Raw genomic sequence first — 54,371 nt, forward strand, 5'->3', positions numbered from 1 at the left:
CCACCCCGAAAGGCTTCATCGTTCGACTTGCATGTGTTAAGCACGCCGCCAGCGTTCGTCCTGAGCCAGGATCAAACTCTCCGTGAATGTTTACCGGCTATCCGGTGACACTCGCGTTGAGCGGCACAACCAGACGGAATAAGTCCGGTCGTGCACAGCGTCCTCGCTGTGTTGTTGCCTGACAGACCCCGAAGGGACCGGCAGGACTTTTCAAAGGAACCGCGTCCCGATCCTCACGGACCGGAGACGGGGTATTTTATAGTCTGGCGTTGACTTTTGGCACGCTGTTGAGTTCTCAAGGAACGGACGCTTCCTTTGTACTCACCCTCTCGGGCTTTCCTCCGGGCGCTTCCCTTCGGTATTTCGTGTTCCGACTCTATCAGATCCTTTTCCGTGCCGTTCCCGGCTCGAATTCGTTTCCGATCCCCGTCGAAAGGGGGTTTGTTTCGCGCCTTTCGGCGTGAGCACTACGTTAGCGGATTTCCCTGGTGGCTCCTAATCGAGCCGATCGCAATCCTGTTTCGGCACAGCCGAAACAGGACCCCGATCCGGGGTGTGTCCTTGTAGTAGTGGTTGTGCCACCCAGCGGTCCACGCACACGGCGCTGCCCGTCTCAAGCGGCTCGGGCCACGTTAGGCGCTTCGCGCTCCAGAGTCAAGCACCCTCCACGCTACTCCTTCTTGCCCCGGTGACGCGGCACATGGGCCCGGTAGGGACTGACGGTCGGGTCCCCGTCGGTCCAGAAGCGCCAGGGGTGCGTCGCGCCCTCGCCGCCGACGCCCGTGCGGGGGCCGCTGCGGACATGGGCGGCGGGCACAGGGGTGCCGGTGAGGACGGAGAGCGGGGCCTTCGGGCCGGCGCAGATGTCGATGCCGTTCAGGGTGCGGTCGATGTCGAGGGCGGTGGCGAGCCGGGCCGGGCCCTGGGCCAGCTCGCGGTCCTTGCGTGCCTTGGGGCGGCGCGCGCGGGCGAGGTCGGCGCCCTTCGTCACCTCTCCCCCGCGCAGGAGCACACCGCTCGCGGTGCCTTCCGGGCCGCAGACCAGGTTGAGGCTGAACCACATGCCGTAGATGAAGTAGACGTAGGCGTGCCCGGGTGGTCCGAACATGGAGGAGTTCCGCTCGGTGCGGCCCCGGTAGGCGTGGGAGCCGGGGTCCGCCTCGCCCGCGTAGGCCTCGACCTCCGTCAGACGGACCTCGATCGGCCCGTCGGGGGTCATACGCACGAGGGTCCGGCCCAGGAGGTCCGGTGCGACCTCCAGGACGGGACGGTCGAAGAACTTCCGGTCGAGTGGCATACGGTCAGGCGCGGCGATCATGCCAATCGAGCGTAACGGAAGGGTCCGGGAAACGGGCCCGGGGAGGAAGAGCATGGGTTTCAAGAAGCTGCTGGCGAGCCTGGGGGCCGGAGGCGCTTCCGTCGAGACGGTGTTGTTCGAGGAGAACGTCGTCCCTGGTGGGGTCGTCCAGGGTGAAGTGCGGATCCAGGGCGGCTCGGTCGCGCAGCGGATCGAAGGACTGACCGTGGGCCTCCAGGCGCGGGTCGAGGTGGAGGGCGGCGACGGCGAGTACAAGCAGGACGTTCAGTTCACCCGGCTCCAGCTGGGTGGTGCCTTCGAGGTGCAGGCCGGGGCCGTGCACTCGGTGCCGTTCGCGCTGGAGGTCCCGTGGGAGACGCCGATCACCACGTTCATGGGCCGGCATCTGACCGGGATGGACGTGGGCGTGACGACGGAGCTGGCGATCGCCCGTGCGGTGGACTCCGGTGACCTCGATCCGGTGAACGTCCACCCGATGCCGGCCCAGCAGGCCATCCTCGACGCGTTCGGGCAACTGGGCTTCGCGTTCAAGAGCGCCGACCTCGAGCGGGGCCACATCCGGGGGACGCGGCAGCAGCTGCCCTTCTACCAGGAGATCGAGTTCTTCGCCCCGTCGCAGTACCGGGGTCTGAACGAGGTCGAGCTGTCGTTCGTCGCGGACGACCGCGAGATGGACGTCGTGCTGGAGATGGACAAGAAGCCGGGGCTCTTCACGGAGGGCAGCGACTCGTACCGCTCGTTCACCGTCGATCTGCGGTCGTTCGCGCAGACCGACTGGGCGGCCTATCTCAATCAGTGGCTCGCGGAGGTCGGCGGCCAGCGCAACTGGCTGTGACCGGCGCAGGGGCGCGCGTGCGGCGCGCCCCTCTACCGGTGATGCCCGCACCGGTGATGCCCGCACCGGTGATGCCCGCCGGCAGGCGTCGTCAGGCGAGCAGCACCGTCAGCGGGAACTCGCTGTCGGCCCAGTGCTCGACGGTCTCGGCGAAGATGGCCTGGGCGGTGCGGGCGTCCTCGGGGGCCGCGCCGCGGAACGTGGCCCAGTCCACCGCGATCAGCAGACAGCCGCGGACCTTGCCCGCCTCGCGCCACCAGGAGAGGTCCATGAGGCAGTCGGCGAGGGCGTCCCAGTTGTGGCCGAACCAGTCGGGGAAGTCGAGATCGGCCGCGCAGCGGTCGAGGAAGGCCGCCTTGTCGGTCACGCCGGACAGGCGCAGGGGCGCGGCCCGCCAGTCGGCGTCGGCGGCGAGCGCCAGGGCGCGGGCGGGGGTGTCGGCGGGCGGCAGGTCGTAGACGCCCGGCGGGGTGGAGCCGTTGAGGAGCGCGGAGAGCCCGGGTGCGGGCAGCGGGCCGGTCATGGTTGTACCACCGCTTCGAAGGTCTGGTAGTGGTCGCCGGTGTAATAGCGCTCGGCGTGGTCACCGGTGATGATGCGGCGGGCGCCGCGGGTGCGGGCGCCCGGGGTGGGGACGGTGTACTCGTGGTAGTACCCGCGGGCCTGCTTGGGCAGCCGGTTCTCGTAGTTGCCGAAGACGGTGCCGTCCTTGTCGTACGGGAAGGGGCCGCCCCTGTCGATGAGTTCGAGGGTACGGCGGGCTTCGGCCGGAAGCCTGTCCCGGGTGACGGTCTTCATGCCCTTCGCCCAGGCGGGGGCGGCGGTGGACGCGGGCGGGGTCTTGTCGGCCTTGGAGGCACCGGAGGTGCATGCCGGGAGCAGGAGCAGGGGGAGCGAGGCGAGCAGCACGGTCAGGGTGCGCAGGGGCCTGCCCGCCGGCCGTCCGTGTCGTCGTCCGTTTTGTCGAAGCACACTCCGTATGGTCGCAGCCGGTGCCGGTCACGGCCTCGTTAGGCTGGGCACTTTCACTGATCCGCGCGTACAGGAGGTGTTGAGGTGTCCGAGCAGAAGAGGCGGCCGCTCCCCCACGAGTTCCACCCGCCGGTGCCCTCGTTCACGGTGGTGAGCGAGGACGTGGTGCAGGGCGGGAAGTTGGGTGACGCCCAGGTGCAGAGCGGGGGCAACACCTCGCCGCAGTTGCGCTGGGAGGGCTTCCCCGAGGGTACGAAGAGCTTCGCCGTGACGTGCTTCGACCCGGACGCGCCGACCGGCAGCGGGTTCTGGCACTGGTCGCTGTTCGACATCCCGGTGTCGGTGACGGAACTGCCGGCCGGTGCGGGGAGTGCCGGGTTCAAGGGCCTGCCCGAGGGTGCGGTGCACGTGCGCAACGACTACGGGACGCGGGACTTCGGCGGGGCGGCGCCGCCGCCCGGGGACGGGCCGCACCGTTATGTCTTCACGGTGTACGCGGTGGACCGGGAGAAGCTGGGCCCGGACGAGGATGCCACCCCTGCCGTGGTGGGCTTCCACTTGCGGTTCCACGCGCTGGCGCGGGCCGAGCTGATCGGCGAGTACGAGATTCCCGCCCGGGCCTGAGTCCGGTGCCCTCCGGGCGTTTCCCGTGGGCGGCGTCCGGAAATTCCGTTGCGCCCCGCCGTCGCGGACCCGCACAGTGGTGCATGGCTGACGGCGCTCTTCCGGCCGTCGGGCAGCGGATACCGCAGTGGCGGGGGCGGCGGGGCGCGTGAGAGCGTCCGTGGTCTGCCGGAACCCGGCCTGGGCCGGGTGCCCGCGTCCGCTGCCGTGCGCTCCGGGCCCGTGTTCGTACGGGGGAAGGGCCCGGAGCGTTTCCCCCTTCCCGCTTTTCGCGATGTTTCCCCAACTTCCTTTCGCGCTGCGGAAATTGCGTTGTTCCCGGCCGTCCTCCCCGGCACAGTTGAGCCATCTTTGCCGCTGGGGCGGGGACGGTCCGGGAGGTGGACGCAATGCGGGAGACGTTGGTTCTCAATGCGAGCTTCGAGCCGCTGGCGACGGTGTCGTCGCGCCGGGCGGTGGTGCTCGTGATGCAGGACAAGGCCGTCGTGGAGCAGGCTCATCCCGCGTTGCGGATCCGCGCGTCGGCCGTCGAAGTGCCGGTGCCCCGGGTGATCAGGCTTTCCCGGTACGTACGGGTGCCGTTTCGAAGACAGGCGCCGTGGACGCGGCGGGGTGTGCTGGTGCGTGACCGGCACCGGTGCGCGTACTGCGGTCGGCGGGCGACGACGGTCGATCACGTGGTGCCGCGTTCGCGCGGGGGTGCGGACAGCTGGCTGAACACGGTCGCCGCGTGCGCGGAGGACAACCACCGCAAGGCGGACCGTACGCCCGAGCAGGCGGGGATGCGGTTGCTGAGCCGGCCCTTCGAACCGACGCCGTCCCAGTCGCTGTTGTTCGCGCTGGGGGCGGACGGCCGGGCCGGCCTTCCCTCGTGGCTGGCCGCGTCGGCGTAGCGGCTCACCCGCTGCTTCGTCCGCGACCGCCGGAGGGGCCGGTCTCGGCCCGTCCGGCGGTCGCGCCCGCGACGGTGCGGGCCGGGTGTCACGCCAGCAGCAGTTGGGCGATCGCGACGATGCCGACGACGACGATGACCGCGCGCAGGGCGGTCGGGGGGAGACGGCGGCCGACCTTCGCACCGATCTGGCCGCCGATGGCGGACCCCACCGCGATGAGTACGACCGCGGTCCAGTCGAAGTCGGCGACGAACAGGAAGAAGAGGGCGGCGACGCCGTTGACGACGACGGCGAGGATGTTCTTCAGGCCGTTGATGCGCTGGAGGTCGTCGCGCAGGAGCAGCCCCATGAGGGAGAGGTACAGGACCCCTTGGGCCGCGCCGAAGTAGCCGCCGTACATGCTGGACAGCAGCAGGCCGACGATCAGGGCGACGCCGCCGTCGCCGCTTCCTTCGGTGCCGTTGCGTTCGCGGCGGCGGGCGAGGGCCCTGGCGAGCCGGGGCTGGAGGACGACGAGCACCAGGGCGATGGCGATGAGGGCGGGCACGATCGCGTCGAAGGCCTTCGACGGGAGTGCGAGCAGCAGGATCGCTCCGACGAGGCCGCCGATCAGGGCGGTGACGCCGAAGCGGAGGACGCGGCGGCGCTGGCCGCGCAGTTCACGGCGGTAGCCCAGGGCGCCGCTGATGTTGCCGGTGACGAGGCCGAGCGTGTTGGAGACGTTGGCGGTGATGGGGGGCAGTCCGGTGGCGAGGAGCACCGGAAAGGTGAACAGGGTGCCGGAGCCGACGATGGTGTTGATGGTGCCGGCGCCGATGCCGGCCGCGAAGACCGCGAGTGCTTCCCAGATGGACAATGCCATCTCCTTTGGTCAGTGTGTCGCCTCCCCGCCGGTTAAGGGGTCGAGGGGCCACACTGATCATGCACCAGGACTGATCTTCGTCAACAGTGGACGGGCTTCAGTCGATCGTCGGCTGCTCGCGGCGCGGGGGCTCCTTGGTCTCCTTCGAACCCCGGCTCATGGGGCCGAAGTTGCCGACGGCGCCGCTGAGGCCCTTGAGGGCGTCGCCGATTTCGCTGGGCACGATCCAGAGCTTGTTGGCGTCGCCTTCGGCGATCTTCGGGAGCATCTGGAGGTACTGGTAGGACAGCAGCTTCTCGTCGGCGTCGCCCGCGTGGATGGACTCGAAGACCGTGCGGATGGCCTGGGCCTCGCCCTCGGCGCGCAGCGCGGCGGCCTTGGCCTCGCCCTCGGCACGCAGGATGGCGGACTGCTTCTCGCCCTCGGCGGTCAGGATCTGCGACTGGCGGATGCCTTCGGCGGTGAGGATCGCGGCGCGCTTGTCACGGTCGGCGCGCATCTGCTTCTCCATCGAGTCCTGGATGGAGGTCGGCGGCTCGATGGCCTTGAGCTCGACGCGGTTGACGCGGATGCCCCATTTCCCGGTGGCCTCGTCGAGGACGCCGCGCAGGGCGGCGTTGATCTCCTCGCGGGAGGTGAGGGTCCGCTCCAGGTCCATGCCGCCGATGATGTTGCGCAGGGTGGTGACGGTGAGCTGCTCGATGGCCTGGATGAAGCTGGAGACCTCGTAGGTGGCGGCCCGGGCGTCGGTCACCTGGTAGTAGATGACGGTGTCGATGTTGACGACCAGGTTGTCCTGGGTGATCACCGGCTGCGGCGGGAACGGCACGACCTGCTCGCGGAGGTCGATGCGGTTGCGGATGGAGTCGATGAACGGGACGACGATGTTCAGGCCCGCGTTGAGGGTGCGGGTGTAGCGGCCGAAGCGCTCGACGATGGCGGCGCTGGCCTGTGGGATCACCTGCACCGTCTTCATGAGGGCGATGAAGACGAGCACCACCAGGATGATCAGGACGATGATGATCGGTTCCATCGTGGCTCCCCGTGCCTTGGTCGTGATGTCGGGTCCGGTCGATCGGACCGCCGGTCGGGGCAGTCGTTGATCGATTCCCTGAAGTCTTTCAGAACCCTCCGCCGCCGTGCAGGCGTTGGGCCCACATCGCGTGGATCGCTCACATCACGACGGCCGTCGCGCCGTCGATCTCGATGACGTCCACCTGCTGCCCCGCCTCGAAGATCCGCTCGGTGTCGTACGAGCGGGCCGACCAGATCTCCCCGGCGAGCTTGATGCGGCCACCGCCGGCGTCGACCCGCTCGACCACGACGGCCTGACGGCCCTTGAGGGCGTCGACTCCCGACATCAGCTCGGGGCGCTGCGCCCTGTGCCGGGCGGCGATGGGGCGCACCACGGCGATGAGGGCGACGGAGACGGCGGCGAAGATCACGAACTGTGCCACGGTGCCGCCGCCGAGGGCGGAGGTGACGGCGGCGGCGACGGCTCCGACCGCGAACATGCCGAACTCGGGCATCGCGGTGACGACCAGCGGAATACCCAGCCCGACGGCGGCGACGAGCCACCACACCCATGCGTCCACCCGTTCATGGTAGGCGCGGGGGCGTCGGCGGGACAGGGCGCCGGGGAATGCTTCGGGGCGCCTCCCCCGGTCCTCGGGCGCGGGCCGGGGGGTGAGCGCCCGTGGGCGCGGCGTCGTTACGAGAGCGGCAGGCCCTGGGCGGTCCAGCGGTCTCCGTGGCGCTCGACGATCAGGGGGAGGCCGAAGCAGTGGGAGAGGTTGCGGGAGGTGAGCTCCAGCTCGACGGGGCCGGCGGCGAGCACCTTGCCCTGTCGGATCATCAGGACGTGGGTGAAGCCGGGCGGGATTTCCTCGACGTGGTGGGTGACCATGACCATCGAGGGGGCGAGCGGGTCCTTGGCGAGCCGGCCGAGACGGCGGACGAGGTCCTCGCGACCGCCGAGGTCGAGGCCCGCGGCGGGCTCGTCGAGCAGCAGCAGCTCGGGGTCGGTCATCATCGCGCGGGCGATGAGGGTGCGCTTGCGCTCGCCCTCGGAGAGGGTGCCGAACTTCCGGTCCAGGAAGTCCGTCATGCCGAGCACGTCGAGGAAGGCGCGGGCGCGCCGCTCGTCGACGTCCTCGTAGTCCTCCTGCCAGGTGGCCGTCATGCCGTAGGCGGCGGTCAGTACCGTCTCCAGGACGGTCTGGGTGCGCGGCAGCTTGTCGGCGAGGGCGATGCCCGCCATGCCGATGCGGGGGCGCAGCTCGAAGACGTCCACCTTGCCGAGCTTCTCGCCGAGGACCGTGGCCGTGCCCTTGGTCGGGAAGAGGTAGCTGGAGGCGACATTGAGGAGAGTGGTCTTGCCGGCGCCGTTCGGGCCGAGGATGACCCAGCGCTCGCCCTCCTTGACCGACCAGGAGACCTGGTCCACCAGAGCCCGGCCCTCGCGGACCACGGATACGTCCACCAGTTCCAGCACATCGCTCATGAGCGCGTTGTCTCCCATTGCAGTCTCGTCGTCGCTTCGCCTGTCGGCGCAGCCCCCGGGGAAAACCTACGCCACCGGCTGTCGGTGCCAGTCCTTAGGCTGGTGACCATGCTCGATGAACATCGCTCAGGACGGCTCACAGCGTGGGGAAATGCCCTGATTGCCGGATTTGCCGCGCCCGATGACGCCGCACACCACATCACCGGGGACGACGTTGTGCATCGCGTCACCGGTCTGCCCGGGGAATCGGGGCCGGTCGGACTGACCCTCGCGCTGGGCAGGCTGCGCGCGCTCGGGGCGAGGGGGCTGCGGCTCGCGCTTCCCGCGCCGGGCCATCCGCTGGGGCTGAGCGGCCCGCCGGAGTTCAACGCCCGCGCGCTGGAGGCCGAGGAGGCGGTCGTCGCCACGGGGGTGGCGCTCGGGCTCGTTCCGGAGGTGTACGAGGCGGGACCCGAGGGCGATGTGCACGTGGAGGTGCTGTGGCACTGCCTGCCCGTGCGGGACACCCCGCCCGCGGACGTCCCCTCGCTCGGGGAGGCCGAGCGGGAGCTGGCCGAGGCCCTGCGTGATGCGACGGAGGTGCTCTCCCGGCTGGACGTGGCGGGTTCGGGCCCGGTGGCCCAGGCCGCCCTGGACGCCTACCGGGCGCGGGCCGAGCGGGGGCGCGAGGTGCTCGCGCCCGGATACCCGCCGCGCGCGGTGCGGGTCCTGGAGCTGGCGCAGCGGGTGGGCGCGCTGATCGCGATCGCCTGCGAGCCGGGCGACCGCGAGGGCCGTGAGCACGGTGGGGCGGTGAGCGCGTCGGAGATCGCCGCGCGGGCCGAGGCGCTGCGGCCGGTGGAGCGGACGGCCCGCCGGGCCCAGGTGGCGGCGTACAACGCCATGGTGGAAGAACGGGAGCGGCGCTGACCTCATGCGGACGTGCGAGAAGGCCCTGCGGACCGACCGGTCCACGGGGCCTTCTCCGACGCTCGGGGCGAGACGGTTGTGTCAGGCGTTGACGCAGGTGTTGCCGAACGTGGGGTTGAGGATGCCGAGGAGGATGTCGACGGTGTTGCCGCAGATGTTCAGCGGCACGTCGATGGGCACCTGGATGACGTTGCCCGAGACGATGCCCGGCGAGCCCTTGGTCACGCCGTGGGCGCCGGCGCCATGACGGCCGTCGCGCCCGTTGTGATCCTCGTTCGCGGACGCGGCGCCGGCGGTGGTCCCGACGACGACGCCTGCCGCGGCCAGAACGAGGACGGCCTTTTTGGCACTGTTCATGAGGTGTCTTCCTTTTGCTGATGTCCCAGTACGCGACCCCAGCCGCGGGGTCGCGTACTGATGAACGCCAGCGAACCGCCGATGGCACGGCCAGCGGCGGTGTTGCCCTCATTCGGACGATCGCTCGTCGCCGGAGCCCGGCCCCGTCGGAACGGGGCCGGGCGGGCGGAACGGGTCCGCGTTACTTGTTGACGCAGGCGTTCCCGGCGGCGGGGTTGAACAGGCCGACCACGCTGACGGTGTTGCCGCAGAGGTTCACCGGGATCTCGACGGGCACCTGAACGATGTTGCCGGAGACGATGCCGGGGGAGTTCTTCGCCTCGGCGTGGGCGCCGTGCGCGGAGGCCGTGCCCGCCCCGGCGAGGGCGAGACCGCCGACGGCGATGGTGACGGCTGCGGCCTTCTTCATGTTCTTCACTTCTTTGATGCCTTCCTGAAACGTTGCCACGGCCAGCCGCCGCGGTACGCATGGAGAACGGGTCACCGCCGGTCTGGATGCGGGGCCGGGCCTACGACCACACGACCGTATGAATCTCTGATCAGAAGACGACGTTCCGTTAAGCCGGGCTCAGTCCCCGATCCCGTGGCGTACCGCCCACAGCGCCGCCTGGGTCCGGTCGGCGAGGTCGAGTTTCATCAGGATGTTCGACACGTGGGTCTTGACAGTCTTCTCGGACAGCACGAGGGCACGGGCGATCTCCCGGTTGGACCGGCCGTCCGCGATCAGCGCGAGCACCTCCCGCTCCCGTTCGGTCAGCCCGTTGCCCCGCCCGTGGCCGCCACCGGTCTCCTCCTGGGCCAGCAGGGCCCCGGCGACCTCGGGCTGCAACAGCACATGCCCGGCGTGCACGGACCGGATCGCGCCGGCCAGGGCGTCGGGGTCCACGTCCTTGTAGACGTAGCCGGCCGCCCCGGCCCGGAGCGCCGGGACGACCGTGCGCTGCTCGGTGAAGCTGGTGACGATCAGCACCCGGGCGGGGTTGGCCAGCTCGCGCAGCTTGCGCAGCGCCTCGATGCCGTCGGTGCCGGGCATCTTCACGTCCATCAGGACGACGTCGGGCCGCAGCTCCTCGGCGCGGGCGACGCCTTCGGCGCCGTCCGCCGCCTCACCCACCACCTCGATGTCGTCCTGGACCTCCAGGAACGTCCGCAGCCCCCGGCGCACCACCTGGTGGTCGTCGACCAGCAGGACCCGGATCGCCCTTCCGCCGGGGCGCTCCGCGCCGCCCTCGTGTGCCTCAGACACCCGGCACCTCCATCTCGATCGTGGTGCCCTTGCCGGGCTCCGATGTCACGGTCAGCCTGCCGCCGACGCCGCTCGCCCGGTCCCGCATCGAGACGAGGCCGAGGTGGCGGCCGGCCCGGCGGACGGCCGAGGGGTCGAAGCCCCGGCCGTCGTCGGCCACGCGCAGCACCACCACCGGGCCGACGCGGCTGACGACGACCTCGACGCGCTCGGCGCCGGAGTGCCGCAGCGCGTTGTGCAGGGCCTCCTGGGCGACGCGCAGCATCGCCTCCTCCTGGGCGGCGGGCAGGGCCCGTACACCGTTCGCGGCGAAGGTGACGTGTGCGGCATGGGCCCGGTCGAGGACCTTGATCTGGGTGCGCAGGGTGGCGACCAGCCCGTCCTCGTCGAGCCCGGCGGGGCGCAGCTCCACCACCGCGGCGCGCAGCTCGTCGGCCGCCTCGGCCGCGAGCTGCGCGACCTGCTGCAGCTCGCCCTTGGCGCGGGCGGGGTCGCGGTCCACCAGGGCGGTGGCGGCCTGGGCGGTCAGCCGCAGGGAGAAGAGCTTCTGGGCGACGGCGTCGTGCAGCTCGTGGGCGAGCCGGGCCCGCTCGCCCGCGATGGTCAGCTCACGGCTGCGCTCGTAGAGGCGGGCGTTGGTGAGGGCTATGGCGGCGTGCTGGGCGAGCACGCCGAGCAGTTCCTCGTCCTCGGCGGTGAAGCCGCAGCCGCCGCGCTCGGACGGGGTCCGCCGCGCCGTCCTCTTGTTGGCCAGGAACAGCGCGCCGAGGATCTCGTCGCCGTCGGCGACGGGCATGCCGAGGAAATCGCTCATCTCGGGGTGGGCGTCGGGCCAGCCCTCGAAGCGGGGGTCCTCGCGGACGTCGGCGAGGCGCTGGGTGGTGGCCTCCCGGAGCATCGCGGCGAGGATCCCGTGCTGGCGCGGCAGCGGACCGATGGCCTTCCACTCCTCGTCGCTGATGCCGTCGACGACGAACTGGGCAAAGCCGCCGTGATCGTCGGGAACGCCGAGCGCCGCGTACTCGGCGTCCAGCAGCTCGCGGGCGGAGACGACGATCGTCTTGAGCACGTCACGCACCTCGAGGTGCCTGCTCATGGCGAGGAGCGCGGTACTCACGGCGGTGAGGCCGGAGCGTGGGCCATTGGTCATGGCTTCACCGTATCGACGGGCAAGGGGGGACGTATCCGCCCAGCGTCGCCCGGGGGTAGGTCTCAGGGCCTAGGCCGCTGCGTGGCGGTGTCCTCAATCGCCGGACAGGCTCGATTCGAGCCTGTCCGGCGATTGAGGACGCGCCCGCAGGGCGCCATGCCGCCGCAGGCGGCAAAGACGGCCCGCAGCCGAAGAAGAGGCCGGCCAGGCCAGAGGCGCTCGCCGCCGCACGCGGCACAACGGACCCGCCGGGAAGGCACAGGCATGGGCCCCGAAACCACGGGCACAAGAATCCGCATGTGCCCCTCATCGCGGCCGTCCGGGGACCAGACTCGAGATATGTCTATACCAACGACACGATGGACCCCCACCCACGGTGACCCCTACCGGCCGGTGCCCTACCGCCCCGAGCGGATGCCCGCCGAGGAGTCCCTCGCCCGCGCCGCCGAGCTGCGGGAGCGAATGGACCGGCGCCGGACCGTCCGGCGGTTCTCCGCCGACCCGGTGCCCGAGCAGGCCGTGCGGGACGCGATCGCGTGCGCGGCCACCGCGCCCTCCGGGGCGCACCAGCAGCCATGGACGTTCGTGCTGGTGAAGGATCCCGAGGTGCGGCGGCGGATCCGGGCGGCGGCGGAGGAAGAGGAGCGGATCTCCTACGACGGCCGGCTGGGCGAGGAGTGGCTGGCGGCGCTGCGGCCGCTGGGCACCGACGAGGTCAAGCCGCACCTGACGGACGCGCCCGCGCTGATCGTGGTCTTCCAGCAGCGCTACTGGCTGGGCGAGGACGGCGACAAGCGCAAGCACTACTACGTGGACGAGTCGGTCGGCATCGGGGTGGGGATGCTGCTCTCGGCCCTGCACCTGTCGGGGCTGGCGGCGCTGATCCACACGCCGAGCCCCATGCGGTTCCTGGCGGAGGTGCTGGGCCGCCCGGCGAACGAGAAGGCCTTCGCGGTGATCCCGGTGGGGTATCCGGCGGCGGACTGCCAGGTGCCGGATCTGGTCCGCAAGAGCCTCGACCAGGTGCTCGTCGAGATCTGACGGGCCCCCCGGGGCCCGGGCGGCCACATCCGCGTACGCGAACGGTCACACCGGGCGACCGTCGGGACTCTCCGGTGTGACCCCGCGCATAGGACCCACATCACTTACGAACTCGGCTAGTGGACGGATAAGACTGCTGTAAGCGGGTAGCCGGGGCGTTTTCGGTGCCCTTCGCACCCCCCGCCGCAACGAAGCGGGATAGTACGTCACACCTTTGCCACACGATTTTGCAGCCGCTAACAATTGCCCAGTCGCACGGCGCCGTCGAACGAAACACGGCGCTCACCGCGCCAGTCCGGCCCTTGCGACTCACGCGATTGGAAGAGGTTCCGCTCACTCATGCGCTCCCCCATCTCTGGTTATAGCCGCCTGCCCAAGGCCCACAAGCTTTCCGTGGCCGGTATCGCCGCCGTCGGCGCCGCCTCGCTCGCCTTCGCCGTCGTCCCCGGTGCCGCCGCCGACGAGGACAAGCAGTCCGTCGGCGTCAAGCCGGTCGCCTGGAGCGCCTCCGAGTTCGGTACGGAGCACCAGCAGAACGAGCTGACCAAGCAGTCCGACAACGCCGCCAAGCTGGCGAAGGCGCAGGCCGAGGCCAAGAAGAAGGCCGACGCCGCGGCCGCCAAGGCCAAGGCCGACAAGGAGCGGGCCGACAAGGAAGCCGCGAGCCGTTCGGCCGCGCGCAAGCCCGCCCCGGTCGCGCCCGCCCCGGCGAAGAAGGTCTACGCGAACAACCTCGACGGTTGGATCAACGAGGCGCTGGACATCATGCGCGCCAAGGGCATCCCCGGCTCCTACGAGGGCATCAAGCGCAACATCATGCGTGAGTCGACCGGCAACCCGCGGGCGATCAACAACTGGGACATCAACGCCATCAACGGCATCCCCTCCAAGGGCCTGCTCCAGGTGATCGACCCGACCTTCAAGGCGTACCACGTCGAGGGCACCTCCTGGGACATCTACGACCCGGTCGCCAACATCACCGCGGCCTGCAACTACGCGGCCGACAAGTACGGCTCGATGGACAACGTCAACTCCGCGTACTGAGAGTCGACGGCAGCGTCTACGCCGAAGGGCGGCACCCGGATCGGGTGCCGCCCTTCGGCCTGCGGCGGGCGAGGCTCCTCTTGCCTGCAGGCCGTCTTTGCCGCCTGCGGCGGCGAGCGCCGCTTGCCTGGGCGGCGCCTCCTTCGGCCTGCGGGCCGTCTTTGCCGCCTGCGGCGGCTTGGCGCCCTGCGGGCGCGTCCTCAATCGTCGGACGGGCTGATTCGGCTGAGGTCAGCCACAACCAGCCCGTCCGGCGATTGAGGACAGCGCCGCGCAGCGGTGCGGTGGTGCCCTAGTTGCGCATGACCTCCGGCTCATGGCGGCGCAGCAGGCGCGCGACCGCGAAGCCGCAGATCACACCGAGGATGATCAGCACGGTCATGTCGATGCCCCACTGGGCGGCGGTGTGCTCCCAGAGCGGATCGAAGTTCTTCGGGTCGCCCTTGTCCATCGGGGCCATGATGTGCGAGAGGTCCAGCGTGGCGCCGGCGGCGCCGATGGCCCAGCGGGACGGCATCAGCCAGGCGAACTGCTCGATGCCCGGCGAGTCGTAGATCTTGAACATGATGCCGGTGAAGACGACCTGGACGATCGCGAACATGACCAGCAGCGGCATGGTCTTCTCGGCGGTCTTCACCAGGGCGGAGATGACCAGGCCGATCATCATCGAGGTGAAGCCGAGGGCGATGATCACCAGGCAGAGTTCGGCGGCCGGCAGGGCCTTGAGGATCAGCCCCTCCGCCGGCAGCTCGCGGACCGAGAAGCCGATGGCGGAGATGATGACGCCCTGCACCGCGGTGATCAGTCCGAGGATGATCACCTTGGACATCAGATACGCCGAGCGGGAGAGGCCGACGGCGCGCTCCCGTTCGTAGATCACCCGTTCCTTGATCAGCTCGCGGACGGAGTTGGCCGCGCCGGAGAAGCACGCGCCGACCGCGAGGATCAGCATGATCGTTCCGGCGTCCTGGTTGAAGTGCCCCTTTCCGGGCGCCGCCAGGCCGAAGTCGGAGGGGATGACGCAGCTGACGCCGCCGAGCACGGCGGGCAGGATGAGCATCAGGCCCATGAAGCCGCGGTCCGAGGCGATGACCGAGACGTACCGGCGCATCAGCGTCCACAGCTGGGAGCCCCAGCTCTGCGGCTTGGGCGGGCGGACCATCTGGGGCTGTACGTGTACGGCCTGCGGGGCGACGGCGTCGAGGTCCGCGGCGTACAGCTGGTAGTGCTGCGAACCGCGCCAGCGGCCCGACCAGTCGTAGTCCCGGTAGTTCTCGAAGGCGGAGAAGACGTCGGCCCAGGTCTCGTACCCGAAGAAGTTGAGCGCCTCCTCCGGCGGGCCGAAGTAGGCGACCGAGCCACCGGGCGCCATGACCAGCAGCTTGTCGCAGAGCGCCAGCTCGGCGACGGAGTGGGTGACGACGAGGACCGTACGGCCGTCGTCGGCGAGCCCGCGCAGCAGCTGCATGACGTCGCGGTCCATGCCCGGGTCGAGACCGGAGGTCGGCTCGTCCAGGAAGATCAGCGACGGCTTGGTGAGCAGCTCCAGGGCGACGGAGACACGCTTGCGCTGACCGCCGGAGAGGGAGGTGACCTTCTTGTCGGCGTGGATGTCGAGCTTCAGCTCGCCCAGGACCTCCGTTATGCGGGCCTCGCGCTCCGAGGCCGCGGTGTCGCCGGGGAAGCGGAGCTTGGCCGCGTACCTCAGCGCCTTCCGGACGGTGAGTTCCTTGTGCAGGATGTCGTCCTGCGGGACGAGACCGATGCGCTGGCGCAGTTCGGCGAACTGCTTGTACAGGTTCCGGTTGTCGTAGAGGACGTCGCCCTCGTTGGCCGGGCGGTAGCCGGTGAGCGCCTTGAGCAGGGTGGACTTGCCGGAGCCGGACGGGCCGATGACCGCGATCAGCGACTTCTCCGGGACGCCGAAGGAGACGTCCTTGAGGATCTGCTTGCCACCGTCGACGGTGACCGTCAGATGACGGGCGGAGAAGGAGACGTCGCCGGTGTCGACGAACTCTTCCAGGCGGTCGCCGACCAGGCGGAACGTGGAGTGACCGACACCGATGATGTCGTTCGGGCCGATGATCTGCTGGCGGACCGGCTGACCGTTGACGTACGTGCCGTTGTGGCTGCCGAGGTCGACGATCTCGAAGCGGCCGTCGTGCGTGGCCCGGAACTCGGCGTGGTGCCGGGAGACCTGGAGGTCGGAGACGACCAGCTCGTTCTCCAGGGAACGGCCGATGCGCATCACCCGGCCGAGCGCCATCTGGTGGAAGCTGGTGGGGCTGCGGTCGCCGTGGGCGGGCGGGGCTCCGGCGGCGCCGCCGGGCGCCTGGTACGCGGGCGACTGCTGCTGCGGGACGTACGCCTGCTGGTGCTGCGGCTGCTGGTTCTGGGGCTGCTGCCAGCCGCCGCCCTGCTGCGCGGGCGCCTGGTACTGCTGCGGCTGCTGGGGCTGCTGCCAGCCCATGCCCGGCTGCTGCTGGTGCTGGGGCGGTGCCTGCCGGCCCTGGACGGGCGCGGCCATCGCGGTGTGCGCGTTGTAGATGTCCGCGACGGGTGCGGAGGCGCCGGCGACGGTGAGATTCAGCCGCGGGCCGTCCGTCGCGTTGCCCAGGTTCACCGCCTGGCCGGGGCCGATCTCCATCTGCTGGATCCGCTGGCCCTGTACATAGGTGCCGTTGGTGCTGCCGTGGTCCTCGATGACCCAACTGTGCCCGCCCCACCGCACGGTGGCGTGCCGCCACGAGACCCGGGCGTCCTCCAGCACCATGTCACCCTGGGGGTCGCGCCCCAGGGTGTACGACCTGGACGGATCGAGCGTCCACGTCTGTCCATTCAATTCCAGTACGAGTTCCGGCACTCCATGCCCCACTACTTGTCCCCCGATGCACCCCTCGCGCAGGAAGTCTGCACAGGGAGTCTAGGGATGGCGAACATCGGGTGGAACTATTTCAGGCCCGGTGGCCGATCCGAAACTCGGGGACTGACGCAGTCGTGTAACAGGCACCGTTGGGTCGGCTCACAGGCACCGTTGACTCGGCCGAAACTCGCCCGGAGAGTAGTAACCGCCCATGGATGCGTACGGAACGTGCGCTTCCGGGGCAAGGGGTCGGGATCGGGGGGCCGTGATGACCATCGGCAGCGGTAGCCGCCGCGTGCGCGGCGCACATGTACTGCTCACCGCCATAGCGGCGGTGAGCTGGTCTTTCCTCACCATGGCGGCGGTCGCGGCGGCGGGCCTGCATCTGCTCGGGGCGGACGGGGCGGGCGCGCTCGGCCCCATGACGGCGGCCGCGATCGTACTCGCCGTGGGGGGATCCGTCACACCTTCGGGCGATGTAGAGGCGTTTGGTCTCCAGGCGTCCGGCGCGTCCACCGCGATCGACGTCGCGCCTTTGGGGGTGAGCCTGGCGGGGGCGCTGCTCCTGGGCTGGGTCTTCGCCCGGTCGCTGCGGGCCGCCGGGGGCACCCCGCGCCCGGTGGAACTGCTCGCCCGGGTGATCGCGGTGGCCGGGCTCTTCCTGCTGCTGCTCGCCGGGCTCGCCTGGGCGGGCGAGGACACCGTGACCATCGACGGCAAGGAGCTGGGCCTTCCCGGCAGCGGTACGGGCGGGGGCCCGCATCTGGAGATTCCCGGCCTCGGCGACATCGGCGGCGGTCTGCCGGACCGGCTCGCCGATCTCGCGGGCGCCAAGGCCGCGGTCGGATTCAGTGTGCGGACGGGGCCCTCGCTGCTGGCGGGAGCGCTGTGGGTGCTCACCGTCCTGGTGATCGCGCTGCTGGTCTCGCGCCGGGCGCCCCTGCCGAGCGGCTGGGGCGCGGTGGACCGCGCCGTACGCCCGGCGGTCTCGGCCCTGTGCGCGGTGCTGGTGCTGGCGGTCGGCGCGGGTCTCGCCGCGGCGGCGTACGCGGCGGGGAGCGACGACCATCCGCGGCGGGTGCTGGGAGCGGCGCTGCTCGGGACGCCGAACGGGGTGTGGCTGGCGGTACCGCTGGGGCTGCTGGTCCCCTGGCGGGGCTCGGCCAGCGGGGCGCTCACCCAGGTGCTGCCCGCCCCGCTGGACGAGCTGCTGGGCATGCGCGCGGACGAGACGGTGACGGTGGGCCGGCTCGCGGAGTTCGACAGCCGGGTGTGGCTGCTGACCGTGGCGTGCGTGCTGCTCATGCTGACGGCGGGGCTGCTCACCGCGGTCCGCACGCCGCGCGACGGGGCCGGGCCGGTGGGTTTCGCCGCCCGGTGCGCGCTGCGGCTCGGTCTCGTCTCGGCGCTCGTGCTGCCGCTGCTGGTGCTGCTGACCCGGGTGAAGGCGGACGCGAGCCTGTCGGTGCTGGGCTTCGACGCCTTCGGCGCGGGGCTGGAGCTGAGCGGAAACGCCCCCGCGGCCTTGGCGCTGGGGGGCTTGTGGGGGGCCGGCGCCGGGGTGTGCGGGGCGCTGCTGGCCTGGATCACGGGCGCGGCCGGCCGCCGGGCCACCGGGCGCGCGCCGGGGGCGGGCGCGGCCGGCGCGCACCCCGATCCGGTCTGGCTGCCGGGGCCGTACAACCCCTCGTCGTCGTACCGTCCCTCGCGCGGGGACACCAACCCCTATCTACGGCCGGGCGTAACCGACCCGCCCCACTCCCCCGGCCCCGGCGACCCGAGCGCCCAGACCCAGACCTGGGCGGGTCCACCACCCCTGCCGCCCCGCCCCCGACCGCGCTACGGAACTCCCCCGGAGGAGCCACCCCCACCCGGGGTACCGGGGCGCCGACGCTGACGCGGACCGGACGGGACGGCTGGGCCGTGTCCGACGGATCACGTGGGCAGACGCTGCGGCCCGTGGCGTGTGCACCACCGCTGCGCGGCGGTGTCCTCAAGCGCCGGACAGGCTCACTTTCAGCCTGTCCGGCGCTTGAGGACGCGCCCGCAGGGCGCTCAGCCGCCGCAGACGGCCGGACGGCCCGAAGCCGAAGAAGACGCCGGCCAGGCGAGAGGCTCGCCGCCGCGGGCGGCAACGACGGCCGGTAGCCGAAGATGCGCCGGACACGGCAGTGTGGCACCCGTCCGGTGCAGCCCGGCCCGGCCGGAGCCCATCACCGCCCGGGGGCAGGGGCGCCCGGCCGGTCCGGTCCGATCCCGCGGCCAGCGGGACCGTGCCCGTCCCGGTCCCCGGGACACTTGTGCGGGGCTGGCGGGGCGCCGGATAACGTAGGGGTCACCATGAGCGCATCGCAGACCCCGCCTGCCAACGCCGTACTCGGCGACGACGACCCGACCCTCCTGGTCAAGATCTTCGGGAAGGACCGGCCGGGCATCACCGCCGGGCTCTTCGACACTCTCGCCGCCTACGCCGTGGACGTCATAGACATCGAGCAGGTCGTCACCCGGGGCCGGATCACCCTGTGCGTCCTGGTCACCGCCCCCGAGGGGGGAACCGGTGCCGAGGGCGGGCTGCGGGCGACCGTGCACAGCTGGGCGGAGTCCCTGCGGCTCCAGGCGGAGATCATCTCCGGCAGGGGCGACAACCGGCCGCGCGGTACGGGCCGTTCCCATGTGACCGTGCTCGGCCACCCGCTCACGGCGGAGTCGACGGCGGCCATCGCCGCCCGCATCACCGGCACCGGCGGCAACATCGACCGCATCTTCCGGCTCGCCAAGTACCCCGTGACGGCGGTGGAGTTCGCGGTCTCGGGCGCGGAGACGGAGGCGCTGCGCACCGCGCTGGCCACCGAGGCGGCCGCACTCGGGGTCGATGTGGCGGTCGTGGCGGCCGGGCTCCAGCGGCGGGCGCAGCGCCTGGTGGTGATGGACGTCGACTCGACGCTGATCCAGGACGAGGTCATCGAGCTGTTCGCGGCACACGCCGGCTGTGAGGCCGAGGTCGCGGAGGTGACCGCCCGGGCAATGCGGGGCGAGCTGGATTTCGAGCAGTCGCTGCACGCTCGGGTGGCGTTGCTGGCGGGGCTCGACGAGTCGGTGGCGGAGAAGGTGCGCGCGGAGGTCCGGCTCACACCGGGTGCCCGGACGCTGATCCGGACGCTCAAGCGGCTCGGATATCAGGTGGGCGTCGTTTCCGGCGGTTTCACCCAGGTCACCGACGATCTGCGGGAACGGCTGGGGCTGGACTTCGCTTCCGCGAACACGTTGGAGATCGTCGACGGCAAGCTGACGGGCCGGGTCACCGGCGAGATCGTGGACCGGGCGGGCAAGGCCCGGCTGCTGCGCCGGTTCGCCGCCGAGGCGGGGGTTCCGCTGTCGCAGACCGTGGCGATCGGGGACGGCGCGAACGATCTGGACATGCTCAACGCGGCGGGCCTGGGCGTGGCGTTCAACGCGAAGCCCGTGGTGCGCGAAGCGGCGCACACCGCCGTGAACGTGCCGTTCCTCGACACGGTGCTGTACCTGCTGGGTGTCACCCGCGAAGAGGTCGAGGCCGCCAACACGCACGAGTGACCGGACGGGGGCCTGGACGATGCCTCTCGCCTGGCCGGCGGTCTCTTCGGCTGCGGGCCCGTCCTGCCGCCTGCGGCGGCTTAGCGCCCTGCGGGCGCGTCCTCAAGCGCCGGACGGGCTTGATTTGGCTGGCCTCAGCCGCAACCGGCCCGGACGGGCTGCTGGGGACAGGCCCAGCCAAGCCCGTCCGGCGATTGAGGACACAGCACAGCAGCCCGTCCGGCGCTTGAGGACACCGCACAGCAAGCCCGTCCGGCGATTGAGGACACCGCCGCGCAGCGAGACGTGCGCCTGCCACAGCCCGCGAGGGCAAGCGCACATCCAACGAAAAGCCGGCCAGGCTACTCGTGAGGGGCCCAGAACTCGACCAGTCGGCCGACGCCGTGCTCGACGGACTTCCACGACCCGGCCAGGGTGAGCACCGCGAACGCCGCGGTGGGGAATCCGGAGCGGTTCATCCGGGCGAGGAGATCACCGTCGGCCTCACCCGCCAGAGCGTCGGCCAGGGCGTGCATACCGGGGTTGTGCCCGACGAGCAGCAGGTTCTGGACCTCGTCCGAGGTCTCGTTGACCAGCGCGATGAGTTCACCGAGGGACGCCTCGTACAGCCGGTCCTCGTAGACCGTCCGGGGGCGTTGCGGAAGCTCATGGACGGCGAGCTTCCAGGTCTCGCGGGTCCGGACGGAGGTGGAGCACAGGGCCAGGTCGGGGACGATGCCGGCCTCGGCGAGGCGGCGGCCGGCGGTCGGGGAGTCCCTGCGGCCGCGCTCCGCGAGCGGACGTTCGTGGTCGTCCACGTCGGACCACTCGGCTTTGGCATGGCGGAGAAGGACGATCCTGCGGGTCGGTTCGGCGCTCATGTTTTCCAGCTTCGCATGAAACGGACGGCGAGGCGCGGGGTGTTGGGAGGCTCGCCCCGAGGGGGTACTCGAGCCCCGCCCGGCTCAGCTTCCCAGGGTGTGCCGGAGGAACTCCAGGACCCGGGGCAGAGTGCCGGTGCCGACGGCCGTGGAGGCGGTGTCGGCGGAGGCGGGCGAGGCCAGCAGGAGGAACAGCGCCACGAAGGCGGCGGCGGGCAGCGCCAGCGCCCACCACGGCAGCCGGGGCTGCGCGGTGGTGCCGGGGGTCCGGTGCGGCGTACCGGCGGACATGGGATCGCCTCCGAGTGATTCGGTGCACCGCCTCGTCGCGGTGTACTGCGAATCTACGGAGCCGGGCGCCCCTCCCCCATCCGGTGAGCCACCCACTTGTCCCTGACGCCCGCCCCTAGGGGATGGTGGGGCCAGCCCCACCCCGCCCGGAGCGCGGCGGCGCCGGGCGGGGGCGGCGGGACGGGGTCAGGGCGAGGCGAGCGTCGCGATGACGCCGATGACGACGGTGATGCCGAGCATCACGCCGAGAATGGTGACCAGGGTCTTCTGGCCGTTCTTGGGGTTCGGGTCGAGCACGCTCATGGCACCAGTGTCGCACTCGCTCACGCGGCGGGGGCGGCGGGTCGGGTCTCGTCCTCGACGGTCCGGTCCCGGCCGGCCAGCACGCCCGCCACGGCCTGAGGCACCATCAGGGCCGCCATCAGGGCGATCGGCAGGTCCCAGCCGCCGGTGCGCTCGTAGAGGGCCCCGACGAGCAGCGGGCCGGGGATGGAGATGAGGTAGCCGGTGCTCTGGGCGAAGGCGGACAGCCGCACCACGCCCGCGCCGGACCGGGCCCGCATCCCGATCATGGTCAGGGCCAGCGGGAACGCGCAGTTGGAGACTCCGAGCAGCAGCGCCCAGGCCCAGGCGCCGGCGGCCGGGGCCAGCCACAGCCCGGTGTAGCCGGTCAGGCCGAAGGCGGCGAGGACGACCACCAGGACGCCCTGGTGGGGCAGCCGGGCCGCCAGCCGGGGCAGTACGAAGGAGAGCGGCACCCCCATCAGCATGGTCGTGGCGAGCAGCACCCCGGCGGTGGACGCGGAGACCCCGGCGTCCCGGAAGATCTGCGGCATCCAGCCCATGGTGATGTAGGCGCCGGTGGCCTGGAGGCCGAAGAAGACGGCCAGGGCCCAGGCGGTGGGGCTGCGGGTGATGCGCACGGCCGTATCGGCGGGCGCGGTGTCGGCGCCCGGTGCGGCCGAGGGACCGGCGGTGTTCGCCGTGCGGGCCGTCCGGCCGCGCGCGACGGCGAGCCAGACCAGGGCGGCGGCGGCGGCGAGCAGGGCCCAGATGCCGAGGCCGAGCCGCCAACTGCCGCCCAGGGCGTCGGTCATGGGCACGGTGGCGGCCGCGGCGAGGGAGGTGCCGGCGGACATGGCCATGGAGTAGATGCCCGTCGTCGGGCCCACCCGGTCCGGGAACCAGCGCTTGACGATCACGGGCATGAGGATGTTGCTGACCGCTATGCCGGCCAGCGCGAGGGCGCTGAGCGCGAGGAAACCGGCGGTGCCGCCCGCGTAGGGCCGGGCGGCGAGGCCGACGGTGATCGCCACCATGCCGGCGCAGACCACCGCGGCCGGGCCCCAGCGGCGGGCCAGCCGGGGCGCGGCGAGGCCGAAGACCGCGAAGCACAGGGTGGGCACGGAGGTGAGCAGTCCGGCGAGGGTGCCGCTCATGCCGAGGTCGTCGCGGACCTCCTTCATCAGCGGACCGAGGCTGGTGATGGCGGGCCGCAGGTTGAGGGCGGCGATGACGAGCCCCACGACGAGCAAGGCGCGCCGGCCCGTGCCGCCCGGCTCCGGCGCGGCTCCGGCCGCCGGTCTGCGCGCGGTGGTACGGGTGGGGACGGCGGTGTCGGCCGCCGTGAGGTCTTCGTCTGTCCTGGGTGCCATGAAGACCATCATAGAATCATGGGATGAATCGTCGGAACGGAATTCCATGCCGCTGAACTCGCCCCGGCGCTCCCCGCTCGTCGACCAGGTGATCGCCGGGCTCCGGAACCAGGTCACCTCCGGCGAATGGCCGGTCGGCTCGCGCATCCCCACCGAACCGGAGCTGGTCGAGCAGCTCGGCGTGGCCCGCAACACCGTGCGCGAGGCCGTACGGGCCCTCGCGCACAACGGGCTGCTGGACATCCGGCAGGGCTCGGGCACGTATGTGGCCGCCACCAGTGAGCTGGCCGGCGTGATGCGCCGGCGCTTCGCCCAGGCGGATCCGCTGCACGTGGCGGAGCTGCGCAGCGCGCTGGAGACGAAGGCGGCGGGGCTGGCGGCCCGGCGCCGCACGGAAGCGGACCTGCGGCAGCTGGATACGCTGCTGGAGCGGCGTGAGCGGGCCTGGGACTCGGGGGACGCGGAGCGGTTCGTCGAGGCCGACGCCACCTTGCACTCGGCGGTGGTCGCGGCGGCGCACAACGAGGTGCTGGCCGAGCTGTACGCGGACCTGGGCTCGGTGGTCCGCGACTTCCTGCGCGCGGACGTCGGCCCCGAGCTGCGCCCCGAGGCGCACACCGACCACGCGCGGCTGGTGGCGGCGATCCGGGAGCAGGACGAGGCGGCGGCGTCGGCCGAGGCGGGTGCCCATCCGTTCGGCTGCCGCCAGGGTGCGGCACGGGGCTGAGCTTTTCGCACATCCCCGGGGGGACGCGTCGGCGGACGGCCTCAGAGCGGGCGGCGGTCAGCCCGGGGTGTGCGTCACCCAGGCGTGACGTATCTCCAGCCAGCAGCGCTGGGCGAGGGAGGCATGGCGGGCGGGGTCGACGGTGACCGGGGCGGTGTCCATGTCCGGATCCCACCAGCGGGCGCATTCGACGTGCAGCTGGACGTGGTCGGGGCGCGCGTTGCCGTTGAAGCAGACGGCGGTGGCGTGGGAGCCGCGTATGCGGGTGCGGCACTCGGCCTCATGGGGCTCCACGGTGGCCGCAGCCGCGGCGGGGGCGAGGGAGCCGGCGAGGGCGACCGCGGTGAGCAGCAGCGCCGCCGCGCGGCGGATCGGTGCACGCACGCCCGTACCTCCTCCCCGCGGGGCGCCGGGGACCTCCCGGTCCTCCCAGTGTGCGGGCGACGGGCGCGGTTCTCGACTCGGGGACGGGCGCGGGGATGCGTACCGGGACGCGCGAAGGCCGCGTGACCTCGTCCCGGGGGACGCGGTCACGCGGCCTTCGCGCGCCGGTGGACGGAGTCCTAGGCGCCCATCATGTGCACGCCGCCGTCCACGTGGACGATCTCACCCGTGGTGCGCGGGAAGAAGTCCGAGAGCATGCCGACGATGCTGCGGCCCGTGGGCTCCGGGTCGGACAGGTCCCAGCCGATCGGGGCGCGGTGGTTCCACACGTCCGCCAGCTCCTCGAAGCCCGGGATGGACTTGGCGGCCATCGACTTGATCGGGCCCGCCGAGATCAGGTTGCAGCGGATGCCCTTCGGACCCAGGTCGCGGGCGAGGTAACGGTTGGTGGACTCCAGGGCCGCCTTGGCCACGCCCATCCAGTCGTACTTCGGCCAGGCGATCTGCGCGTCGAAGGTCATACCGACGACCGCGCCGCCCTGCTGCATCAGCGGCAGGCAGGCCATGGTCAGCGACTTGTAGGAGTACGCGGAGACCTGGACCGCCGTGGAGACGTCCTCCCAGCCCGCCTCCAGGAAGTTGAAGGCGCCCTGCGGGCCGAAGGCGATGGAGTGCACGATGCCGTCGAGACGGGCGTCGTCGCCCTGCAGCTCACGGACCTTGTCCGCCAGCCCGTCGAGCTGCTCCTGGTTGGTGACGTCCAGCTCGATGACCGGCGCGGGCTTCGGCAGCCGCTTGGCGATGCGCTCGACGAGCGAGAGCCGCCCGAAGCCGGTCAGGATGACCTCGGCGCCCTCGTTCTGGGCGACCTTGGCGGCCTGGAAGGCGATCGAGGACTCCGTGAGGACGCCCGTGATGAGGATGCGCTTGCCTGCGAGGATTCCACTCATGACGTTCAGTGACCCATGCCCAATCCGCCGTCGACAGGAATGACGGCTCCAGTGATGTATGCGGCCTCGTCGGAGGCGAGGAAGCGGACCGAGGCGGCGATCTCCTCGGGCTGCGCGTAGCGCGCGAGCGGAACCTGCTTCGTGATGCTCTCCCGCTGCTCGTCGCTGAGCACGCGGGTCATGTCGGTGTCGACGAAGCCGGGGGCGACGACGTTGACCGTGATGTTGCGGGAGCCCAGCTCGCGGGCGAGCGAGCGGGCGAAGCCGACCAGGCCGGCCTTGGAGGCGGCGTAGTTCGCCTGGCCCGCCGAGCCCAGCAGGCCCACGACGGACGAGATCAGCACGACACGGCCCTTGCGGGCGCGCAGCATGCCCTTCGAGGCGCGCTTGACGACGCGGAAGGTGCCCGTGAGGTTGGTGTCCACCACGGAGGTGAAGTCTTCCTCGGACATGCGGAGCAGCAGCTGATCGCGGGTGACGCCGGCGTTGGCCACCAGCACCTCGACCGCGCCCTGCTTCTCCTCGATCTCCTTGTACGCCTGCTCGACCTGCTCCGGGTCCGTGATGTCGCACTTCACGGCGAGGCAGCCCAGGTCGGTGAGCTCGGCCGGCGGCTCACCCGACCGGTAGGTGAAGGCGACCTTGTCGCCGGCCTCCGCGAAGGCACGGGCGATGGCGAGGCCGATGCCCCGGTTTCCTCCGGTGACGAGAACCGAGCGGCTCAAAGGATCACCCTTCCGTTTCCATGTGCATAGGTCGTGCTCGACTACACCGAAACGTATCGGTAGAGGTCACCAAAGAGACACTCGACCTGCGACAGGGGGGACCGGCAGTCACTGTTGGATCTCTACAGAAGTGTGGGGGCAGGGCGCGCGGGGCGGGGGCGGGGGCCGCCGGAGCGGTCTGACGTGATGGTGACCGTCGTCACCCTGTCGCCACGGGGGCGAACGGTGGGGGCGCGTACGGGCGCGCCGAGAACGCGGGGGTTCCACGCGGTGGCGCGTGGAGGGGGCCGGCACGCCTGCCGCCGAAGGCCCTGGCCCCGTAGCCTGTGGGGTTGTGACGGACGCCCCGGAGGCCGGCACGCTGGCGGTGCCGCGTGCGGAACTGTACTTCGAAGTGCGCGGTACGGGACCGCTGTTGTTGCTGGCGCCGGGCGGTTCCTTCGATGCCTCGGTCTTCACCGGTCTGGCCACCGCCCTCGCGGCGGAGTACCGCGTCGTGACCTACGATCCCCGTGGCATTTCCCGCAGCGGGCTCGACGGACCGCCCGTGGAGGGCGACCGGTGGCTCGAGGTGAACACCGACGACGCGCGCCGTCTCCTCGACCACATCGCCGGGGCCGACGAGCCCGTCCGGGTCTTCGGCAGTTGCTCGGGCGGCCTGGTCGCGCTCGAACTGGCGGCGCGCCACGCGGACCGCGTCCGTGCGACGGTCGTGCACGAACCGCCCGCGATGGGGCTCCTACCGGACGCCGGGCACCATCTGGCCTTCTTCGAAGACGTCCACGAGGTGTTCCTCCGCGAGGGTGCCGCACCGGCTCTGCGCAGGCTCAAGGCCGCCTTCGGGGGCGTTCCGGCGCCGACGCTGCCCGAGGTGCGGGACAACGACGCCTTCTTCCTCGCCCATGTCATGCGGCCGTCCACCCGGTGCGTCCCCGACGTCGCCGCGCTCGCGCGGGTGGCGGACCGGGTCACGGTGGCCGGCGGCAGCGACTCCCGCACCCATCTCATCCATCGCCCGGCGAGCCTTCTTGCGGAACGGCTGGGGAAGCAACTGGTGATGTTCCCGGGCGCGCATGCCGGCTACGCGAAATATCCGACGGGGTTCGCCCGACGACTCGTCGAAGTGCTCCGTGCGGGGACGCCGCCGCGGGCATCGTGACGGATGGTGGCTGGCGCGCGGGACGCTCCGTGGAGCCCGTTCAGCCCGTTCAGCCCATTCAGTCCGTGAGATTCGCCAACACCTCGGCGGCGAGCCGATCCGCGTCGTCGAGTGCGACCGCGAGCCGGTCCGGGGTGGTACCGACCGCGTCGAACAGGGCGTGGGCACGGACGGAGAAGTCCGCCGGGGAGGCCGGGAGCGGTCCGGCTGCCGCGACGGCTCCCTTCTCGTTGAGGACCCAGCGCCCGGCATGGGCGTGCAGCGCGTGCATGAGGAGCCCGACGACCCGGAACAGACAGCCCGCGACGTAGAAGGAGTCCCCGCGCGCCGCGCCCTTGCGGGCGATGGCCAGGGTGAACGGCGCTTCCCAGCGGGCCTGAGCGATCAGCGCTTCACGCAGCGGCCGCGGGTACGAGCCGGTCCGTGCCCGCAGGTCGGCCAGTTCCCCGGTCGGGTCGGCGAGGATGCGGCCGACGGCCAACTCCCCGACGTAGGCGTGCGAGTACACCCCCAGTGGATGGCCGGCCTGGGTGCCCACCTCGAACTGCCCGGCCTGGCACTCGCGCCAGACGCGGTGCACGCGATCCAGATCGCGGTAGATCCAATCGACCTGCACCCCATCGACGGTCAGCCAGCCACCCCCATCCACCCACGGCCCCCACCCCCCGGGCTCGGTCACCTCGACGGCACCCCCGGTCACCTCGACGGCGAGCCGCCGCAGCGCGGCGGTGTCCAACGGCGCCCGGTAATAGAGCCCCAGGTCGTAATCGGACTCGGGCCGATGCGTCCCACTCGCCCGACTGCCCCCGAGACACACCCCGACCACGCCATCGACGGCGGCGAGCTTGCTGGCGATCGTCATCAACTGATCCATGCAGCGAGCTTGCCGATGCGACTGGGGGCCGACAAGCGGATTACGAACCCGGTCCGCTCACGCGACGGCTCGCTGCCGCGGAGGCCCGGGGGCAGCCTCCGCCATCAGTCGCTCTGCCGAGACTCCTCATCCTGCTGAGCTGCACCCGATTGAGGAACCAGGGGCACCGGCATCACCACCGTGGCGAACACCACTTGGGCTGCCACCTGAATCAGCAACTCTTCCGGAATATTGCTGAACAGGAGAAACCAGGTGGGCAACAGGATCAGAGCGGTCACCATGGCCCTGAAAGCCGGTGGATTCATATCATGGCGAGACAGACTTGTCAGGAGAATGATGAAGATCGACGGAAGCCCGATGAACAGGAAAAGGGTGAGGCCCTCCGCGAGGTAAGAAAACAGCGACTCCCGCAACGGGAGATTATCGAGATAGCCAGCCGAGTCATGACTCGTCTCTCGCGGTGCCACCAAACCGATGACTACCCAGGCCAAGGCGTAGACCGCCAGATATGAGAGCACACAGCGAGCGATCCGCCAGGGCACACCCTCTCGCCACGCTTTCGACTGGCGAACGACCACCACTCAATCCCTTCCGTACGTCGCGGTTGGAAAATGCCGGGCAGTTCGACACAGCCGAGGAACCCCAACCCGAAGGATCAGCTTGAACAGGCACCACACTGGAAGGGCTCACGAACCGGACGGGCGTGGAAGCTCGCGGTATTCGTCGAGGAGGCCGGGCAACGCAAAGTGCTCAAGACCGGACGGCAGAGAACTCCACTGCGACGAGCAGAGCAGCCACGAGCAGAGTCAGTACTCCCCCGGTCAGACGCCAGCCGCTGATCTCGCGCACGCTAACCCCGGTTCGCCTGCGCAAGGCCCATAGCGGTGTCGGTTCCGACCAGAGGTAGACCAGGAACCCCGAGCCCCCGAGCAAGCAGGCCCAGAGCCAGTAGCCGCGATGACTAAGGCGCTGCGGCTTTCGAAATGCGATGCGCGCAACGATCGCCATGCAGCATAGATACACGGCCCACCGAAGCCACCACTCCGGGATCGCCCTAAAATACAGAACCGGCACGAAGAGCGATAGTGCGCCGATTTCGCCCACCGGATCGGCCCGCTTGACATTCAGACGCTTCCCGCCAGGCACAGCCAATCCACTTACGGCAGCCTCAGCTGCCGCAGCAACATCCGGGTTCCTCTCTAGACCCCCAGACCCATAGACGGCCTCTTTCTCTCGAAACGGGCCTGTAGACCACCTGACGGTAGCTTCTCCCAGGTCACTGGCATACACATAGACGTCTCCGACCTCCCCTTTCCCTGCGTCATGACGCAGAGCGGATAGAGTGGATGCCTCCGGCGACAGATTGCTCATGGCAGCCATAAAGCCCATCAACATCAAGGCCAGTACCGCAGTGCGCAACACCCGCGCCATCGCTTCCTTCACTTGCGCATCATAATTTGTCGCGCTTCGCACGTACCCCACCGAACAAGGTGCCGCCCCTGAGCCAAGGGCCTTTCAACCACGCACACATCGGCCTCTACGCCCACGTCCGACTCCGCCTCCAACGCCAAGCCACCGACGCTCTAGGCAGCGTCCTCAGCCTGTGCTCCGGCGGCCGAATGAATGCGCCTACCAGCTCCTTGCGACTAGATCATGTCGAACCTAATCAAGCGAACTGCAAGGAACAAGCCGCGCGAGGAACTCGCCAAACGACTGAGCCACCCGCCGAGGGATTCGGTCCTCATCGATGTATGCGACGGTAGGTTCCCCCTTGGGGCCGCACTCGGAATAGTCGAGCATTACGGTGTCATGCCCTGCGGAAGGCGTATCGCAAATCACTACACCGATATTTGGATACTTCCACTCGGTGATCAAGTAGGAGCTTCCCCTACCGGATGATGAGTCGATACCCCACGCCCCTCCGATTCCCCGAATCCCACTGATCTCGAAATGATCGTCAGCCCAGGACGTCGGAAACGGGGTGGGATAGCAGAGATTTCGCGAGGTTCCACCGTTCCGCAAGAGCAGTACGTCGACGTAGCTGCGGGGCAGGCGGACACCTAGGTCCTCCTCCGCTCGACGGATCATGTCGTCGTCGAGCGGAGGCCCCGTGTAGTAGTTGCTATCTTCGAATAGCTCTGCCATAAGAATCCTCCGGTATGCCCAGTGTCGGCATGCGCCTGCCTCAGGATGTCTGTCGTGTCGACCGCGGTGAGTGTGTGCGGCTGGGGCTTGCCGGCGGCGGGGTAGGTGTAGGTCCGCTTGGTGTCCTTGGCCGTGTTGCCGCCGGTGTCGTGCCGCGTGTCGGTGAGGCGGTTGCCGGTCTTGACGTACGTGTAGGAGTTCCAGTACGGGGCCGAGCCGTCGATGAGGTTGTCGACCGGGGCACCCGCGCGGGCCGGAGTGGACTGGGTCCACTCGCCGGTGGCATGGCGCAGGTAGTCGCAGGTGAAGCACTGAGCGTCCGAGCCGTCGGGGGCCACGTCGGAGATGGCGCGGACGTTGCCGGTCTCGTCGTAGGTAGCGGAGACCAGCTGACTACGGTCGTCGAAGTGCTGGTGGTGGTGCCCTTGTCCGGGTCCGTGCTGGAGATCTGTCGGCCCAGCTGGTCGTACCCGTACGACCAGGAATTGCCCGCGGGCGTGTAGCCGTTGCGGGTGACGTCAGCGTCCGCGTCGGTGCTGCGAGTGTGCAGCTGCTGCAGTTCCTTTGTCTGGCCACGGGCGTCGATCACGGTCGTGGCCGCGGTTGAACCGGCGTGCCGTCCGGTCCGTCCATATGTGGCCCGGACGAGCCGGGTAACGCTTGATCCGCTGCCGCTTCCGGAACCATCCCTACGGTCAAGGCCAAGCCCATTCCGCAAGCGACGGCGCCGCCGAATGCGCGCTTGCGCGCACGACGAAACATCCCCCCAGCCCTCCCCAGAGCCGAACGTGAAGACCACGTAAAGGTCTTGGGGAGTGAACGTAGAGTAAAACCGACCATGTGGTCTACAACTTTGGAACCGGACTTACGGTCTCATGCCCGTCAATACCGCCCATCCCCCGACGTGCCATAGGTCACATTGGTCCGCACCAGGGAACTTCCTCCGCGCCTTCGCCGCGCGGCGAGCAGTGAGGCAGAAGCACCGGCTCGGGTGGCCGGGTGGCGCGCGGCAGGCCCGTCGGCCGGTGGCAGACCTCGCCTCCGCGAGCCGCCTTCAGGAGGCGGTCCGACGTACGTACCAGCCGGAACGCAAGCGCTGCCAGGACGGCGGCAGTCGCCGTGAGCAGCGGGCCTTTCGCGGCCCGCATCAGCCGTGCCCGCCATCGCATCGAGGCACCCGGCAGCAGATCATTTTGCCGATCGGCGACCAGAACACCCGCCACTCCGGGGCCAGCAGATCGAGCAGAACCAGCCCGCGCCCGGACTCGGCGTCACGGTCGTTCAGGGCGACATCCTTGCGGTTGGGCATGCGCAGCGGTTCGGGGTCGTGGACGTTCACCACGACGCCGGGCGGCATGACGTCCACCTCCACGACGACGGGGACGAAGTCCCCGCAGACCCGGACCGCGTTCCCCACGAGTTCGGAGACGACGAGCCGGGCGGCTTCCACGGTCTCCTCGCCGATCCCGAATCTGGTCAGGGTCCTGACCGTCAACTCGCGTACGCGGCGAAGGTGTTCTTCCGTGACGTTGAGATGGACGGCGAACCCTCGCGGACGCGCCCGCCGGTAGTAGCCGGGTGTGGAGAGTGCGTTGACATCGACTGTGGCGCGCATAACGCCTCCTGCCTGCGGCTAGCCGCACGGGGTCTGATGCGGTGACGCCATGTGGTCGTGACCTGACCATGGGTGGCGGCAGATTGGATGGTGCACCTTTCCTGCCCGAGGTAGCAAGCTTCCGACTCGAACGAGTGAAATGCGCCCAACGGGCTTACTGTTGCGTCGAGTTAGGGTGCCAAACTCGACGTATGCCCAACTCTCCCGTGGTTCCCACCGTCCGTCGCCGACGTCTCGGTGCAACGCTCAAGCGGCTGCGCAAGGCAGCCGGGCTGACACTCGACGAGGCCGCAAGCGCTATGGGCTGGATCGGCCCGAAGATGTCGAAGATCGAGAATGCAGCCCAGTCGATCCGCCCCATGGACGTCGTCACATTGCTCAAGCTGTACGGAGTCGACGACCCGGAGATGTCCACCGCTCTTGAGAACCTTGCCCGGGACGCCGGCAAGAAGGGCTGGTGGCAGACGTACAGCGGGATCGTCTCGGCCTCCTACGCCGACTACATCTCCCTGGAATCCGATGCCGAGCAGATCTACGAGTGGTCACCCATGCTCATCCCCGGATTGCTCCAGACCTCGGCGTACGCGCGGGAGACCATGACCGGGGCGACTACATCTCGCACCCCGCAAGAGGTTGCCGCCCTCGCCGAACTTCGCCTGGCCCGGCAATCCGTACTCACCCGTCACAGCAAGCCGCTTGAACTCTGTGCTGTCGTTCACGAGGCCGCGCTCCACCAGCGCTTCGCCCTACGTCCTGCCACGATGCGCGAACAACTTCGCAGGCTGCTCGACACCACAGACATGCCCAACGTCACCTTCCAGCTGGTACCGCTGGAGTCGGACGCTCATCCCGGCATGTTGGGCGGATTCACTCTCGCGGCCTTTCCGGCTCCGACTCCGGACGTTGTGCTACTGGAGAACCTCTGTGGCGCGACGTACGTTGAAGGCGACGACGCGATTCCCTTCGCCAAGGCGTTCGAGCGCATCCGCGCTACGGCCCTGTCGGCGGAGGACTCGCTCGCGCGGATCGCCGAGATGGAAGAAGGGCACCGAAAGTGAACGACTCCGAGTCGGATCTCCACACCCGCGACCTCTCCCACGCCGTGTGGCGCAAGTCCTCTGCCAGCGGACCGGAGCACAACTGCGTCGAAGTCACCGACCTGGCCAACGGCGCCGTCGCGATACGCGACTCCAAGGACACCCACAGAGCCCCACTCCGCTTCAACGCCGTCGAGTGGGCAGCGTTCCGTCGAGGCCTCATATCTGGCGAACTCTGACATCCCTGAGAGAGCCTGCATGAGCAACCACCGGGAACCGGCGTGGCGCAAGTCTTCCGCCAGCGGCGGGGAAGGCAACTGCGTCGAAGTCGCCGACCTGGCAGACGGCGGCGTTGCGATACGGGATTCCAAGGCCACCGAACGGCACCCCCTCCTCTTCGACGCTCCCGGATGGGCGGCATTCCGCCAAAGCGTCATATCCGGCGAACTCTGACATACGCCCCTGAGGAGACCGCATGAGTGACAACCGGCAATCGGCATGGCGTAAGTCGTCCGCTAGCGCTGCGGAGAACGACTGCGTCGAAGTCGCCGACCTGGCAACCGGCGGAGTCGCCATACGCGACTCCAAGGACACCCACAGAACCCCCCTCCGCTTCAACGCCCCCGCGTGGTCCGCCTTCCGCCAAGGCCTCGTATCCGGCGATATCTGACCTGGCCCCGCCACCCCGTGAAACGGCCGCCGCGCCCGCGCGCACGGGCGCGGCGGCCGTTATCGCGTGTACGCCGACACCGGCAAACGGCATGATTCTCTCGACGACCATCGGGAGGACCCTGTGCCCCATTCCATCGACGAATCATTCCTTGCGCTGCCCCTGCGCCCATTGGCCGACGCGGCTCTCGCTCGCGCCCGCGCGCTGGGGGCCGAGCACGCGGACTTCCGCTTCGAGCGGGTGCGCAGCGCGTCCTGGCGGTTGCGGGACGCCCGGCCCGCCGGTACCTCCGACGACACCGACCTGGGGTACGCGGTACGGGTGGTGCACGGCGGGACCTGGGGGTTCGCGTCGGGGGTGGATCTGACGATGGACGCGGCGGCCCGGGTGGCGGGTCAGGCCGTCGCGATGGCGAAGCTGTCGGCGAAGGTGATCGCGGCGGCCGGTTCCGACGAGCGGGTGGAGCTGGCGGACGAGCCGGTACACGAGGAGCGGACCTGGGTCTCCTCGTACGAGATCAACCCCTTTGACGTGCCCGACGCCGACAAGAGCGGGCTGCTCGCCGAGTGGAGTGCGCGGCTGCTGGCAGCCGACGGCGTGGCGCACGCGGACGCGACGCTGATGACCGTGCAGGAGAACAAGTTCTACGCGGACTCCGCCGGCACGACGACCACCCAGCAGCGGGTACGGCTGCACCCGCAGCTGACGGCGGTGGCCGTGGACCCGGCCACGGGCGAGTTCGACTCCATGCGCACCCTCGCGCCGCCGGTGGGCCGGGGCTGGGAGTATCTGACGGGCACCGGCTGGAACTGGGACGCCGAGCTGGCCGAGATGCCGTCGCTGCTGGCGGAGAAGATGCGCGCGCCGAGCGTGCGGGCGGGCTCGTACGACCTGGTGGTCGACCCGTCCAATCTGTGGCTGACGATCCACGAGTCGATCGGGCACGCCACCGAGCTGGACCGGGCGCTGGGCTACGAGGCCGCGTACGCGGGCACCTCGTTCGCGACCTTCGACCAGCTGGGCAGCCTCAAGTACGGCTCGAAGATCATGAACGTGACCGGTGACCGGACCGTCGAGCACGGCCTCGCGACCATCGGCTACGACGACGAGGGCGTTGCCGCCCAGTCCTGGGACCTGGTCAAGGACGGCGTCCTGACCGGGTACCAGCTGGACCGGCGCATCGCGAAGCTCACCGGTTTCGAGCGTTCCAACGGGTGCGCGTTCGCCGACTCGCCCTCGCACGTGCCCGTGCAGCGCATGGCGAACGTGTCGTTGCGGCCGGCGCCGGACGGCCCGTCGACGCAGGAGCTGATCTCCGGCGTCGAGAACGGGATCTACGTTGTCGGCGACCGGTCGTGGTCCATCGACATGCAGCGCTACAACTTCCAGTTCACCGGGCAGCGCTTCTTCAAGATCGAGAACGGTCGGCTGGCCGGGCAGCTGCGCGATGTCGCCTACCAGGCGACCACCACGGACTTCTGGGGCTCGATGGCGGCCGTGGGCGGCCCGCAGACCTATGTCCTGGGCGGTGCGTTCAACTGCGGCAAGGCCCAGCCCGGGCAGATCGCCGCCGTCTCGCACGGCTGCCCGTCCGCCCTCTTCCAGGGCGTCAACATTTTGAACACCACGCAGGAGGCCGGTCGATGAGCCAGCGCGAGCACCAGGGAACCGGCCGGGGGTCCGGGGGTTGCCCCCCGGGTCAGCACAGCCTTAACACCACGCAGGAGGCCGGTCAATGAACTCGCGTCAGCACAAGCCCCACGAGATCGTCGAGCGCGCCCTGGAGCTTTCCCGCGCGGACGACTGCGTCGTCATCGCGTCCGAGCGGTCCACCGCCAATCTGCGCTGGGCGGCCAATTCGCTCACCACCAACGGCGTCACCCGGGGCCGTACCGTCACCGTGATCGCGACCGTCGACGGCACCGAGGGCACGGCCTCCGGTGTCGTCTCCCGCTCGGCCGTCACGGCCGCCGAGCTGGAGCCGCTGGTCCGGGCGGCCGAGGCCGCCGCCCGGGACGCGGGGCCGGCCGAGGACGCCCAGCCGCTGGTCACGGGCGTGCCGCAGTCCCCCGCCTTCACCGAGGCGCCCGCCGAGACGTCCTCGGCGGTCTTCGACGACTTCGCCCCGGCGCTCGGCGAGGCCTTCGCCCGCGCCCGGGCCGAGGGGCGCGAGCTGTACGGCTTCGCCCACCACGAGGTCGACTCCAGCTACCTGGGCACGTCCGCCGGGCTGCGGCTCCGCCACGACCAGCCCACGGGCACCCTGGAGGTCAACGCCAAGTCCCCGGACCGCGCGCGCTCGGCGTGGGCCGGCCGTTCCACCCGGGACTTCCGCGATGTGGACCCGGCGGCGCTCGACGCCGAGCTGGCGCGGCGGCTCGCCTGGGCCGAGCGGCGGGTCGAGCTGCCCGCCGGGCGGTACGAGACCCTGCTGCCGCCGACGGCCGTCGCCGATCTGCTGATCTACCAGCAGTGGTCGGCGGCGGCCCGGGACGCGGCGGAGGGCCGTACGGTCTTCTCCCGGCCCGGCGGTGGCACCCGGGTCGGCGAGAAGCTCTCGGGGCTGCCCCTGACGCTGCGCAGTGATCCCCGGGAGCCCGGGCTGGAGTGCGCGCCGTTCGTGCTGGCGAGCAGCTCGGGCGACGACGCGTCGGTCTTTGACAACGGTCTTCCGCTGGCGCCCACGGAGTGGATCCGGGACGGGGTGCTGGAGCACCTGCTCACCACCCGCCACAGCGCCGGGCTGACGAACCTGCCGGTCACGCCGTTCACCGACAACCTGATCCTGGACGCGGGCGGCACCCGCTCGCTGGAGGAGATGGTCGCGGCGAGCGGCCACGACGGGCCGGCCCTGCTGCTGACCTGCCTGTGGTACATCCGCGAGGTCGACCCGGCGTCGCTGCTGCTGACCGGGCTGACCCGGGACGGGGTGTATCTGGTGGAGAAGGGCGAGGTCACCGCCGAGGTCAACAACTTCCGCTTCAACGAGTCCCCGGTGAGCCTGCTCGGCCGGGCCACCGAGGCGGGGCGCACCGAGCCGACGCTGCCGCGTGAGTGGGGTGACTACTTCACCCGGGCCGCGATGCCCGCGCTGCGGATCCCGGACTTCAACATGAGCTCCGTCAGCCAGGGGGTGTGACCGCCGGGGCGCGGGGCCGGTCCGGAGGGACCCAATAGACTGGCCCCCGTCCTTTCACCGATTTTTTCCTTTTCCCGTCCCTTTCCGTCAGTCCCACCGATCCTCAGGAACGTCATGACACGCCTCGGCGAATCCGTCGCCCGCGCCAGCGAGATCCTCGCGCAGGACCTCTCCTCCGACCAGACCGTGCAGCGGCTGCTCACGGAGACGGGCTCGCGGCGCTATCTCGACCTGACGGATCTGTCGGCACAGGAGCAGGCCGAGCTGATCGCCGCCCGTGCCGTCGAGGTGCTGCCGGGCGTGGAGAAGCTGGCCCGGCGCATCGAGGAGCGCCGGGCGGCGGGCAAGGGCCTGCACATCAAGCTGGGCATCGACCCGACGGCCGCCGATGTGCACCTCGGGCACACCGTGCCGATGATCGTCCTCAGCCGCTTCCAGCGCATGGGGCACGACGTCACGCTGCTCATCGGCGACTTCACCGCCAAGATCGGTGACCCGACGGGCCGTACGGCGGAGCGCCCGCCGCTGACCGACGACGACATCGCGGCGAACCTGGCGGGATACCGCGAGCAGGTGCGGCCGTTCTTCGACTTCGAGAAGGTCCGTTTCCGGCAGAACAGCGAGTGGCTGGCGCCCTACACCTTCCCCGAGCTGCTCGGGCTGATGTCCCAGGTGCCGGTCTCGCAGTTGCTGCAGCGCGAGGACTTCCGCACCCGGCTGGCCGCCGGCTCCGGGCTGACCATGTCGGAGCTGCTCTACCCGATCGCCCAGGGCCTCGACTCGGTCGCGCTGGACTGCGACGTCGAGCTGGGCGGCGCCGACCAGCTGCTCAATCTGCAGATGGGCCGCAAGCTCATGGAGCTGCGGGGCCAGAACCCGCAGCTCGTCGTCACGATGCCGCTGATCGAGGGCACGGACGGCACGGGCGCGAAGATGTCCAAGTCCAAGGGCAACTACGTCGGGCTGAGCGCGCCCGCCGACGATGTGTTCGGCAAGATCATGTCGGTGCCGGACCGGCTGATGGAGCCGTACCTGCGGGCCTGGACGGAGTGGACGGACGCCGAGATCGCGGCGGTCACCCGCCGGATCGAGGAGAAGTCGCTGCACCCGATGGACCTCAAGAAGGTCCTGGCGGGTGAGGTCGTGGCGGCGCTGTACGGCGTCGAGGCGGCGATGGCGGCGCGCGCCGGGTTCGTCGCGCAGTTCTCGAAGAAGAGCTTCACCGATGTCGAGACGCTGCCGGTGGTGGAGCTGGCCGAGCACGGCGCGGAGGCGGCGACGACGGTGCTCAGCAAGGTGCTGGAGTTCCAGCCCAGCGCCTCGGCGGCCCGCCGGGTCGCCAAGCAGAACGGGCTGCGGCTGATCGTGGAGTCCGCCGCCGGGCAGGAGGCGGTCGTGCTGGCCGAGGCCGAGGCGATCCGCCCGCTGGGCGAGGTGGTCGCGGAGACGCTGACGAAGCTGGCCGCCTCCGGTGACGGCGTGACGGTGTACCTCAAGGCCGGGCGGAAGATCGCCGAGCTGCGTTAGCCCTTCCGGCGGATCGTGGCGTGCGGACCTCCGCTGCGCGGCGGTGTCCTCAAGCGCCGGACGGGCTGCTGTGCTGTGTCCTCAAGCGCCGGACGGGCTGGTTGTGGCTGAGCGCAGCCACATCAAGCCCGTTGGGGGCACCTCTCAGCGGTCGCTGGGGGAGATTGAGGACGCGCCCGCAGGGCGCTCGTCGCCGCAGGCGGCATTGACGGGACCGTGACGGTCACCAGTCACCAGGCAGGCCGTGGGCGGCCGTGCGTCGCACGGCCGCCCTCGGCTTTCCCCGCCTGGACCCGCTCAGGGGCTCGGCTCAGGCGGCGCGGCGGTTGCCTCCGCCGCGCATTCCGACCCACAACCGGTCACCGACCGCGACGATGATCACCGCGCCGACCAGTTGCAGCAGGTGCCGGCCCCAGTCGACGCCCTTGGTCTCGTTGATGCCCAGCCCGGTGGCCGCCCAGTTGCCGAGAACGCTGCCGATCATGCCGCAGATAATCGTCAACCAGATCGGGATCTGCTGTTTGCCCGGCAGGATCGCCTTGGCGATCAGACCCAGGACCAGACCGACGATGATGGCCCACAACCAGCTCATGTCGCCTCCTTCGGGGCGCGATGTGGCGTGCTCCGCCATTTTGGGGCCGCCACCCGTACGGCGCACGTCGGAGCGGCCCGTACGGCGTATGACGGCAACGGTGAGGGGAGGGGCGCGCGGCGGCGGGCACCCGCTCTCGTATCGGTCCGGGGCGCGGCGTAACGTTGAAGAGGTCCTGGACACGGGGGCCGTCGGTCCAGCGGGCGGATGGGTGGAACATGATGCGGAAGCACGGTGAAACGGCGGTATTCCGGATCACCGGGGCGCGGCAGGGCCTCGCCGAGGACGTGCGCGGCCGTCAGCGCCGGTATGTGATCTCGATGCTCATCCGGACCCTTTCGGTGATACTCACCGTGGTGCTGTGGAATATCGAGCGCCATGTGGCCATCGGCACGCTGATCCTGGGCGCGCTGTTGCCCTATGTGGCGGTCGTGATCGCCAACGCGGGCCGGGAGAACGCCCCTTCGCTGCCCGGTACGTTCGTTCCGGCGCCGACCCGCCCGGTTCTGATGTCGGGCCCGACACACAGTGGCGCGGAATCCTTCCCGGAAGGAAAACCTTCCGGCCGGACTGATCAAGCCCGTGACCACGGCTGATACGGCGAACACGAAAAAACAGCCGGCCGGGTCGTCTGCAAAGCTCAAGAAAAGCTCAGATCAATCATGTGGTTCGGTGCCCTGTGGCAGGCACCCCGTGACATACTTCGTAAGCGCTCCGCATCCCCCGTCGGAGCGACAGACCGACGCCGGGCGGCTCCCCCCGTGGCTGCCCGGCGTCGCCATGTCCGGCCGGGCTTGATTACAGTCGGCGGGATGAACTCCCCTGATACAGCCGTGATCTGTTCCGCCAAGGGCTGCCGTGCCGCGGCCGTGTGGGTACTGGCGTGGAACAACCCCAAGCTGCACACCCCCGAGCGACGTAAGACCTGGCTCGCCTGCGAGGAACACCGCGAACACCTGTCCAACTTTCTGGATCTGCGCGGTTTTCTCAAAGACGTGGTCACGCTGGAGGAGTGGGAGGCTTCCCCTCACCATTAGCTTGCGCTATAAATCCGCCACTCATGGATAAGGCGGCCTTTGGCCGGGCAATTACCCGGTGATATTCGGCCCTCCGACGATCGTGCCTCTCGCCTGGCCGGCGGCCCCGGGCTGCGAGCCGTCTTTGCCGCCTCTCGCCTGGCCGGCGGTCCTGGGCTGCGAGCCGTCTTGGCCGCCTGCGGCGGCGGGGCGCCCTGCGGGCGCGTCCTCAAACGCCGGATGGGCTCGATCGAGCCCGCTGGGGAAGATTGAGGACGCCGCCGGGCAGGCGCTAGCCCCCGATCGCCGACATCGGGCGTTGCGGCTGGAGGAAGGCGGGGTCGTCCAGGCCCGAGCCGGGTTTTTTGGTCGTGGTCGCCAGTCGCCACAGCCGGGCGATCTCCTCGTCGGTGGCGCCGGAGCGCAGGGCGCCGCGCAGGTCCGACTCCTCGCGCGCGAACAGGCACGTACGGATCTGGCCGTCGGCGGTCAGGCGGGTCCGGTCGCAGGCCGCGCAGAACGGGCGGGTGACGGAGGCGATGACGCCGACGCGGGCCGGGCCGCCGTCGACGAGCCAGCGCTCGGCGGGGGCGGCGCCGCGCTCGTCCTCGGCCTCTGGGGTGAGGTCGAAGCGGGTCCGCAGGCTGCTCAAGATGGTCTCGGCGGTGATCATCCCGTCGCGCTTCCAGCCGTGCTGGGCGTCGAGCGGCATCTGCTCGATGAAGCGCAGTTCGTAGTCGTGCCGCACGGCCCAGGCCAGCAGGTCGGGTGCCTCGTCGTCGTTGAGGCCGGGCATCAGGACGGCGTTGACCTTGACGGGGGTCAGGCCCGCGGCGTGCGCGGCGGCGAGGCCGTCCAGCACGTCCTGGTGGCGTTTGCGCCGGGTCAGGGTCGCGAAGACCTCGGGGCGCAGCGTGTCGAGGGAGACGTTGACGCGGTCCAGCCCGGCCGCCTTGAGCGCCTCGGCGGTGCGACCGAGGCCGATGCCGTTGGTGGTGAGGGACAGCCGGGGGCGGGGAGTGAGTGCCGCGCAGCGCTCGACGAGGCCGACGAGGCCGGGGCGGAGCAGGGGTTCGCCGCCGGTGAAGCGGACCTCGGTGACACCGAGGTCGGTGACGGCGATGCGGACGAGGCGGACGATCTCGTCGTCGGTGAGCAGGTCCGGCTTGGCGAGCCACTGCAGTCCCTCTTCGGGCATGCAGTAGGTGCAGCGCAGATTGCACCGGTCGGTCAGGGAGACGCGCAGGTCCGTGGCCACGCGACCATAGGTGTCGATGAGCACGGCGGGCCCCTCCCGGGACTGGAACGGTAGTTCGTTCAATTGTTCCGCAGCGTACGCGATGACTTTGGGCTTCAACAGTTCGTTGAGGCCGGGCTGCGGACCGGTCCCGGGAGGGGCCGCCGGGGCGGGAGGTGTCAGTGCGCTCCGAAACCGGTCAGGGAACGGACCTCCAGTTCGGCGTACTTCTTCGCGTCCGGAGTCTCCCGGGAGAGCAGCGACCCCAGCCAGCCGAGCAGGAAGCCGAGCGGGATCGAGACCAGGCCCGGGTTGGCGAGGGGGAAGTAGGCAAAGTCCATGCCGGGGAAGAGGGCCTTCTCGCTGCCGGAGAGGACCGGGGAGAAAATCACCAGGGTGACGGAGGAGATCAGCCCGCCGTAGATCGACCAGAGGGCGCCCTGGGTGGTGAAGCGCTTCCAGAAGAGGCTGTAGAGGATCGTCGGGAGGTTGGCGGAGGCCGCGACGGCGAAGGCGAGGGCGACCAGGGCGGCCGCGTTGAGCCGGTGGGCGAAGATACCCAGCACGATGGAGACCGCGCCGATGGCGACGGCCGCGAACTTCGCGGTGAGGATCTCCTCCTTCTCGCTCGTCTTCCCCTTGCGGATGACGTTGGCCCACAGGTCGTGGGCGAAGGACGCCGAGGAAGCGAGGGTGAGCCCCGCGACCACCGCGAGGATCGTCGCGAAGGCGACGGCGGAGATCACGGCGAGCAGGATCGCGCCGCCGGTGGAGCCCGCGCCGCCGCCGATCTCCTGGGCGAGCAGCGGCGCGGCGGTGTTGCCGGACTCGTTGGACGCGGTGATCGCCTTGGGGCCGACCAGGGCGGCGGCCCCGAAGCCGAGGGCGATGGTCATCAGATAGAAGGCGCCGATGATGCCGATGGCCCAGTTCACCGACTTACGGGCGGCCTTGGCGGTGGGCACGGTGTAGAAGCGGATCAGGATGTGCGGCAGGCCGGCCGTGCCGAGGACGAGCGCGAGGCCGAGCGAGATGAAGTTGAGCTTGGAGGTGCCGTCCTTGCCGTACTGGAGGCCCGGTTCCAGGAAGGCCTTGCCCTTGCCGCTCTCCTTGGCCGCTTCACCGAGAAGAGTGGAGATGTTCCAGTTGAACTTGGTGAGCACGAGGACGGTGATGAGCAAGGTGCCCGCGATGAGCAGGACGGCCTTGACGATCTGCACCCAGGTCGTGCCCTTCATGCCGCCGATGGTCACGTAGAGCACCATCACGACGCCGACCAGGGCGATGATCCAGCGCCTGGAGCCCTCGCCGGTGGCGCCGAGCAGCAGCGCGACGAGCGCTCCCGCGCCGACCATCTGAGCGAGCAGGTAGAAGATCGAGACGACGATGGTGGAGGTGCCGGCGGCGGTGCGTACGGGCCGCTGCTTCAGGCGGTAGGCGAGCACGTCGGCCATGGTGAAGCGGCCGGAGTTGCGCAGCGGCTCGGCGACGAGCAGCAGGGCGACGAGCCAGGCGACGAGGAAGCCGATGGAGTACAGGAAGCCGTCGTAGCCGAAGAGCGCGATGGCGCCGGCGATGCCGAGGAAGGACGCGGCGGACATGTAGTCGCCGGAGATGGCCAGGCCGTTCTGGAAGCCCGTGAAGGACCGGCCGCCCGCGTAGAAGTCGGTGGCGTCCTTCGTCTGCCGGCCCGCCCAGACGGTGATGGCGAGGGTCGCGGCGACGAAGACGGAGAACAGCGTGATGATCAGGGTGCGGTGGTCGCTCGCGGCCGCGGCGGCGAGCGGCTGGGCCAGGAACAGGCCCGGGGCCGGGTCGGCGCTCGCGGCGGAACCGATTCCGCTGCCGATCGCGGTCATGACGGTGCTCACTTCGAGGCCTCCAGACCGGCCTTGAGGGCCTCGGCCTTGGGGTCGGTCTTGGCGGCGGCGTGCCGGGAGTACCACCAGGCGATCAGGAAGGTGGTGAGGAACTGGGCCAGGCCGAAGACGAAGGCGATGTTGATGTTGCCGACCACGGTGGTGCCCATGAACGCGCCCGCGAAGTTGGAGAGCAGGACGTACAGCAGGTACCAGGCGACGAAGGCCACCGTGAGCGGGAAGGCGAAGGACCGGTGGGACCGGCGCAGTTCACCGAATGCGGCGCTCGACTGGACCTTGGTGAAGCGGTCGGCGCAATCGGGTTCGTCCGGCTCCTGGGTGATGGTCGGTGCGGTGTCCACGGTCTCTCCTGATGAGGGGGTGCGAGGCGCGAGCCGTCAGCGGTGGCCCGGAGGTCGGTCCGGGCTTGTGATCCGGATCACGCATCGTAGAGGGGTGCCGTGGTATTGCGACAGAGGGGTGATCGTCGAATTTGACATCAGCCGCCGTTTGAGGCAATACCGCCCGCCCGCCGTGTCGTTGACCTTCATGTGAGCACTGCGCCGCCTCCTCCCCCGCCGCCCGGTCGACGCCCGTTCGGAATCGTCAGGCTGACGGAGCCGATAGCGGCGGTGCGGACCGGCCGGCCGGCCGCCGTCCCGACGGCCGGGCGCTGGTACGGGCCGCGGGTGCCGCTGCCACCGCTGAGCATCGACGCGCTGCGCGGCCCGGGCGGCCCTTTCTGAGGAACCGGCTCCGGTTCCGCTCCCCTATCTGACGCCACGTCATCCATGGCGGCACGGCGGCGACCTGACGATTTCTCCCTGCCTTTGTTCCCGGAATTCATTGCCGGGGGCCGGAGATCGGCGCTAGCTTCACTCGTCATGTACCCGTCCGTGTGCGGCCTGCGCCCGGGCGGTTTTACGGATGATGTGGAGAACCCATGGCTCATCTGCGCTCCAGACGGCGTCACGCCCTGCTGGCCGTCCCCGTCGGACTGGCGCTCACCGCGTCGCTCGGCTTCCTGCCCGGCGCGGCCGCCGCGGCCCCGCAGGGGACGTTCGCGGTACAGGCCCCCCTCACCACGGACGGCCCGCTGCTGTCGTACGTGGTCAACACGGACACCGCCCGCGGCACGGTCGCGAAGGTGAAGAAGGCCGTCACCCAGGCGGGTGGCAGCATCGTGGCGTCCTACGACCGGATCGGCGTCATCGTCGCCCACTCCAAGAACCCCGAGTTCGGCAAGACCCTGCGTGCCGTACCGGGTGTGACGTCCGCGGGCGCCACCCGCACCGCCCCGCTCGCCCCCGCGGCCACCACCGATGTCGGCAAGCCCGAGAAGGTGAAGCTGCCGAAGGCCGTCGCCCAGGGCGCGGCCCGCTCGGCCACCGCCGGTACGGAGCCGCTGGAGGGCCTTCAGTGGGACCTCGCCGCCATCAAGGCGGACAAGGCCGCGAAGGTCAACCCGGGCAGCAGGAACGTCACGGTCGGCGTCATCGACACGGGCGTGGACGACACCCACCCGGACCTCAAGCCGAACTTCTCCCGCGGCCAGTCGGCCAGCTGCGTCACCGGCAAGGCGGACACCCGGCCCGGCGCCTGGCGCCCGTTCGACCCGGCCGAGGACTACCACGGCACGCACGTGGCCGGTTCGATCGCCGCCGCCCGCAACGGTGTCGGCGTGGCCGGCGTCGCGCCCGGCGTGAAGGTCTCCGCCATCAAGGTCAGCCAGGACAAGACCGCGCTGTTCTACGCGGAGAGCGTCGTCTGCGCCTTCGTCTTCGCCGCCGACCACGGCATAGCCGTGACGAACAACAGCTACTACGTCGACCCGTGGCTCTACAACTGCGACGACGACCCGGACCAGAAGGCGATCCGCGAGTCCGTCGGCCGGGCCGCGAAGTACGCCCAGGACAAGGGCACGATCAACGTCGCCTCGGCGGGCAACTCCGCGCACGACCTGGCGTCCAAGGAGATCAGCGACGCCACCAGCCCCAACGACACCACCCCCGTGCCGCGGAAGATAGACCCCTCGAAGTGCCTCGACGTACCGGCCCAGCTGCCGGGCGTCGTCACGGTCGCGGCCACCGGCGTGAAGTCGCTGAAGTCGTACTACTCCAACTACGGCCAGGGCCAGATCGACGTGGCCGCCCCCGGCGGCGACCGCTACCAGGTGCCGGGGCTGCCCGCCAAGGACGGCCGCATCCTCTCCACGATGCCGGGTGGCGACTGGGCCTACCTCCAGGGCACCTCGATGGCCGCCCCGCACGTGGCCGGTGTCGCGGCGCTGCTGAAGAGCACGCACCCCAAGTCGAGCCCGCAGGAACTCCAGTGGCTCCTGAAGGCCCAGGCCGACAACCCGGGCTGCCCGACGGGGTACGACCCCGACGGTGACGGCAAGATCGACGCCACGTGTGTCGGTACGCAGCACGTCAACAGCTTCTACGGCTACGGCATCGTCGACGCCTTGGACGCGGTCCAGGACTGACCCGGCGCCCGTCCGGCGGATCCTCGACCGCGGGCGGTCGCCTGCCGCCTGCGGCGGCCAGCGCCCTGCGGGCGCGTCCTCAATCGCCGGACGGGCTGGTTCTGGCCGGACTCGTGCGCTTGGCCTGTCCGGCGTTCGACGACACAGCACAGCAGCCCGTCCGGCGCTTGAGGACATCGCCGTGCGGTGGGGTGCGGGGCGCCGGGCCCGTCGTCCCCTCCGTCAGGAGATACTGCGCGGCGAGATACGTGAGCATGATCCACAACTGGGGGGCGGGCGCCTGCGGCCAGTCGGCGAGGCCGGTCGCGATGAGCGTGTCCGACAGCAGGAACAGCGCACCGCCCGCGCCCGCCCGCGCCCCCGCGCGGGTCGCGCCGAGTGCCATCGCCGTCAGCAGCAGGCTGTATCCGGCGACGGGCACCCGCAGCGCCGCCTCCACGTCGGGCCACAGCAGCAGGACGACCATCAGCCAGCCGGCCCCGTAGCCGCCCGCCAGGACGTACCGGCGCGCCCCGCCCGTCGCTTCGTACCGGGTGAAGAGCGTGAGGTAGCAGACGTGCCCGGCCGCGAACGAGCCCATGCCCAGCAGGAAGGCGGTCTCGCCGCCGATCTGCAGCAATGAGTCGCCACCGCAGCCGAACAGCAACGCGCCGACGAGCGGACGGGGCCCGCCGCAAGCGAGGGCGCGGGCGGCGAGCAGCGGCATCAGGACCGGTTTGGTGAACTGGGCGACGGCCGGGGCGCCGACGGCGAGCGCGCACAGGTGGACGACCGCGACGGCGGCGAAGACGATCAGCAGGACACGGGGGGTGCGCGGGCCTCTCACGCGGCGTGCTCGGGGGCGGCGGCCCGGGAGCCGGGCGCCGGCGCGCCGGCGGGCGGCGCCTCCCCGGACACCGGCGCGCCCCCGGAAGCCGGTGCGCCCTCGGTGGGTGCCTCGTCACCGGCGGGTGCGAGCCGGGCCGGCTGCCATCCCGGTCCCCGGAACACCCGCCCGGCCCGCTCACGCCAGCTCCGCGCCGCCCGCAGATCACGGGCGATGGCGGCGTACTCGTGCGTGGCGACGCGCAAGGGGTTGTAGGTGTCGATGTTCTTCGTCAGACCGTAGACCGGACGTTCCCCTTCCGGCACGAAGGAGCCGAAGAGCCGGTCCCAGACAATCAGGATGCCGCCGAAGTTGCGGTCCAGATAGCCGCCCTGCGAGGCGTGGTGCACCCGGTGGTGGGACGGCGTGTTCAGGACGTACTCGAAGGGCCGGGGCAGCCTGCCGACCCGCTCGGTGTGCACCCAGAACTGGTAGACGAGGTTCGCCGACGAGCAGAACGCCACCGCCGCCGGGTGCACGCCCAGCGCGATCATCGGCACATAGAACGGCCACACCGTCAGAGAGGTCCACGGCTGGCGCAGGGCGGTGGTGAAGTTGAACTTCCGGCTGGAGTGGTGCACCACGTGGCAGGCCCACAGGATCCGGACGACGTGGTGCCCCCGGTGTGACCAGTAGTAGAAGAAGTCCTGTGCCAGCAGCATCAGCGGCAGCGTCCACCACAGCACGGGGACGCGCAGCGGTGTGAGTTCGTAGATCCCGGCGTAGACCGCGACGATCGGGATCTTCCACAGCGCGTCGAAGGCCAGGCTGCCGAGGCCCATGCCGATGCTGGTGGCCGCGTCCTTCGCGGCGTAGCCCGCGGCGCCGCTCTCCTCGGCGGGGTGCAGCCGGTAGCTCACCAACTCCACCGCGGTGAGCAGGACGAAGGCCGGTATGGACCACAACACGACATCGGGAAGGTGCGGCATGGCCGCACCATAAACGCGCCACGGGCCGTGCCGCTAGGGGTTGTTACCGTTGGGTACCGGTCAGTGTTACCCCGGGTTCCCCCCGGCGTGGCGCCGACGGCCGCAAGGGGGCGGGAGCCGGCGCCGACAGGCCGTCGGCGGCGGGCGGTGTCCATCGTCCGGGTGACGGGCGTTCGGGGGGCGCCGCCCCGGGCACCCCCGACGGAGTGGAACTCGTCACATTCGCGGGGACTTGAGGGATCCGGGGCCGGGCCCGGGCTGTCAGTGGGGGCCCGTATTCTCTGTGACCATGCTCGAAGACCGCGCCGCCGCCGAACCGCCGACCCCGTGGCCGACCGCGTATCCCGACGGATACGCGGTCGTCGACGTGGAGACCACCGGGCTCGCCCGGGACGACCGGATAGTGTCGGCCGCCGTCTATCAGCTGGACGCCAGAGGCCGGGTGGAGGACCAGTGGTACACGCTGGTCAACCCCGAGCGGGACCCCGGGCCGGTGTGGATCCACGGCCTCACCACCGATGTCCTCTCCGGTGCGCCGCTCTTCCCGGAGATCGCGGACGAGCTGGCCGCGCGGCTCGACGGCCGGGTCCTCGTCGCGCACAACGCGGCCTTCGACTGGTCGATGCTCGCCCGTGAGTTCGCCCGCGCCCGGGCGACCGCACCCGTGCGCCAACGGCTGTGCACCATCGCGCTCTCCAAGGAGCTGCGGCTGCCGCTGCCCAACCACAAGCTGGAGTCGCTCGCCGCGCACTACGGGGTGGTGCAGCAGCGCGCGCACCACGCGCTGGACGACGCCCGGGTGCTCGCGGAGGCGTTCCGGCCCAGTCTGCGGCTGGCGGCGCAGGCCGGGCTGCGGCTGCCGCTGCTGGCCTGCCAGCCGCTGACGGAGTGGTCCGACGGGCCCGCGCCGGCCCGCTCGGCCACTGTCGGCCGGCAGCCGTCCTATCGGCAGTCGACCTGGCGGGCCAGCCGTAAGCGCCCGGCGTGCCCGTATCCCAACCCCGGCCGCTACAAACCGGGCGAACAGCTCATTCAGGGCATGCGCGTGGCGTTCTCCGGTGACACCTCGATCGACCGCGAGCTGCTGGAGGACCGTGCCGTCGACGCCGGGCTGCACATCGCCACCAGCGTCTCCCGCCTCACCAGCCTGCTGGTCACCAACGACCCCGACTCCCCGACGTCCAAGACCACCAAGGCCCGTTCGTTCGGCACCCCGGTGATCGACGAGGCGGCGTTCATGCAGCTGCTGCTGCACGTCACCCCGGCACCGGGGACGTCCGGCGGCTGCTGAGGCACCGCTCCGGGGCACCGCGACGGCACCCGATGGCCGGGGGGCGAACCACGCCAGGTACCGTCAAATGTGTGTATCGCTTCCTGTTGTCCCGGCAATGGGTGATCCTCACGCTCGTGGGGCTCGTCCTGATCCCGGTGATGATCAAGCTGGGCTTCTGGCAGTACCACCGCCACGAGCACCGGATCGCCCGGAACGACCAGGTCGCCCAGGCGCTCGGCGCCGACCCCGTCCCCGCCACCCGGCTCACCGCCCCCGGCCGCCCCGTGTCGCACGACGACGTCTGGCGGCGGATCACCGCGAGCGGTACGTACGACACCAAGGGCGAGGTCGTGGTCCGGCTGCGCACCGACGCCGACGGCAAGCAGGGCTATTTCGTCCTCACCCCGCTGGTGCCGGCCAACGGCCCGGCCCTCCTCGTCAATCGCGGCTGGATCCCGGCCGACGGTGATCTGACCAAGTTCCCCCGCATCCCCCCGGCGCCGAAGGGGAAGGTCACCATCGTCGGCCGGCTGCGGGCGGACGAGACCACCGGCAGCGGCATCAAGGACACCGCGGGCCTGCCGGATCGTCAGGTCATGCTGATCAACAGCCGGCAGCGGGCCGAGGCGCAGCACCGGCCGTTCCTCGGCGGCTACGCCGAACTCGTCGGGCCCGTCCCCGAGGGGCAGCCGCAGCCCGTGCCCGCCCCGGACCACAGCGAGATCGGCCCGCACATGGCCTACGCCGTCCAGTGGTGGCTTTTCTCCGCGTTCGTGCCCGTCGGCTGGATCGTGCTCGTCCGCCGGGAGCGACGCGACCGCGCCGCCGAGGCCGCCAAGACGGCGGACCGGCCGGGCGCCGGGGCCACCGCCGTGGCGTAGCCGGCCGCCGTCCCGCGCGGCAGCCGCGCCGACGGGTCGGAGCAGCCCCGGAGTAGGTCCCGCATGATCAGGGAAGACGCTTCGCGTGGCACCACTCATCGAGGACTACGCACTCATCGGCGATCTCCAGACCGCCGCCCTGGTCGGCCGGGACGGATCCATCGACTGGCTCTGCCTGCCCCGCTTCGACTCGGGCGCCTGTTTCGCCGCGCTCCTGGGTGACGAGGAGAACGGCCACTGGCGGCTGGCCCCACGGGGGGCCGGGGAGTGCACCCGGCGCTCCTACCTCAAGGACTCCCTCATCCTCGAGACCGTCTGGGAGACGGAGACCGGCACGGTCAAGGTCACCGACTTCATGCCCCAGCGCCACCGCGCCCCCGACGTCGTCCGCATCGTCGAGGGAGTCAGCGGCTCCGTCGACATGCTGGGCGTGCTGCGGCTGCGCTTCGACTACGGCAACGTCGTGCCCTGGGTCCGCCGGGCCGACGGGCACCGGGTCGCCGTCGCCGGGCCCGACTCGGCGTGGCTGCGCAGCGAACCCCCCGTGCGGACCTTCGGCAAGGGCCTCAGCACCCGCTCCGAGTTCACCGTCGACGCCGGTGACCAGGTCGCCTTCGTGCTCACCTGGCATCCCTCGCACGAGCCCCGCCCCGAACTCGTCGACCCGCACGAGTCCCTGCGGCACAGCCTGGAGGACTGGCGCGAGTGGGCCGGCCGGTGCCGCTACCAGGGCCCGTACGCGGAGGCGGTCATGCGGTCCCTGATCACCCTCAAGGCCCTCACCTACGCGCCCACCGGCGGTATCGTCGCCGCCCCCACCACCTCCCTGCCCGAGGACATCGGCGGCGTCCGCAACTGGGACTACCGCTACTGCTGGCTGCGCGACTCCACCCTCACCCTCGGCGCCCTGCTCTCGGTCGGCTACCTCGAGGAGGCCGCCGCGTGGCGCGACTGGCTGTTGCGCACGGTCGCCGGGGACCCCGCCGACCTCCAGATCATGTACGGCGTCGCGGGCGAGCGCCGACTGCCCGAGGTGGAGCTGTCCTGGCTGCCCGGGTACGAGCGGTCGGCTCCGGTACGCGTCGGCAACAGCGCCGTCAATCAGCTCCAGCTCGACGTCTACGGCGAGGTCATCGACTCCCTCTACGTCGCCCGCCGGGGCGGACTCAACGCCAAGCCGCACGCGTGGAGCGTCCTGCGGGTGTTCATGGACTTCCTGATGAAGCACTGGCGCGAGCCCGACGAGGGGATCTGGGAGGTCCGCGGCCCGCGCCGGCACTTCGTCCACTCCAAGGTGATGGCCTGGGTCGCCGCCGACCGGGCCGTGCGGATCCTGGAGTACGACCCGAAGCTCAAGGGCGACCTCGAAGGGTTCCGGCGGATGCGGGACGAGGTCCACCGCGAGGTCTGCGAGAAGGGCTACGACCCCGAGCGCGGCACCTTCACCCAGTCCTACGGATCCACCGAACTCGACGCCGCGACCCTTCTCATCCCCCGCGTGGGCTTCCTGCCGCCCGACGACCCCCGGGTCGTCGGCACGGTCGACGCGATCCAGCAGGAGCTGACCCACGGCGGGCTCGTCCGCCGCTACACCGTCGACGGCAAGGCCGTCGACGGGCTGCCCGGCAACGAGGGCACCTTCCTCGTCTGCTCCTTCTGGCTGGCCGACGCCCTGCACCTGACCGGCCGGCAGAAGGAGGCACGGCGCCTGTTCGAGCATCTGCTGACCCTGCGCAGCGATCTCGGTCTGCTCTCCGAGGAGTACGACCCCGTGGCCCGGCGGCAGCTCGGCAACTACCCGCAGGCGTTCAGCCACATCGGTCTGGTGACGACCGCGCTGCTCCTCGACGCGGAGGGGTGCGAACGGCCGGACGTGCGCACGGACTGACCCGGGCCGGGCCCGGGCCGGACCGCCCCGGGCTCAGCCGACCCGCTCGGCGCGGTGCCGGACCGCCCGGAGCCGGACCTCCGCCGGCAGCCGGGTGAGGCCCGCGGAGACCCGGGCATGGGTCAGGGCCTCGGTGTACAGCCGGTGCAGGGCGGAGGCGGGGGCGGCGTGCGGTGCCAGGGTCAGACCGACGTGCGCCTCGGGGGCGGTGCGGGTCCCGCTCAGGGCGACCCGCGCCCGGTCGACCCCGTTCAGCGACTGTGCCTCGGCGGCCAGCACGCTCTCCAGGGCGTGGCCGCGTACGAGCGCGCCCTCGCCGTCACCGCTGTCGACGAGCACCTCGCCCAGCCGGCGCCGGCGCGTCTGCGCGAGCAGCCACCACAGGGCGAGCAGTACGGCGACGGCGAGTGCGGCGATGACCGCCGGCCACCACCAGCCCGCCGAGCGCCACTTGCGGCGGTCGGCGCGGCCGAGCAGCACGTCGTGGGGCCCGTCGAAGGGCCAGGCGGACGGCAGGGTGAAGCCCCAGTGCCGCTGCAGGTCCAGCGAGCCGATCAGCACCGCGGCACCGAGTGCCAGCAGCACCACGCCCGCCAGTCCCACGAGTACTCGGTTGACGGTCCTCAGCATCGCGCGCTCACCTCTTCACCGGCCGGCTCACCCGGACCGACAGCCGCGGGTGCCGGGCGAGCCCCAATTCCTGTACGCCGTCGGCCAGGACCGTGTCGACGTCCGCCCGTACCTCCGCCACGTCCCGGAAGTGGGCCACGGCCCGCGTTTTGACTCGGCGCCGGCCCACCTCGACCCGTACGGACTGCACACCGGAGATCTCCATGACCCGGTCCCGCAGGACGAGCGCGGCCGCCCGCCGGTCGAGCCCGGCCCGTACGTCGGGGGTGTCGCGCCGCATCGGCAGCACCCCGCGCAGGCCCGGGGTGACGGCGAGGAAGATCAGCCACAGACCGATCAGCACGGCGAGCGCCGCGCCCCAGCCCACCCAGGGCTCCTCCAGGGGGCGGGTGGCCAGTTCGTCCGCCAGACGGCGGCGCCAGCTCATGGCGGGCCGGCCGGCCCGTACCGCCGCCACGTCGTAGAGGAACATCCCGGCGGCGCCCAGCACGACGATCGCGACGAGGGCGGCGGGCAGTCGGCGGGCCGACCAGAAACGGCCGGCGTGGCGGCCGTCCCCCTCGGGGGGCCGCCCGGGGTCCGCCCCGGCGGCCTCGGGCCGGTTCTTCTCCAGTGTCGGGGGGCCGTCGCCCGGCTCCGGGCCGCTCACCGGACCCGCTCCGCGTCCGCGCCCGTCGTCTGCGGGGAGTGCAGCCGCTCCACCGTGACCGCCACCTCCGGGACCTCCATGCCCACCAGCCCCCGTACCCGCTCGACGACCCGGTGGCGCACCGCGCCGCACTGGGCCCCGATGTCGGAGGGGTAACCCAGCTCCACGAAGACCCGCACCCGGGCCGTGTCGTCCCGGACGACCACCGAGGCGTGCGGGGGCGCGTGGGCGTCCGCCGCGCTCAGCGCCTCCCGTGCCGCCTGGGAGGCGATCTTCGCGACCACCCGGTCGGCGATGTGGGTCGCACCGCGCTCAGCAGCTTCCACCACGCGTCCTCACCGCACCCCTCGCCGCGTCCTCGAAACCGCCACTACCGCCGTCCCTCGCGGTCCCTCGTCCTGAAGAGATCGCCCGGTTCGAGATCCCCGTCCAGGAACCGGCCCGCCACGAACCCGATGGCTCCCAACGCCGCCACCAGCACAAAGGCTCCGAACCCGCCGAAGTATCCGGCGAACCCCAATGCCATGCCGGCGATCAGACCGACCACGGCCATGTTCATCGTGCGCTCCTTACTGGAGCCTCGGCTCCGGCTGCTCGTCGTCTTCCTCGTCCGGCAGCTTGACGTCGCTCACGGCGATGTTGACCTCGACGACCTCCAGGCCCGTCATGCGTTCCACCGCCGAGATGACGTTCTCCCGCACGGAGCGGGCCACGTCCGCGATGGCGAAGCCGTAATCCACCACGATCTCCAGATCGAGCGCGGTCTGCACCTCGCCGACCTCGGCCTTCACCCCGCGGCTGACGGACTTGGCGCCGCCGCCACCGGGCACCCGGTCCCGTACGGCGCCGAAGGTGCGGGAGATGCCGCTGCCCATCGCGTGGACGCCGACCACGTCACGGGCCGCCAGCCCGGCGATCTTCTCCACCACTCCGTCGGCGATGGTCGTCCGGCCGCGGTCGGCCGCTGCGGCCTTGGGCTCCTTGGCCGCACCGCCGGGGCCGCCCGAGCCGTCCGCCCGGTTGCGCTGTGGGGTATCGGTCATCGTCAATCGCCTCTTTCCCGGGGGAAGGAAAAACGTTCGCCGGTCCACTTGCCACCCTAGGCCGTGGTCGCCGCATCACGCGCGCGGACGGTGCGAATGGCGGCGCCCCCCGGCCACCGCGCGGCGGTGTCCTCAAACGCCGGGCGGGCTGCCGTGCCCTGTCCTGGTGGGGCCGGGGCCGCTGCGGCGAAGAGGTGAACGTGCGGCCCGGGCCCGCCATTCGGGTGGGTCATCGGGCCCCGGGCCCGCCCGTACGGCAGGCTGGTCCCGCTGACGACGACTTCAGGGGTGACGGTGGCCGCGGACCGGTTGACACAGGCGGTACGGCAGCAGCTCGGGCTCGGCAGGCTGCTGCCGCTCGGTGGCGCGGCGGACGGCGCCTGGATCACGGAGCACACGGCGGTGGGCGTCCTGCGGCGGGCGGCCTCGGCCGCGCTGCCGGGGGTGCGGCTCGGTACGGTCCGGCTCGCGCTCGCCGACCCCGCCACGGCGGTGCCCCCGGCGGTCCCGGCGCCGCCGAGCGCCCTGCCGGTGGGGCCGCTGCGGCTGACGGCGGACTTCGCGGCCACACCGGACGAGCCGCTGCCGGCCGTGGCCGGCCGGCTGCGCACCCTCTTGTGGTCGGCGTCGTCCCAGGCGCTCGGGCTGGACCTCGACGCGGTGGATCTCCGGGCGACGGCGCTGCTCGACGGCCCGGCCGGTGCGGAGACCCCGCCGGAGGCGGAGACGGGGCCGGAGACGGGTGAGAACGCCTTGCCCGCGAAGGCCGACGGCTCCGGCGCCCAGGCGGTGGCGGCCCGGGTGGCCCTGGCCGTGCCGGGCGTGGCCCGGCTCGCACCGGTACTCGGCGGCCCGGAACACGCGGTACGGCTCCGGGACCGCACGGAGGAGGCACCGGGCCGTCACGCCCAGGTGCAGATCGCGGTGACGGAGGGCCGGTGCGCCCTGGACGTCGCCGCGGCGGTCCGCGCGGCCGTCACCACGGCGACGGCCGACGATGCCCCGGGCCCGGTCACGGTCGCCGTCGTGGTGACGGCCGTCGACCCGGCGGACAGCCCGGCCGACTGACCGAC

At 70.8% G+C, this 54,371-nt stretch carries 60 protein-coding genes and 1 rRNA gene; 24 read left to right on the forward strand and 37 right to left on the reverse strand.

Annotation, left to right across the window (positions count from 1 at the left end; all coding sequences use genetic code 11):
• Positions 1-87: ribosomal RNA gene (locus ACZ6MA_RS00005) — 16S ribosomal RNA — on the reverse strand; the annotation flags it as partial.
• A gap of 583 nt (positions 88-670) precedes the next feature.
• Entirely contained in the window at positions 671-1,318 is a 648-nt protein-coding gene (locus tag ACZ6MA_RS00010) for a DNA-3-methyladenine glycosylase (RefSeq protein ID WP_469429743.1), read from the reverse strand.
• Between the two features lie 52 nt (positions 1,319-1,370).
• Here ACZ6MA_RS00010 and ACZ6MA_RS00015 point away from each other — a divergent pair, with 52 nt between their 5' ends.
• On the forward strand, positions 1,371-2,153 hold the full coding sequence (locus tag ACZ6MA_RS00015) for a sporulation protein (RefSeq protein ID WP_469429744.1): 783 nt from the start codon (positions 1,371-1,373) through the stop codon (positions 2,151-2,153).
• Positions 2,154-2,244: 91 nt separating this feature from the next.
• Here ACZ6MA_RS00015 and ACZ6MA_RS00020 read toward each other — a convergent pair whose 3' ends face one another.
• Entirely contained in the window at positions 2,245-2,676 is a 432-nt protein-coding gene (locus ACZ6MA_RS00020) for a barstar family protein (RefSeq protein WP_469429746.1), read from the reverse strand.
• Complete coding sequence (locus tag ACZ6MA_RS00025) at positions 2,673-3,125, reverse strand: guanyl-specific ribonuclease (protein WP_469429747.1); 453 nt, start codon at positions 3,123-3,125, stop codon at positions 2,673-2,675. Before ACZ6MA_RS00025 ends, ACZ6MA_RS00020 begins: the two co-directional genes overlap by 4 nt.
• Before the next feature lie 84 nt (positions 3,126-3,209).
• On the opposite strand from ACZ6MA_RS00025, the gene ACZ6MA_RS00030 reads away from it, so the two are divergent.
• Together ACZ6MA_RS00030 and ACZ6MA_RS00035 are read left to right on the forward strand one after the other, a co-directional pair.
• Positions 3,210-3,749, forward strand: a complete 540-nt coding sequence (locus ACZ6MA_RS00030) for a YbhB/YbcL family Raf kinase inhibitor-like protein (RefSeq protein WP_469429748.1) — start codon at positions 3,210-3,212, stop codon at positions 3,747-3,749.
• Positions 3,750-4,138: 389 nt separating this feature from the next.
• Positions 4,139-4,642, forward strand: a complete 504-nt coding sequence (locus ACZ6MA_RS00035) for an HNH endonuclease (RefSeq protein WP_469429750.1) — start codon at positions 4,139-4,141, stop codon at positions 4,640-4,642.
• 88 nt (positions 4,643-4,730) lie between these two features.
• Here the strand turns inward: ACZ6MA_RS00035 and ACZ6MA_RS00040 are convergent, their stop codons facing one another.
• The 4 genes from ACZ6MA_RS00040 to ACZ6MA_RS00055 form a co-directional block, all read right to left on the reverse strand.
• Positions 4,731-5,498: a sulfite exporter TauE/SafE family protein gene (locus ACZ6MA_RS00040; protein WP_469429751.1), complete on the reverse strand. Its 768-nt coding sequence runs from the start codon at positions 5,496-5,498 to the stop codon at positions 4,731-4,733.
• A gap of 103 nt (positions 5,499-5,601) precedes the next feature.
• Positions 5,602-6,537, reverse strand: coding sequence for an SPFH domain-containing protein (locus ACZ6MA_RS00045; protein ID WP_469429753.1), 936 nt, complete (start codon positions 6,535-6,537; stop codon positions 5,602-5,604).
• Positions 6,538-6,676: 139 nt separating this feature from the next.
• Positions 6,677-7,099, reverse strand: a complete 423-nt coding sequence (locus ACZ6MA_RS00050) for an NfeD family protein (protein WP_469429754.1) — start codon at positions 7,097-7,099, stop codon at positions 6,677-6,679.
• Positions 7,100-7,215: 116 nt separating this feature from the next.
• Positions 7,216-8,007: an ABC transporter ATP-binding protein gene (locus ACZ6MA_RS00055; protein ID WP_469431124.1), complete on the reverse strand. Its 792-nt coding sequence runs from the start codon at positions 8,005-8,007 to the stop codon at positions 7,216-7,218.
• Between the two features lie 108 nt (positions 8,008-8,115).
• On the opposite strand from ACZ6MA_RS00055, the gene ACZ6MA_RS00060 reads away from it, so the two are divergent.
• The gene (locus ACZ6MA_RS00060) at positions 8,116-8,916 is read left to right on the forward strand and encodes a hypothetical protein (protein WP_469429756.1); all 801 of its coding nucleotides are present in this window, start codon (positions 8,116-8,118) and stop codon (positions 8,914-8,916) included.
• A gap of 81 nt (positions 8,917-8,997) precedes the next feature.
• Here the strand turns inward: ACZ6MA_RS00060 and ACZ6MA_RS00065 are convergent, their stop codons facing one another.
• The 4 genes from ACZ6MA_RS00065 to ACZ6MA_RS00080 form a co-directional block, all read right to left on the reverse strand.
• Positions 8,998-9,273 (reverse strand): chaplin, encoded by a 276-nt coding sequence (locus ACZ6MA_RS00065; RefSeq protein ID WP_469429758.1) that lies wholly within the window; start codon positions 9,271-9,273, stop codon positions 8,998-9,000.
• A gap of 181 nt (positions 9,274-9,454) precedes the next feature.
• Positions 9,455-9,691: a chaplin gene (locus ACZ6MA_RS00070; RefSeq protein ID WP_469431126.1), complete on the reverse strand. Its 237-nt coding sequence runs from the start codon at positions 9,689-9,691 to the stop codon at positions 9,455-9,457.
• Positions 9,692-9,841: 150 nt separating this feature from the next.
• On the reverse strand, positions 9,842-10,519 hold the full coding sequence (locus ACZ6MA_RS00075) for a response regulator (RefSeq protein ID WP_469429759.1): 678 nt from the start codon (positions 10,517-10,519) through the stop codon (positions 9,842-9,844).
• Complete coding sequence (locus ACZ6MA_RS00080; RefSeq protein WP_469429760.1) at positions 10,512-11,669, reverse strand: GAF domain-containing sensor histidine kinase; 1,158 nt, start codon at positions 11,667-11,669, stop codon at positions 10,512-10,514. Before ACZ6MA_RS00080 ends, ACZ6MA_RS00075 begins: the two co-directional genes overlap by 8 nt.
• 339 nt (positions 11,670-12,008) lie before the next feature.
• On the opposite strand from ACZ6MA_RS00080, the gene ACZ6MA_RS00085 reads away from it, so the two are divergent.
• Positions 12,009-12,710 (forward strand): nitroreductase family protein, encoded by a 702-nt coding sequence (locus ACZ6MA_RS00085; RefSeq protein ID WP_469429762.1) that lies wholly within the window; start codon positions 12,009-12,011, stop codon positions 12,708-12,710.
• 339 nt (positions 12,711-13,049) lie between these two features.
• On the forward strand, positions 13,050-13,754 hold the full coding sequence (locus ACZ6MA_RS00090) for a transglycosylase SLT domain-containing protein (protein ID WP_469429763.1): 705 nt from the start codon (positions 13,050-13,052) through the stop codon (positions 13,752-13,754).
• A 292-nt stretch (positions 13,755-14,046) separates the two neighbouring features.
• Here the strand turns inward: ACZ6MA_RS00090 and ACZ6MA_RS00095 are convergent, their stop codons facing one another.
• On the reverse strand, positions 14,047-16,629 hold the full coding sequence (locus ACZ6MA_RS00095; protein ID WP_469429765.1) for an ABC transporter ATP-binding protein/permease: 2,583 nt from the start codon (positions 16,627-16,629) through the stop codon (positions 14,047-14,049).
• A 256-nt stretch (positions 16,630-16,885) separates the two neighbouring features.
• On the opposite strand from ACZ6MA_RS00095, the gene ACZ6MA_RS00100 reads away from it, so the two are divergent.
• Positions 16,886-18,514 carry a streptophobe family protein gene (locus ACZ6MA_RS00100; RefSeq protein WP_469429767.1) on the forward strand — a complete coding sequence of 543 codons (1,629 nt, stop codon included), beginning with the start codon at positions 16,886-16,888 and terminating at the stop codon, positions 18,512-18,514.
• Between the two features lie 443 nt (positions 18,515-18,957).
• On the forward strand, positions 18,958-20,190 hold the full coding sequence (gene serB, locus ACZ6MA_RS00105; RefSeq protein ID WP_469429768.1) for a phosphoserine phosphatase SerB: 1,233 nt from the start codon (positions 18,958-18,960) through the stop codon (positions 20,188-20,190).
• Between the two features lie 341 nt (positions 20,191-20,531).
• Here the strand turns inward: serB and ACZ6MA_RS00110 are convergent, their stop codons facing one another.
• The 4 genes from ACZ6MA_RS00110 to ACZ6MA_RS00125 form a co-directional block, all read right to left on the reverse strand.
• Positions 20,532-21,050 (reverse strand): SixA phosphatase family protein, encoded by a 519-nt coding sequence (locus ACZ6MA_RS00110; protein ID WP_469429769.1) that lies wholly within the window; start codon positions 21,048-21,050, stop codon positions 20,532-20,534.
• Between the two features lie 84 nt (positions 21,051-21,134).
• Complete coding sequence (locus tag ACZ6MA_RS00115) at positions 21,135-21,341, reverse strand: hypothetical protein (protein ID WP_469429771.1); 207 nt, start codon at positions 21,339-21,341, stop codon at positions 21,135-21,137.
• Between the two features lie 186 nt (positions 21,342-21,527).
• Entirely contained in the window at positions 21,528-21,644 is a 117-nt protein-coding gene (locus tag ACZ6MA_RS00120; RefSeq protein ID WP_260420554.1) for an SGM_5486 family transporter-associated protein, read from the reverse strand.
• 20 nt (positions 21,645-21,664) lie between these two features.
• On the reverse strand, positions 21,665-22,996 hold the full coding sequence (locus ACZ6MA_RS00125) for a CynX/NimT family MFS transporter (protein WP_469429773.1): 1,332 nt from the start codon (positions 22,994-22,996) through the stop codon (positions 21,665-21,667).
• Between the two features lie 46 nt (positions 22,997-23,042).
• On the opposite strand from ACZ6MA_RS00125, the gene ACZ6MA_RS00130 reads away from it, so the two are divergent.
• The gene (locus ACZ6MA_RS00130; protein WP_469429774.1) at positions 23,043-23,723 is read left to right on the forward strand and encodes a FadR/GntR family transcriptional regulator; all 681 of its coding nucleotides are present in this window, start codon (positions 23,043-23,045) and stop codon (positions 23,721-23,723) included.
• 57 nt (positions 23,724-23,780) lie between these two features.
• On the opposite strand, the gene ACZ6MA_RS00135 is transcribed toward ACZ6MA_RS00130, so the two are convergent.
• From ACZ6MA_RS00135 to fabG, 3 genes are all read right to left on the reverse strand, one after another.
• On the reverse strand, positions 23,781-24,107 hold the full coding sequence (locus tag ACZ6MA_RS00135; RefSeq protein ID WP_469429776.1) for a hypothetical protein: 327 nt from the start codon (positions 24,105-24,107) through the stop codon (positions 23,781-23,783).
• Between the two features lie 179 nt (positions 24,108-24,286).
• A complete protein-coding gene (fabI, locus tag ACZ6MA_RS00140; protein WP_469429777.1) occupies positions 24,287-25,057 on the reverse strand; it encodes an enoyl-ACP reductase FabI in 771 nt (256 codons plus the stop codon).
• Between the two features lie 5 nt (positions 25,058-25,062).
• Complete coding sequence (gene fabG / locus ACZ6MA_RS00145; protein ID WP_184730930.1) at positions 25,063-25,782, reverse strand: 3-oxoacyl-[acyl-carrier-protein] reductase; 720 nt, start codon at positions 25,780-25,782, stop codon at positions 25,063-25,065.
• A gap of 334 nt (positions 25,783-26,116) precedes the next feature.
• Between fabG and ACZ6MA_RS00150 the strand changes: the two genes are divergently transcribed.
• Positions 26,117-26,941 carry an alpha/beta fold hydrolase gene (locus ACZ6MA_RS00150; protein ID WP_469429779.1) on the forward strand — a complete coding sequence of 275 codons (825 nt, stop codon included), beginning with the start codon at positions 26,117-26,119 and terminating at the stop codon, positions 26,939-26,941.
• A 58-nt stretch (positions 26,942-26,999) separates the two neighbouring features.
• Here the strand turns inward: ACZ6MA_RS00150 and ACZ6MA_RS00155 are convergent, their stop codons facing one another.
• From ACZ6MA_RS00155 to ACZ6MA_RS00180, 6 genes are all read right to left on the reverse strand, one after another.
• Positions 27,000-27,815, reverse strand: a complete 816-nt coding sequence (locus tag ACZ6MA_RS00155; RefSeq protein ID WP_469429780.1) for a DUF4037 domain-containing protein — start codon at positions 27,813-27,815, stop codon at positions 27,000-27,002.
• Between the two features lie 104 nt (positions 27,816-27,919).
• A complete protein-coding gene (locus tag ACZ6MA_RS00160) occupies positions 27,920-28,396 on the reverse strand; it encodes a hypothetical protein (protein WP_469429781.1) in 477 nt (158 codons plus the stop codon).
• A 169-nt stretch (positions 28,397-28,565) separates the two neighbouring features.
• A complete protein-coding gene (locus tag ACZ6MA_RS00165; protein WP_469429783.1) occupies positions 28,566-29,258 on the reverse strand; it encodes a hypothetical protein in 693 nt (230 codons plus the stop codon).
• Between the two features lie 219 nt (positions 29,259-29,477).
• On the reverse strand, positions 29,478-29,960 hold the full coding sequence (locus ACZ6MA_RS00170) for an SMI1/KNR4 family protein (RefSeq protein ID WP_469429785.1): 483 nt from the start codon (positions 29,958-29,960) through the stop codon (positions 29,478-29,480).
• Entirely contained in the window at positions 29,900-30,298 is a 399-nt protein-coding gene (locus ACZ6MA_RS00175) for a hypothetical protein (protein ID WP_469429786.1), read from the reverse strand. Before ACZ6MA_RS00175 ends, ACZ6MA_RS00170 begins: the two co-directional genes overlap by 61 nt.
• 809 nt (positions 30,299-31,107) lie before the next feature.
• The gene (locus tag ACZ6MA_RS00180; protein WP_469429787.1) at positions 31,108-31,575 is read right to left on the reverse strand and encodes an ATP-binding protein; all 468 of its coding nucleotides are present in this window, start codon (positions 31,573-31,575) and stop codon (positions 31,108-31,110) included.
• Between the two features lie 191 nt (positions 31,576-31,766).
• Between ACZ6MA_RS00180 and ACZ6MA_RS00185 the strand changes: the two genes are divergently transcribed.
• The 7 genes from ACZ6MA_RS00185 (at position 31,767) to tyrS (ending at position 37,948) form a co-directional block, all read left to right on the forward strand.
• On the forward strand, positions 31,767-32,633 hold the full coding sequence (locus tag ACZ6MA_RS00185) for a helix-turn-helix domain-containing protein (RefSeq protein WP_469429788.1): 867 nt from the start codon (positions 31,767-31,769) through the stop codon (positions 32,631-32,633).
• Positions 32,630-32,851 (forward strand): DUF397 domain-containing protein, encoded by a 222-nt coding sequence (locus ACZ6MA_RS00190; protein WP_469429789.1) that lies wholly within the window; start codon positions 32,630-32,632, stop codon positions 32,849-32,851. Before ACZ6MA_RS00185 ends, ACZ6MA_RS00190 begins: the two co-directional genes overlap by 4 nt.
• A 19-nt stretch (positions 32,852-32,870) precedes the next feature.
• A complete protein-coding gene (locus ACZ6MA_RS00195; RefSeq protein WP_469429791.1) occupies positions 32,871-33,065 on the forward strand; it encodes a DUF397 domain-containing protein in 195 nt (64 codons plus the stop codon).
• Positions 33,066-33,087: 22 nt separating this feature from the next.
• Positions 33,088-33,282, forward strand: coding sequence for a DUF397 domain-containing protein (locus tag ACZ6MA_RS00200; protein WP_469429792.1), 195 nt, complete (start codon positions 33,088-33,090; stop codon positions 33,280-33,282).
• Positions 33,283-33,405: 123 nt separating this feature from the next.
• Entirely contained in the window at positions 33,406-34,929 is a 1,524-nt protein-coding gene (locus ACZ6MA_RS00205; RefSeq protein ID WP_469429794.1) for a TldD/PmbA family protein, read from the forward strand.
• An 88-nt stretch (positions 34,930-35,017) separates the two neighbouring features.
• Positions 35,018-36,421: a metallopeptidase TldD-related protein gene (locus ACZ6MA_RS00210; RefSeq protein ID WP_469429795.1), complete on the forward strand. Its 1,404-nt coding sequence runs from the start codon at positions 35,018-35,020 to the stop codon at positions 36,419-36,421.
• Positions 36,422-36,535: 114 nt separating this feature from the next.
• Positions 36,536-37,948 carry a tyrosine--tRNA ligase gene (tyrS, locus tag ACZ6MA_RS00215; protein WP_469429797.1) on the forward strand — a complete coding sequence of 471 codons (1,413 nt, stop codon included), beginning with the start codon at positions 36,536-36,538 and terminating at the stop codon, positions 37,946-37,948.
• Between the two features lie 310 nt (positions 37,949-38,258).
• Here the strand turns inward: tyrS and ACZ6MA_RS00220 are convergent, their stop codons facing one another.
• Positions 38,259-38,540, reverse strand: a complete 282-nt coding sequence (locus ACZ6MA_RS00220; RefSeq protein WP_469429798.1) for a GlsB/YeaQ/YmgE family stress response membrane protein — start codon at positions 38,538-38,540, stop codon at positions 38,259-38,261.
• 221 nt (positions 38,541-38,761) lie between these two features.
• Here ACZ6MA_RS00220 and ACZ6MA_RS00225 point away from each other — a divergent pair, with 221 nt between their 5' ends.
• Together ACZ6MA_RS00225 and ACZ6MA_RS00230 are read left to right on the forward strand one after the other, a co-directional pair.
• Entirely contained in the window at positions 38,762-39,136 is a 375-nt protein-coding gene (locus ACZ6MA_RS00225) for a DUF3099 domain-containing protein (protein ID WP_469431128.1), read from the forward strand.
• Between the two features lie 216 nt (positions 39,137-39,352).
• The gene (locus ACZ6MA_RS00230) at positions 39,353-39,577 is read left to right on the forward strand and encodes a hypothetical protein (protein ID WP_184730904.1); all 225 of its coding nucleotides are present in this window, start codon (positions 39,353-39,355) and stop codon (positions 39,575-39,577) included.
• A 271-nt stretch (positions 39,578-39,848) separates the two neighbouring features.
• On the opposite strand, the gene moaA is transcribed toward ACZ6MA_RS00230, so the two are convergent.
• From moaA to ACZ6MA_RS00245, 3 genes are all read right to left on the reverse strand, one after another.
• Positions 39,849-40,838, reverse strand: a complete 990-nt coding sequence (gene moaA, locus ACZ6MA_RS00235; protein WP_469431129.1) for a GTP 3',8-cyclase MoaA — start codon at positions 40,836-40,838, stop codon at positions 39,849-39,851.
• A 134-nt stretch (positions 40,839-40,972) separates the two neighbouring features.
• Positions 40,973-42,652 carry a solute symporter family protein gene (locus ACZ6MA_RS00240; protein ID WP_469431131.1) on the reverse strand — a complete coding sequence of 560 codons (1,680 nt, stop codon included), beginning with the start codon at positions 42,650-42,652 and terminating at the stop codon, positions 40,973-40,975.
• 8 nt (positions 42,653-42,660) lie between these two features.
• On the reverse strand, positions 42,661-43,014 hold the full coding sequence (locus ACZ6MA_RS00245) for a DUF485 domain-containing protein (RefSeq protein WP_469429800.1): 354 nt from the start codon (positions 43,012-43,014) through the stop codon (positions 42,661-42,663).
• A 581-nt stretch (positions 43,015-43,595) separates the two neighbouring features.
• On the opposite strand from ACZ6MA_RS00245, the gene ACZ6MA_RS00250 reads away from it, so the two are divergent.
• Positions 43,596-45,140 (forward strand): S8 family peptidase, encoded by a 1,545-nt coding sequence (locus ACZ6MA_RS00250; RefSeq protein ID WP_469429802.1) that lies wholly within the window; start codon positions 43,596-43,598, stop codon positions 45,138-45,140.
• 79 nt (positions 45,141-45,219) lie between these two features.
• Here the strand turns inward: ACZ6MA_RS00250 and ACZ6MA_RS00255 are convergent, their stop codons facing one another.
• Together ACZ6MA_RS00255 and ACZ6MA_RS00260 are read right to left on the reverse strand one after the other, a co-directional pair.
• Complete coding sequence (locus tag ACZ6MA_RS00255) at positions 45,220-45,966, reverse strand: lysoplasmalogenase (protein WP_469429803.1); 747 nt, start codon at positions 45,964-45,966, stop codon at positions 45,220-45,222.
• Positions 45,963-46,934: a sterol desaturase family protein gene (locus ACZ6MA_RS00260; RefSeq protein WP_469429805.1), complete on the reverse strand. Its 972-nt coding sequence runs from the start codon at positions 46,932-46,934 to the stop codon at positions 45,963-45,965. Before ACZ6MA_RS00260 ends, ACZ6MA_RS00255 begins: the two co-directional genes overlap by 4 nt.
• Positions 46,935-47,223: 289 nt before the next feature.
• Between ACZ6MA_RS00260 and ACZ6MA_RS00265 the strand changes: the two genes are divergently transcribed.
• From ACZ6MA_RS00265 to ACZ6MA_RS00275, 3 genes are all read left to right on the forward strand, one after another.
• Positions 47,224-48,225, forward strand: a complete 1,002-nt coding sequence (locus ACZ6MA_RS00265) for a DEDDh family exonuclease (protein WP_469429807.1) — start codon at positions 47,224-47,226, stop codon at positions 48,223-48,225.
• Positions 48,226-48,296: 71 nt separating this feature from the next.
• Positions 48,297-49,088 (forward strand): SURF1 family cytochrome oxidase biogenesis protein, encoded by a 792-nt coding sequence (locus tag ACZ6MA_RS00270; RefSeq protein ID WP_469429808.1) that lies wholly within the window; start codon positions 48,297-48,299, stop codon positions 49,086-49,088.
• An 85-nt stretch (positions 49,089-49,173) separates the two neighbouring features.
• On the forward strand, positions 49,174-50,976 hold the full coding sequence (locus tag ACZ6MA_RS00275) for a glycoside hydrolase family 15 protein (RefSeq protein ID WP_469429810.1): 1,803 nt from the start codon (positions 49,174-49,176) through the stop codon (positions 50,974-50,976).
• 33 nt (positions 50,977-51,009) lie between these two features.
• On the opposite strand, the gene amaP is transcribed toward ACZ6MA_RS00275, so the two are convergent.
• The 5 genes from amaP to ACZ6MA_RS00300 are packed head-to-tail and all read right to left on the reverse strand — an operon-like array spanning position 51,010 to position 53,298.
• The gene (gene amaP, locus ACZ6MA_RS00280) at positions 51,010-51,606 is read right to left on the reverse strand and encodes an alkaline shock response membrane anchor protein AmaP (protein ID WP_469429811.1); all 597 of its coding nucleotides are present in this window, start codon (positions 51,604-51,606) and stop codon (positions 51,010-51,012) included.
• A gap of 7 nt (positions 51,607-51,613) precedes the next feature.
• Positions 51,614-52,255 (reverse strand): DUF6286 domain-containing protein, encoded by a 642-nt coding sequence (locus ACZ6MA_RS00285; RefSeq protein WP_469429812.1) that lies wholly within the window; start codon positions 52,253-52,255, stop codon positions 51,614-51,616.
• Positions 52,252-52,581, reverse strand: a complete 330-nt coding sequence (locus tag ACZ6MA_RS00290) for an Asp23/Gls24 family envelope stress response protein (protein ID WP_469429813.1) — start codon at positions 52,579-52,581, stop codon at positions 52,252-52,254. Before ACZ6MA_RS00290 ends, ACZ6MA_RS00285 begins: the two co-directional genes overlap by 4 nt.
• A gap of 44 nt (positions 52,582-52,625) precedes the next feature.
• Complete coding sequence (locus ACZ6MA_RS00295; protein WP_469140303.1) at positions 52,626-52,814, reverse strand: hypothetical protein; 189 nt, start codon at positions 52,812-52,814, stop codon at positions 52,626-52,628.
• 10 nt (positions 52,815-52,824) lie between these two features.
• Entirely contained in the window at positions 52,825-53,298 is a 474-nt protein-coding gene (locus tag ACZ6MA_RS00300) for an Asp23/Gls24 family envelope stress response protein (protein WP_469429815.1), read from the reverse strand.
• Positions 53,299-53,586: 288 nt separating this feature from the next.
• Here ACZ6MA_RS00300 and ACZ6MA_RS00305 point away from each other — a divergent pair, with 288 nt between their 5' ends.
• Complete coding sequence (locus tag ACZ6MA_RS00305; protein ID WP_469429816.1) at positions 53,587-54,366, forward strand: hypothetical protein; 780 nt, start codon at positions 53,587-53,589, stop codon at positions 54,364-54,366.
• Positions 54,367-54,371: the final 5 nt, after the last annotated feature.

The organism is Streptomyces sp. NPDC042259 (assembly GCF_055582085.1).

Excerpts from the sequence above, each read along its gene's own strand:
- ACZ6MA_RS00060 (WP_469429756.1), top strand. The coding sequence starts at position 8,116 with ATGCTCGATGAACATCGCTCAGGACGGCTCACAGCGTGGGGAAATGCC.
- amaP (WP_469429811.1), bottom strand. The coding sequence starts at position 51,606 with ATGCTGAGGACCGTCAACCGAGTACTCGTGGGACTGGCGGGCGTGGTG.
- ACZ6MA_RS00230 (WP_184730904.1), top strand. The coding sequence starts at position 39,353 with ATGAACTCCCCTGATACAGCCGTGATCTGTTCCGCCAAGGGCTGCCGT.
- ACZ6MA_RS00090 (WP_469429763.1), top strand. The coding sequence starts at position 13,050 with ATGCGCTCCCCCATCTCTGGTTATAGCCGCCTGCCCAAGGCCCACAAG.
- ACZ6MA_RS00225 (WP_469431128.1), top strand. The coding sequence starts at position 38,762 with ATGCGGAAGCACGGTGAAACGGCGGTATTCCGGATCACCGGGGCGCGG.
- ACZ6MA_RS00035 (WP_469429750.1), top strand. The coding sequence starts at position 4,139 with ATGCGGGAGACGTTGGTTCTCAATGCGAGCTTCGAGCCGCTGGCGACG.
- ACZ6MA_RS00065 (WP_469429758.1), bottom strand. The coding sequence starts at position 9,273 with ATGAACAGTGCCAAAAAGGCCGTCCTCGTTCTGGCCGCGGCAGGCGTC.
- ACZ6MA_RS00020 (WP_469429746.1), bottom strand. The coding sequence starts at position 2,676 with ATGACCGGCCCGCTGCCCGCACCCGGGCTCTCCGCGCTCCTCAACGGC.
- ACZ6MA_RS00180 (WP_469429787.1), bottom strand. The coding sequence starts at position 31,575 with ATGCGCGCCACAGTCGATGTCAACGCACTCTCCACACCCGGCTACTAC.
- fabI (WP_469429777.1), bottom strand. The coding sequence starts at position 25,057 with ATGAGTGGAATCCTCGCAGGCAAGCGCATCCTCATCACGGGCGTCCTC.
- ACZ6MA_RS00200 (WP_469429792.1), top strand. The coding sequence starts at position 33,088 with ATGAGTGACAACCGGCAATCGGCATGGCGTAAGTCGTCCGCTAGCGCT.
- ACZ6MA_RS00295 (WP_469140303.1), bottom strand. The coding sequence starts at position 52,814 with ATGAACATGGCCGTGGTCGGTCTGATCGCCGGCATGGCATTGGGGTTC.
- ACZ6MA_RS00130 (WP_469429774.1), top strand. The coding sequence starts at position 23,043 with ATGCCGCTGAACTCGCCCCGGCGCTCCCCGCTCGTCGACCAGGTGATC.
- ACZ6MA_RS00115 (WP_469429771.1), bottom strand. The coding sequence starts at position 21,341 with ATGTCCGCCGGTACGCCGCACCGGACCCCCGGCACCACCGCGCAGCCC.
- ACZ6MA_RS00120 (WP_260420554.1), bottom strand. The coding sequence starts at position 21,644 with ATGAGCGTGCTCGACCCGAACCCCAAGAACGGCCAGAAGACCCTGGTC.
- ACZ6MA_RS00185 (WP_469429788.1), top strand. The coding sequence starts at position 31,767 with ATGCCCAACTCTCCCGTGGTTCCCACCGTCCGTCGCCGACGTCTCGGT.
- tyrS (WP_469429797.1), top strand. The coding sequence starts at position 36,536 with ATGACACGCCTCGGCGAATCCGTCGCCCGCGCCAGCGAGATCCTCGCG.
- ACZ6MA_RS00170 (WP_469429785.1), bottom strand. The coding sequence starts at position 29,960 with ATGGCAGAGCTATTCGAAGATAGCAACTACTACACGGGGCCTCCGCTC.
- ACZ6MA_RS00265 (WP_469429807.1), top strand. The coding sequence starts at position 47,224 with ATGCTCGAAGACCGCGCCGCCGCCGAACCGCCGACCCCGTGGCCGACC.
- ACZ6MA_RS00055 (WP_469431124.1), bottom strand. The coding sequence starts at position 8,007 with ATGAGCGATGTGCTGGAACTGGTGGACGTATCCGTGGTCCGCGAGGGC.
- ACZ6MA_RS00240 (WP_469431131.1), bottom strand. The coding sequence starts at position 42,652 with ATGACCGCGATCGGCAGCGGAATCGGTTCCGCCGCGAGCGCCGACCCG.
- ACZ6MA_RS00220 (WP_469429798.1), bottom strand. The coding sequence starts at position 38,540 with ATGAGCTGGTTGTGGGCCATCATCGTCGGTCTGGTCCTGGGTCTGATC.
- ACZ6MA_RS00195 (WP_469429791.1), top strand. The coding sequence starts at position 32,871 with ATGAGCAACCACCGGGAACCGGCGTGGCGCAAGTCTTCCGCCAGCGGC.
- ACZ6MA_RS00110 (WP_469429769.1), bottom strand. The coding sequence starts at position 21,050 with ATGAGCGCCGAACCGACCCGCAGGATCGTCCTTCTCCGCCATGCCAAA.
- ACZ6MA_RS00210 (WP_469429795.1), top strand. The coding sequence starts at position 35,018 with ATGAACTCGCGTCAGCACAAGCCCCACGAGATCGTCGAGCGCGCCCTG.
- ACZ6MA_RS00100 (WP_469429767.1), top strand. The coding sequence starts at position 16,886 with ATGACCATCGGCAGCGGTAGCCGCCGCGTGCGCGGCGCACATGTACTG.
- ACZ6MA_RS00260 (WP_469429805.1), bottom strand. The coding sequence starts at position 46,934 with ATGCCGCACCTTCCCGATGTCGTGTTGTGGTCCATACCGGCCTTCGTC.
- ACZ6MA_RS00250 (WP_469429802.1), top strand. The coding sequence starts at position 43,596 with ATGGCTCATCTGCGCTCCAGACGGCGTCACGCCCTGCTGGCCGTCCCC.
- ACZ6MA_RS00300 (WP_469429815.1), bottom strand. The coding sequence starts at position 53,298 with ATGACCGATACCCCACAGCGCAACCGGGCGGACGGCTCGGGCGGCCCC.
- serB (WP_469429768.1), top strand. The coding sequence starts at position 18,958 with ATGAGCGCATCGCAGACCCCGCCTGCCAACGCCGTACTCGGCGACGAC.
- ACZ6MA_RS00125 (WP_469429773.1), bottom strand. The coding sequence starts at position 22,996 with ATGGCACCCAGGACAGACGAAGACCTCACGGCGGCCGACACCGCCGTC.
- ACZ6MA_RS00010 (WP_469429743.1), bottom strand. The coding sequence starts at position 1,318 with ATGATCGCCGCGCCTGACCGTATGCCACTCGACCGGAAGTTCTTCGAC.
- ACZ6MA_RS00045 (WP_469429753.1), bottom strand. The coding sequence starts at position 6,537 with ATGGAACCGATCATCATCGTCCTGATCATCCTGGTGGTGCTCGTCTTC.
- ACZ6MA_RS00085 (WP_469429762.1), top strand. The coding sequence starts at position 12,009 with ATGTCTATACCAACGACACGATGGACCCCCACCCACGGTGACCCCTAC.
- ACZ6MA_RS00080 (WP_469429760.1), bottom strand. The coding sequence starts at position 11,669 with ATGACCAATGGCCCACGCTCCGGCCTCACCGCCGTGAGTACCGCGCTC.
- ACZ6MA_RS00015 (WP_469429744.1), top strand. The coding sequence starts at position 1,371 with ATGGGTTTCAAGAAGCTGCTGGCGAGCCTGGGGGCCGGAGGCGCTTCC.
- ACZ6MA_RS00155 (WP_469429780.1), bottom strand. The coding sequence starts at position 27,815 with ATGGATCAGTTGATGACGATCGCCAGCAAGCTCGCCGCCGTCGATGGC.